Genomic DNA, 57,671 nt, shown 5'->3' with positions numbered 1-57,671 from the left:
GATGTTGCAGCCGTATTCCACCGTAACGTATACGGCGATCCGGCAGCTGTGCCCCGTCACTTTGACCCGTACGCCCTTGGACAGGCTCTTTTTCCCCAGAAAGTTGCTGATCTCTTCCCGGAAGCCCGTGCTCATGCTGACCACACCCGGAACATCCAGGGCAGCCAGGCTGGCCACGATGGCGATCACATCGTCTGCCAGTTCAATATAACCCAGTTCTTCTTCCTCCGCTTCCGCGGCGGCCGCAGAATTCGTTGCAGGCTGGTCCGGATATTTGCTGCTCTCTTTTTCCGCCATCTGTACCTCCCTGCCGTATCATTGAAATTAAAAACCAGAAGTGTCCAAAAATGCAATGGTTCCCCATTTTCAGACTATGTATTATTATACCATATCCCGCATAAAAATAAAACAAAAAAAGGACCTCTTATGCAGAAGTCCTTTCGTTTTTTCTTATGTGTTTCGACGGTGGTCTGCAATCCGCTGTAACGCCGCTTCCGCGCTGCCGCTCCACGCGTCCGGCCCGCCGGTTGTGATCGACGCAGCCGCATATATTACGCGCGCCGGAGTAGCCAACGCAGCCTCACCTGTTATGCACGCTGGATGTAATCGCCGCTGCGGGTGTCGATCAGCAGATGGTCGCCTTCGTTGATGAACAGGGGCACCTTAACTACATAGCCGGTGTCCATGGTGGCCGGTTTGCTTCCGCCGGTCGCGGTATCGCCGCGGATGCCGGGGTCGGTCTTCACAACGACCAGTTCCACGGTGTTCGGCAGTTCTACGCCCAGGATGCGGTTTTCGTAGGAAATAACCTTCACGTCCATGTTCTCTTTCAGGAAGTTCATGCCGTTTCCGATCTGTTCTTTGGTCAGTTCCGTCTGTTCATATGTATCGTTGTCCATGAATACAAAGCTGCCGTCACTTTCATACAGATACTGCATGACACGGCGGTCAATGTTGGCCTTCGGCATGCGTTCGCCGGCGTTAAAGGTGCGCTCTACGACGGCGCCCGTTGCCAGGTTGCGCATCTTCGCCCGTACAAAGGCAGCGCCCTTGCCCGGTTTTACATGCTGGAATTCCACAACCTGCCAGGGGTCATTGTCGATGGTGACAGTCAGACCGGTTTTAAATTCGTTGGTAGATACCATAGATACATCCTCCTGTGTTTCTGATAAATTCTATGTTTATTAAAAATCAATACCTGAGGTAATGCTGATAAATCAGCGTCTCTTTATCTTATCGTTTTAAACGATTTCCGTCAAGGTTTTCTTCAGGGAGGTCAGGCTGCGGGCTCCTTCCCGGGTCAGCACCACGGTGTCCTCGATCCGCACGCCGCCCCGGCCCTGGATGTAGATGCCGGGTTCGATGCTGAAGACCATACCTTCTTCCAGGACGGTGTCGCCCCGGCTGTTGATGTTGGGCAGCTCATGGATCTCCAGGCCGACGCCGTGTCCAAGTCCGTGAGTAAAGTATTTCCCGTAGCCCCGGGATTCGATATAGTCCCGGATCTCTGCGTCCAGTTCTTTCCCGGTGATGCCCGGCCGGGCGGCTTTGATGCCCCGGTACTGGGCTTCCTGGACCACGGTATAAATTTCCCGGTGCCAGGAGTTTGCCATGCCCATCACTACTGTGCGGGTGGTGTCCGAATGGTACCCGTTGTACAGCGCGCCGAAGTCGAAGGTGACAAAGTCCCCTACTTCAATGGCTTTATCGGTAGGCGCCCCGTGGGGCAGTGCGCTGCGATGGCCCGAAGCCACGATGGTGTCGAAGGATACTCCTTCCGAACCGAGGCTGCGCATGTAATACTCCAGACGGGCGGCCAGTTCCTTTTCCGTCATGCCGGCTTTGATCTCTTTCAGCAGCTGTTCGAAGGCGCCGTCTGCGATCTTGTGGGCCTGCCATAAGCTTTCCAGTTCCCGCTCGTCCTTCACCATACGCAGGCCCCGCAGGTCCACGCTGACCATCTCGGTGGTTTCCGGCAGCAGGCTCCGCAACGTCCTGTATTCTTCGTAGGAGTAAGCATCGCCGTCAAAGCCGATCTTCGCATGGCTGCCCGCCAGCTGCGCAATCCCTTCCCAGATGCTGTTGTTATGCTCCGCCTTGTATTCCATCACCCGGCAGTACTTGAGTTCGGCTTTGGCCTGCTCGGTATAGCGGCCGTCCGTGACCAGCACGGCGACCCGGTCGTCCGCGTAGAGCAGGCTGGAGTCGCCCGTAAACCCGGTAAGGTACCGGATCGCAGAGACGTCTTTCACCGCCATGCACTCCAGGCCATGTTGTTTCATGAACTTAAAAATCCTGCCGATTCGTTCCATAACGTTTTATACCTTCTTTTACTGCAATCTATGTCAAATAATTCTATCATATAACCGGTTATTATGACAATATAAATTTACTCAGCCTTTACACTGCGCGGATCCCGGGTCCTTCGTACATGCGCGGATGGTTCCCGTATGTACATTCAGGAGCCGGAGCTCAGTCTGGCATCCGGCGGCGCAGGATGGCGTTCACGGGAATCCCTTCCTCCGCTTTGCAGGTGAAGACCATCTGCGGATGGGGCGCGGCCGAGATGGGATTGCCTTCTTCGTCGCGCATGTCCTGCAGCACCAGGGTGCCCAGGCTTCCGTCCGGGCGGAACACCTCCAGCGTCTCCCCCGCTTTCATATGGTTGCGCTGTTCCACGGTGAGGCGGTGCGGCTGCCAGTCACGGACCAGGCCCACAAACTCATGGGTCTGCAGGTAGGCAGAAGAAGCGCAGGCCTGCGCGTCCGCATCGGGTTTTCCCAGCGCGAAACCGGTGGTATAGGGCCGGTGGGACACTTTTTCCAGTTCGTCGATCCATTCCTGACGGACCCTGTAGTGTTCCGGGGCCTGCCAGCAGGCGTCGATCGCCCGCCGGTACACGCTGGCCACGCTGGCCACATAGTGGGCGCTCTTCATCCGGCCTTCGATCTTGAAGCTGCAGATACCTGCTTTCATCAGGTCCGGCAGATACGCCATCAGGCAGAGGTCTCTGGAGTTCATGATGTAGGTGCCCCGTTCATCCCCGGCCACGTCATAGCTCTCGCCGGGCCGGTTCTTCTCCGTCAGGCTGAATTCCCAGCGGCAGACCTGGGCACAGGCGCCCCGGTTCCCGTCCCGGCCGGTCAGGTAGCTGCTGAGCCAGCACCGTCCCGAATAGGAAATGCACATGGCTCCGTGCACGAAGGCTTCCAGTTCAGCCTCCGTCCGGCTGCCGATCTCCTGCATTTCGGTCAGTGACAGCTCCCGGGCCAGGACCACCCGGTTCGCTCCCAGGGCTTCCCAAGCTTTTACGGCAGCCCAGTTGGTGGTATTGGCCTGGGTGCTCACATGCAGCGGCATATGGGGCACGGCCTGTTTCGCCACGGACCAGACTCCCAGGTCGGAGATCAGCAGGGCGTCCGCCCCGGCCGCTTCGAGGCTGCGCAGGTAGTCCGGCAGGGCACCGATGTCTTCGTTATGGGCAAAAATGTTGACGGTGACATAAACCTTTTTCTGCAGGCTGTGGGCAAACCGGATGGCTTCTTCCATCTCTTCCCGGGAAAAATTGCTGGCAAACGCGCGCAGGCCAAACAGTTTGCCGCCTAAATAGACCGCGTCGGCGCCGTACAGCAGGGCCATACGCAGTTTCTCCATATTCCCAGCCGGGGCCAGCAGTTCAGGCTTTACCAGTTTTCTCATAATGCTCCTTTGTATTCACGCGGGTCCGCTATGATTGGCATTACTTGTTGTCGTCCCGGTGGATCTCTTCGATGGCCTTCAGGTGTTCCTGATAGGTTTTGGTAAAACGGTGATGCCCGTCTTTTTCCGCTACAAAATACAGGTACTCCGTCGCTTCCGGGTTTAGGCAGGCCTTGATGGCGTCCATGCCCGGCGAGGCGATAGGCCCCGGAGGCAATCCGGGGTTCTGATAGGTGTTATACGAACTTTTGATTTTGGTGTCCGCGATGGTCACTTCTTCTTTCTGCGTTCCCAGCAGGTACTGGATGGTGGTATCCGACTGGATGGGCATATAGATATGCAGCCGTTTCAGGAAGACACCGGCAATGCGGGCCTGTTCTTCGGGGAACACGGCTTCCAGTTCCACCATGGCGGCCAGGTTGACAAGGTCACGAAGGTCCATGTTTTTTTCTTTGGCCAGCGCCGGGATATTTTCCCGGTTCATTTCTGCATTGAAGGTCCGGACCATCAGCTCCAGGATTTCCTTTTCTGACATATCCGGGTCCAATTGGTACGTTGTCGGGAAGATAAACCCTTCTGCTTTGAAGATGACGTCCGGGTTTTTGGTCTCCATGTAGGGATAGGGCGTGTAGTTCCGGGCCGCCTCCTCAAATTTCCGGGCATCCCCCAGGCCTTCCGCTTCCAGCTTCCGGCCCGTCTTCACCACGTTGAAGCCTTCCGGCACCGTGAACTTCACGCTGTAGGTCTGCCCTTTGGAGAGGATGCTGACGATCTCGCTGTTGGACATGCCGCCGATGATCTCATAGCGGCCGGCTTCCAGCTTGCCGGCCAGCCCCCGCAGCCGCGCTTCCATACGGAAGGCTTCCGGGGTCTTCACCAGATGTTTTTTATGCAGCAAGTCGGCAATATCCGCTGTCGTCATCCCCGGTTTGATGGTTACCAGATAGCGGTGTCCCTTTGCGTATTCAGTGTTGTTGCCGGTGAAATAGAGCAGCCAGTAGGCGCCCAGTCCCAGCATTAACGTAAATGCGAGTAATAATGGAATCAGTCTTTTAAACAAATCCATTACCTCCGTTGTTTCTTGATCAGTGTTTTTTTCCGGCTCCGGGTGATATCGCCCGAAGTTTATTATGCCTCCAGGGCTTCGTAGGCCTTCCGCGCCTTTTCAAATTCCTCATCGGTGGGGACCTGGATGTCCACTTCCCCGTCCGCATCCGTTACGATTTTCGCCAGGATGATATTGGGTTCCTCTTCCTCGTCTTCGTCCCCATGGTCATGGCCGCAGCCGCATTCGTCCCCGTGTTCGTGGGCATGTGCGTGTTCCTGGCCGTGTTCGTGGCCGCAGCCGCATTCGTCCCCATGTTCGTGGGCATGTGCGTGTTCCTGGCCATGTTCGTGGCCGCAGCCGCATTCATCTTCCCCTTCTTCAAAAATCGCGGGGTCCACTTCCAAAAGGGCCACATAGTCATCTTCGCCGACTTTGAATTTGCTTTCTACCACAAAGCAGTGATCCTGTCCCTCATCGTCGGTAAATTCATAGGTCTCGATGGTTTCTTCTTCCATTACTTCTGCTACGTCTTTTTCCGTCATGATCGTTCTCCTTGTCTTATCTTACAGGTTTTGGTTTTAGTACATCAGGGGTACTGTTTAAGATACGTTTTGTCTGAGTGGAATACGTTCGTGTCCGATTAAATCCGTTTCATGTTTTGTTTACTGTTAAAAGATGGATGACGACAGTTTCTTCCCGAGACGGATCTCCGCTGCGTCTTTATCGCCTGCCACTACGGAAATACTGTACTTGGTACGTCCCAGTTTCATTTCCGCGCCGGCGGTACCAAACGTTCCGTTCCGGATGAGGATGTTCCCTTCCATGAAGCGGATCTCGTCGCTCCGGAGGTTGCCGTCCGTGTAATAGTAGCGCCCTTTCTGCAGGGCGAAAGCGCCGTTACCCGTGGCGGAATCCGCCTGGTTGGTACCTGTCACATGCACGTTCATCTGCAGCATCCCCGCGACCCGGTTGTCTGTCATCCGGGCAGCATCCAGGTTGTTGCCGGAAAGGGTAAACTCATACGTGCCTGCCGCAGGATCCAGATACCCGTCCAGAGACAGCTGGTCCCCGGCGCCCATTGCCCCGGCGTTTTTCAGCACCAGCCTGCCATTCTCCCATACAAAGCTGCCCTGCAGGTTGTTCATCTGCAGCGGCGCCGCATATACGTAATTGCCGGTAAAGTTCCCTTCGATCTTCGGTTCCACAGCCGTACCGGTCACTTTCCCGGAAAAAGCCACGCTGGCGTCATCCAGATACAGTCCCTTGCTCAGACTCTGGGTTTTGAAATGATCGGACGAGAACGACAGGTCAAAGGCAGGCGGCAGCGGGGTCCCCCGGCCGCTTTTGATGGTTCCCTTCAGGGTCACCGGCATGCCGTTTACGTTGGCTTTCAACGTCTGCAGTTCCGCCAGGTCACGGTCGGCGGTAAAGCTTCCTTCCCCGTCGGTAAAGCCCATGCCGAAAAATTCGCCAGCCATGTTCTTCGGCCTGCCGTCCAGACGGATGTGCCAGCCGCCCGCATCTTTGGACGCCGCTATTTTTACGGTAGGAACCACGCCGCCGCTCACTTTGATGTGCTTCAGGTCCGGATACATGGCCAGTACATCTGCCACCGGCGTGTTTTTGGCTTCGCCGGTGACCCGGGCAGCGCCGTTTTCATAGTCCATGTTCAGCACCAGGTCGCAGCTTCCTTTGCTGGCCGTGGCGCTGGCCCGCAGCAGCGGGTACTGTTTAAAGGCCATCTGGGAGTTGATCTTGTCCAGGGCGACCTTTTTCCCGTTGGATACCAGGTTCAGGGAACCCTCCTTCACCTCGATGAGGCCGCGGAAGCTGGTAGGCTTGACGGACTCTTCCGTCTTTTTCCCTGCCTCCGGCAGGTTTGCCTGGCCTGCAAGCTTCAGCAGATTCAGAAGGTCAAGGCCCTGGCCTTCTTCATAGACCCCGTAAAACCTGGGTTTGTTAAATACGATATTGGTAACGGCGCCAATGCCGGCGCCCTGCCGCAGGGTATCAAAAAAATTAACGGAGGCTGTGGCCAGCGGCATCTCCATCTTTACGTCGCCGTTGGGAGCTTTCCACACAAGGTTCCGTATTTCCACATCCCCGGCAAACCCGGCATTGATCTTTTCATAGGTCACCGTCCCGGACACGATATTCTGCCGGGCCAGCATCTGTTCCGTCATGCGTGCAGCCGCGCCGCCGCCTAATTTAATAACAAGGGCAATGGCAACTAATATTGCCAGCGCCCCTCCCATGATTATCCTCTTTTTGGAAGAAATTCTTTCCACGTTTCTTCACCTGTTCTGCTGAGAAAACGACCGGCCGTTCATCAGAGGCCCGGTCTTCTCAGGTTTTTACTGTCCAGATAGTTCTGCAGGATCACCACGGCAGCCATCATATCGATCACCTTACGCCGTTTTTTCCGCTGCAGGTCCGCATCGATCAGCACCCGCTCCGCTGCCACCGTGGAAAGGCGTTCGTCCCACAATACAACAGAAATACCGGCGAAACGGCTGCGCAGTTCTTCCGCAAAGGCTTCCGACAGCTTCGCGCGTTCGCCGATGGTTCCGTTCATATTTTTTGGATAGCCCAGGACGATCTCCCCCACTTCCCATTGGGCGATCAGTTCGCCAAGCCGGGTAAAATCCCGCTCCGGGGATGTCCTGCGTATGGTTTCCACACCGTTGGCGATCAGTCCCGTCAGGTCGCTGACCGCTACGCCGATGGTCCGGCTTCCCAGATCCAGAGACATTGTTCTCATCGCTTCGCCGGCCTATTTCTGTATGGATGCCAGATAACTGTCCAGCAGTGCTTCCACCAGTTCGTATCTTTCGTACTGACGGAGTTTGTTGCGGGCATCCTTATAACTTGTGATATAGGTCGGATCGCCGGACAGCAGGTAGCCGACCAGCTGGTCTTTCGGATTGTATCCTTTTTCCTGCAGCGCCGCGCAGACTTCGCGGATGGTCTGGTCTACCGGTTCTTTTTCACGGTTTCTTTTAAACATCATGGTTTCCTGGGAAACGTTAGCCATCTTGATCACTCCTGTCTTTTTCTTTTATCAGCATGTCTTACAAAATCAGTCTTGTTATCCTGATTTGTTTTGTCTTTCTGATCCGTTTCATCTCAAAACAAAAACTGTATGGGTCTCTATATTGTATTGTACCACATTTTTTATATTTTGCACATATACGCGAAGGGGCAGCCGGCACAGTGTTCCGGCTTACAGGGAAAGTCCTCTTCCCTTTTCTTTTCCGCGATCTCCCTGCAGACTGCTGTGATCTCCTGCCGGTAATCCCTGTCAGGCAGCACCCGTTCGCTCAGGTCCCGCAGATAATGCAGGGATGCTTTTTTGACCCGGACAGACGGTTTCCCCCGCAACCGCAGCAGGTGTTCCAGCGCCATTTTGTAAAGTGCCAGTTGCCAGGCGTACCCGGACGGCATACCTGCTTCGCCGGGCATGGTTCCGGGCGGCTTTCCGGATTTATAATCAATGATCTCCAGCTGTCCGTCTTCCCGTTCCGCGATGGCATCGATGACCCCGGTGACCGTATAGGTAAAGCAGTCATCCTGAAGCAGGGGCAGCCGGAATTTATATTCCGCAAATGTCTGCCGCGAAGCGAAGGACTGGTACAGGCCGGATTGCAGGTATGCCTGCAGCATGGCTTCCGCCTCTGCGGCCAGGTCGGACCGGCCCCCGGCCACTTCCTGCAGTTCGCGGGCGTACAGTTCCTGCCATACCTGTCCGTCTTCCCGGTACTGGTGTCCCATCCGCCATTTGGCATACTTCTCCAGTACACGGTGCACCAGGGTTCCCAGCACGTCCGCCGGTAAGGAAGTCCCCGCTTCCCGGGACGGTTCTGCCTGCTGTGCGACGGGCAGCAGTTCTGCCGTTGATCCTTCCCTGGACGGTTCTGCCATCACATACGCCTGCGTTCCGGTTTGCGGCGTCCTCTGTTCTGCCGCCACAAGTTCCTCATGCAGCGGTGCCTCCGGCAGCAGTCCCTCCATTGACGGTATGTTTTCAATGACCCCGTAATAATAGCGGCGGGGGCAGAGTGCGTATTCTTTCAGGGAGGTAGCCGAAAACTCCGTCATCGTCTTTCCGCCGGCGGAGTCCAGCGGTGCAACCTGCGCCAGCAGTTCGGCCAGATCCGTTTTCGAAATGGGTGCGGCCTGCGCCAGCGGTCCGGCCAGATCCGTTACCGAAACGGGTGCGGCCTGCGCCAGCAGTCCGGCCAAATTCGTTTCCGAAACGGGCGCAGCCTGTGCAGAAGCCGGCACCGGTTCCCCTGCCGCCGGTGTGTCTTTTTCGCTGACATGGCGTACCAGCCCGGCGTACTCCTCCGGCAGTTTCTGGTCAAGCCAGTTCAGCCAGTGGATTGCCTTTGATTTATTCGCTGTTGCTTTAAGGCATCCGGTCAGGATGAGCCGGTCCCTGGCCCGGGTCATGGCCACATAAAGCAGGCGGGCTTTTTCTTCCCTGTTTTTCTCTTTATTTGTGTCTTTGATCGTACGTAACAGCGGAGCGGCCACCAGGTCTCCCCCGTCATTGCGCACACTGATTCCCAGCCCCAGGGACGGGTGCCACACAGCCTGGGATGTATCGTTCGGGGTGGTTGTATCCAGGAACGGCACGGCCACCACCGGGAATTCCAGTCCCTTGGCCTTGTGTACCGTCATCAGCTGTACCGCGCCTTCCGTCGCTGCAGTGGCGGCTGATTCCCGGTCTTTTTCTTCAGCCAGCTGCCGGAGCCGCAGGGTAAAGTCCGGTACGGAGCCTTTCTTCTGCACCGTAAAATCACGGGCCATCTGGAATAACTTGCGCAGGTTCGCCAGCTGTTCTTCCCCGTTATCCTGCAGGGCCAGCACCGTTTCCGGATGCAGCAGCCCGGCGATCTTCCGGCAGAAATCCGGCAGGTTCAGGACAGCGGCTGCTACCGGCAGACTGTCCAGCAGCGATACCGCCCGGGCCAGCGCCTTCGCTTCGGTTGTCTCAGGCTGATAGCCAGCCTGTTTTTCAGGCTGGTCACCTTCCCGCTCCCCGGGCTGATCGTCAGCCTCTGGCTTAGGCTGTTCTCCGTCCCGCTCCCCGGGCTGACAGACGCTCCGAAGGAACTCCCACAAGGAGACCTTATTGTCTTTTTTTGCGTTATATTCCCCTAATGCGATGTGCATGCGCGTCAGTGCCGCGTCATCGATCCCCATGTACACGGAACGGAGCACTGCTGACAGATTCAGATCGTCATGAGGATCCACGGCAAAGGCAAACAGGTTCATCAGGTCACGGATCTCCGTCCGTTCAAAGAAGCCCCGTCCGTCGGTCACCGTGTAAGGAACCGAACGTTGCTGCAGCGCTTCGGTGATCATCGAGATATGGGTCATTTTCTGCAGCAGGACAGCCATATCTTCCCAGGCCGTCCCTTCCCGGTGCAGTGCAGACAGGCGGTCTGCCAGCCACCGGACCTCCTGCTGCCGGGCTTCCTCCAGAGGAACCCCATCCTCATAGTGCTGCACAAAAAATTCCGGTATGCTGTTGCTTTCCCGATGGGGCTGCAGGGCTTCGTAATACACATCTTTTGCCGTATCGTTTCCCATGATGCCGGGGAACAGGTCGTTGCAAAGCTGCAGCACCGGCTCCACGGTGCGGAAATTGTCATCCAGCCGGATCAGTTCGCCGCCGGTCGCCACGATCTCGTTGCGCACTCTGGCAAAGACGCTTACGTCGGCGCCGCGGAACCGGTAGATGGACTGTTTGGCATCCCCTACCACGAACAGACGCCTGTCCTGCAGCTGATCCCTGTTTCCGCCGCACAGCAGATACACCAGCTGGCGCTGCCGTTCATTGGTGTCCTGGAACTCATCCACCAGGATGTACCGGAACTGCTTTCTGCATTTTTCCAGCACCTCCGGGTGCTGCTCCAGCAGGGCCAGGGCCTTCTCTTCCAGATCGTCAAAGGAAAGAAAGCCCGCCGCCTGCAGTTTTGCAGCAAGGAATTCACGCATCTGCAGCAGATAGGTTTCCCAGGCGGACGCCAGCAGTCGTGCCCTGATGCAGAGCGGATAGGAAACAATCCGTTCCAGGGCGTTTTTGACTGCACCGATGTCCTCCTTGTTTTTTCCGTTTCGCTTCAGCCCTTTGGCAATACCCAGGAGATATTCCTGATTTTCCGGTTTGGGGATGTCTGTCAAAGCGTTTTGTATATCTGCGATACAGTTCTCCAGGACCTGCCTGTTGCCCGATGAGCAGGCCGCCGGGAAGTCAGGGGTCAGCAGGGTTCGAAGCCAGGCCACGTCCTGCTGTAATGCGTTCAGTTCTTCCTCATAAGCAGCCGTCAGGTCCCCTTCGGAAAAGGATATCCCTTTCTCCAGAAGGGCAATGGTCTGCTGCTGCAGGCTGCTGCTTCCGTATTCGTCGCAGAGCTGTACCGCGGCCGGGTCCTTTTCCTTTAGCAGTCGGCGAAGCCGGTTCCGCACTTCCGTCACCAGAAATTCGGTGTGATCACGCTCCTCCATCACCGCAAAGGCCGGATCCAGATCACTTTCCACCGGGTTTGCCCGCAGCAGGCTGCTGCAAAAGCTGTGTATCGTACCGATCTGGGCATGCGTCAGATCCTTCATCTGCTGCTGCCAGTAGGCCCGGTGTTCCCCTTCTGCCAGCGTTTCCATCTCCTGCCGGATCCGGTCCCGCATTTCAGACGCCGCCTTACGGGTAAAGGTCACCGCCAGGATCTCCCGGGGCAGTACCCGGTCTGCGGGCCGTTGGATTCCCCGACCCAGGATATACAGGATACGCTGCACCAGCACCCGCGTCTTGCCGCTGCCGGCCCCTGCCGAAACGGCTACATTTTTATCGATACAGTGAACCGCCCGGTCCTGGGACGGTGTCAACGTAAATTCAGCCATTGGACTCCTCCTCGTCCAGGTTCCCTGCCAGAAGACGGAAACGACACACCTCCGCCCCGGGGCAGTTGTTTGCGCAACGCGGCGACGGCGTCGGCCGGAAATCGCCCTGCTCCATACGTTCCAGCAGACCGCCCAGCACTTGCCGCATCGCAGCCTGCAGGTCCGTACTGTCCGTAACAGCGGGTACGGTTTCATCGGTTCCTTCTGTTTTCGTAAATGTTTCCCAGGGAACGGGTTCACTCTTAACAGCCGGAAAGACAAAGCTCTTCTGGCGTTCCCCAGTCTTCAGGGAATAATACCCGCCGCCGGCTGTCCTGGCTTTTGTGATGCCGGTTTTGTCCTTCTGGTTTTGCGTTTCCAGGAGCCGTTCTGCCGCCAGCAGATACAGGGGCAGCTGCAGGTCCGTATCCATAAACGCTTTGTTCTCAGGGGGTTTGCCGCTTTTATAGTCCGTAATAAAATATGCGTCCCCGGCCCGGTCGATCCGGTCGATTTTCCCGTTCAGGTAAACGGTGCGGCCGCCAACCGGAAATGGCATTTCGTCTTTTTCGCCGTGACCGAATTCCCGTTCCGTGCAAACGGGCCGCCATTGGCCCTGTTCGCTGTAAGAGATCTCGGTACGCAGCCAGCGATGCAGCAAAAGCCGAAGCAGTTCCTTATCATGCTGCCAGAATTCCCCGGGGTAGATCTTCCCTTGTTCCGCAAATTGCTGACAGGTCCTGTCAAAGATTTCGTCCAGTTCCTGCTGCAGTTCATCATAGTGAGATTCCTGCAGTTTCTCTTCCAGATGCTTTCCGATAAACAGTTCCAGCACCTTATGCAGCAGGCTGCCGCGTCTTCCGGGATCTATATCTTCCCCCGCTTCCTCTGCTTCCTTCTGTTGCCAGACATAAGTGACCAGAAATTTAAAGGGACAGTTACGGTAAGCCTGCAGTTTGGACGCGCTGAACCGGTTCCCGATCTGACGGCTGACCTGCTGCAGCAGATCGGTATCTGCCAGGTTCCCGTTCCAGTCCGGTTTATCCTGCTTCCGTTTCCGGTCACTGCCGGCCGGACCGGCAAGCCCCGGCTCCATCTGCTCCAGCGTGTTCTGCTGCCCGGCCCGGGCCAGCGCCAGTTCCAGTTCCTCACGGGAGAGACTGTCTCCCACAGCGTTTTCCGCCTTCTTCACCTGAACCGGCAGGTCCGTAAACAGGGACCGGATCTCCCCGATGTAAGGGGATGCGTTATGTTCCCCGTCGGTATAAAAGGTCAGTACCAGGCGTTCTGTGGCCGAAGCGCAGGCGTTCATAAAGAAATGGATATCCTCCCGGTAGCCGTCTGCCGAGGAAGGAAGCTGAATCCCCAGCGCCGCCAGGTCTGCCCGCTCCCGGTCACTGTATATCCAGTTTTCGTCTTTATAGTACGGGAATTCCTGTTCCCGCAGGCCCATGACATACACCTGTTTAAACGAGGCGTTCTCCAGATCGACTGCAGACAGCACTGCGATCCCTTCCCTGTTTTCCGGCTGCAGCGAAAGAGATATCTTGCCCGCCGCTTCCGCCAGTTCTTCTGCGAACTGAGCGCAGCCCGTTTTCCGGCTGGCGTACCGGGATAGCCGGTAGTCCTGCGTCAGTTTCCGCAACAGGGAATCGATCTCCCTGCAGGCGCAGGCCAGATTTTTAACACCGTCCAGCCCTGTTTTTCCCTCCCGGTACAGCCGCCCCGCTCTGGCAGGCAGTTCCGTCAGGGAGAGAAGGTGTTCCGTAATCTCGCAGTATTCCTGCACGGTTGCTGCAGCCGGAACCGTTTCTGTTTCCTGCCACAGTGTCCGTAACGCGTCACATTGCGTCTGCTGCAGCACGTCCGCCAGGTAATTTCTGTAATCTGTATAATATTTTTTTTCGAATAATCCTGCCGCCGTTTCGGTCCGCAGCCCCAGAACGATCTTCTGCAGGGGCTGCGTGAGAAAGGCGTTCCAGCTCTCAGCCTTTTCCCTTCCGTGAAGCGGTACGGTTGCCAGCAGCGCCGTAACATAACGGAAGACAGGATTGGCCGCCAGGGCCGCGCTGCCTTCCATCTGTACCGGGATCCCGTATTCATCACATAATTCCCGTATGCCGCTGTAGTCTTCCAGACGGCGCACCACCACGGCGATGTCTGCCGGTCTTGCCGTCTCGTCCCGCAGTTGCTGTTTTATGGCGCGCAGCACGGCCCGCATCTCTTCCGTGCGGCCGGGCATCTGCCAGATTTCCAGTCCCGTACCCGCAGGCACAGTCTTCTTGTCCGGGTTGCGCAGGTTCCGCACAAGATGCTGCAGGGATTCCGGTCTTCCCGGCGCCACAGCAAACGAAACACGCTCCGGTACGGCATACTGCATCAGCGCGCCGTAGGTGTACTCTGCCGCCCCGTACAGTTCGGGCCGGCCGGGTTCATAGGGCAGCGCGATCCATACGTCGCAGAGCTGGCTGAGCAGCCGGATGATCACCAGCTGCAGCGCGTCAAACTGATAGAACCCTGTAACATATAATGCATCCCACGCTACGGTACTGCCCTCTTTCACAATCTCGGACAGCTTTTCCGCGGCCATACGGTACAGTCCCGCCACATCAGACACATCGTTATTGATCAGATACGTCAGGTATTCCCTGTAAATTTCCGCAACTTCCCTGTCTTTCTGCCGGTACAGGGCGGTGCGTCCGTCCCAATGGGCAAAGGCCGTTTCAATTTCTTCCGGTGTAGCGCCGCAGCTTCCGATCTGGTCCATCAGCGCTGTCACCGACTGGATGAAGCCCTTTTTATCAGCCAGCCGGCCAAAGTAAGGCAGCTTCCCTTCCAGCAGCAGCCGGTCCAAAATCTCCTGCAGGATCAGTTCCTGGGTCTTCCGGCTGATCTTACGGAACGAAAATCTGTCGGGCTCTCCTGCACTGCGCTGTTCCAGCACAGCGTTGGCCAGGGTGTCAAAGTTCAGAGCCCGGATTCCCTGCATCCGGGCTTCCTGTACCAGCGTTTCCGAAGAGGCCACTAATATTGCTTTTTCAAATTCCTGCTGCAGCGCTTTTTGATAAAAGAGATCCGAAGCGGTACTGCCTGCAGGCACACATAATAAATGCAGCATGGTCCACCTGTCCTAAATTCAGGATCTGTCTCCCTTTTCCTGTTTCTCCCGCTTTTCCTGTCTGGCCCGGTTATCCTGTTTTGATTGGGTATCCTGCCCGTCCCGGGTATCTTGTCTGGCTAGGTTATCTTGTTTGCCCTGGGTATCTTGTCTGGTCTGGGCGTCCTGCTTGGCTTCCCGTAACGTGGTCACTTCACCGGAATCCGGATCGGTCAGAATAATTTTTCCCAGATGCAGTTTTCCTTTTATGATACTGAAGGCGTCGGTGCTGACTCTCCCGAACGGCATGTCAATCACTGCGTTATAAATGAACAGTTCCTTAAACCGGTTGGTAAAACGGCCCTCCAGGCTGTTAAACGGTATCAGGCTGTAATGTCCCTTCCCGGATTTAAAATCCCCGTATGCCAGAATGTCACGGGGATTCCCGTTGCATCGCAGCATGATGTTCAGGTCCACCGGACAGGAGAAACTCATATCACGCAACGCCTGCCGGCTGTCCAGTTTCGTTCCTTTCCCGTAAATGTTATACTTGCGGCTGTCGATATCATAATCGCCTCGGGCTGACAGATTTCCTCCAAAAACCTTCGCATGTACATCCGTGAAGCGGAACAGCCCGTCGGAGTAATTCACATCGCCGATTACATCCGTAAAGCGCAGGGCCGGGATGTTCAGTTCTTTCATCTTTACGGTACCCAGCCCTTTCGGTCCGGTAACGGGACCTTCGATCCGGGACACGACCGTCATCAGGTCGTGTACGTTCATGCCAAAGCCCAGAGAAGACGGATCCACATCCCGTATAGAAACGTCGATATCCAGCTCAGGAGTAGCCTGTTTAAAATTAATGGTGCCGTAGGTGGTCATGCCCCCTCCCTGCATGGTTCCGCCGAATTTGCCGGTTGACAGGTCAATATGGGACATCCCGGTCGTATTTAATCCCAGTTTCATGTTAACATTATTCAAAACATAGTGACGTTTCCGGTAACGGGCTTCCAGCCGGCAATCCTCTAACACGATTACTGTCAGCAGTCTCCGGTCGCCCAGATCGAAATTGACACCGTCTTCATCGTATTCGTAGTCGTGGTCCTCAATCCATTCCGGTCCCGGATCCTGTTCCGTCTCCTGCCCTGTTTTCTGCTCCGTTTCCGACTTCGTCTTCTGCTCCGTTTCCGGCTTCGGAAGACTTAAATCTCCCGGCTTCTGATCCAGAAAATCCACCTGCATATTCTCGTTAAAGCGTAAGGAGATTACGGCGTTTTTCAGCGTCAGATGCGCAATGGAAGTTGCTTTAAAATTACGGGTGATAACGTCCCAGAGTCGCACGCTGAAACTGCCTTCGGGAATCTGAAGGACCGTATCCCCGTCAGGTTCTTTCCATACTAAATTCTCAAAATCTACATCCCCGTTCATATGGGCCATGAGTGATTCAACCGTTATGGTTCCGCGCAGCATGGTCTGTTTTTCCATTTCCCGGTTAAAGATGAAGGCTGCGCCACGTTTGGCAAACTGCATCAGACCCAGCACAACAAGGATACTGACGATGATGACTGCAGCAGCGGCCGAAATACTGATTTTGTACTGTTTTAAAAAGCGTTTCCCCGGAAATTTCATAATAATAAACGATCCCTTCTGCTCAGATCTTTGCCCCGTGCTGCCGTTTCCATTCTTTGATCTGCCGCAGCCGTTCTTTGTAACGGGCTTCAAACCCTTCTTCCGTAGGACGGTAATAGGTTTTCCCCAGCAGCGAATCCGGCAGGCACTGCATGTTCGTCAGTTTTTCTTCCGTATCGTGGGCGTACTGATAGCCTTTTCCGTAATTCAGTTCTTTCATCAGCTTTGTCGGTGCGTTGCGTATCACCAGGGGCACCGGTTCCGCAATCATGTTCAGGGCATCCACCCGGGCTGTGTTGTAGGCCACTTCCATGGCATTGGACTTGGGCGCCAGAGCCATGTATACGACGGCTTCCGTCAGGTGCACCGTGCATTCCGGCATGCCGATGAAATGACAGGCCTGATAGGCCGCCACCGCAATTTCCAACGCCTTCGGATCCGCCATGCCCACATCCTCGCTGGCAAACCGGGTCACCCGGCGGGCCACATACAGGGGATCTTCCCCCGCCTCCAGCATCCGGGCCAGCCAGTACACGGCGGCGTCCGGGTCGGAGTTGCGCATGCTCTTGTGCAGCGCGGAGATCAGATTGTAGTGTTCTTCCCCGTTTTTATCGTATAGCAGTGATTTTTTGGAGATGCACTGCTCCAGAATCTCTTTGGTTACAACCATCGTCCCGCCTTTTACATCCCCGTTCAGCACCACCATTTCCAGGGTGGAAAGAGCCGAACGGGCATCCCCGTTGGCAAAATTGGCGATGAGTCCCAGCAGGTCATCGGAAATTTCAATCGACTGCCCACCAAAGCCTTTGGGGCTCTGCAGGGCATGCCGCAGCATTTTCATCAGGTCTTCCGCAGACAGGGGCTGCAGCACAAATACACGGCAGCGGGACAGCAGAGCCCCGTTGACCTCAAAGGACGGGTTTTCCGTGGTGGCGCCGATGAGGATGATGCTGCCTTTTTCAACAAAGGGCAGAAAGGCATCCTGCTGGGCTTTGTTGAACCGGTGTATTTCGTCTACGAACACAATGGTCCGCTGCCCGATCTGGCGGTTCTTTTCCGCTTTTTCCATGACGGTGCGGATCTCTTTGATCCCGCTTGTCACAGCAGAAAAATTAATAAATACCGACTGCGTCATCCGGGCGATGATCTGGGCCAGTGTGGTCTTCCCCACGCCAGGAGGTCCCCAAAAGATCATGGAGGAGATCCGGTCCTGCTCGATCATACGGCGCAGTACCCGGCCCCTGCCCAGCAGATGTTCCTGTCCCACGTATTCTTCTATTGTTTCCGGCCGCAGACGGGCTGCCAGCGGCTGGCTCACCAAATCGTCAAAAATGCCTGCCTGTTCCATACCTGCTACCTCGTATGTCCGGTAATTTCTAAAACAACTGTTCGTGTTTATTGTATCACAAGTCAGTAAAAAAGAAAAGTGAACATATTGTAAAAAACAAAACAGGACAGTTACGAATCATACATTCGAAACCGCCCTGCTATGTAAGCTGTTTTCAGGATTTAACGGTCCCGCAAATCCGTATCAGAATGCAGGAACTACCGCGCCTTTGTATTTGTCTTCAATGAACTTCTTCACTTCCGGGGTCTTCAGCGCTTTCGCCAGTTTAACCAGTTCCGGGCGCTTCTCGTCACCGGTACGTACCGCGATCACGTTGGCGTACGGGGAATCTTTTTCAATGAACAGGGAATCCTTCACCGGGTTCAGCTTGGCTTCCATGGCAAAGTTGGAATTGATGACTGCCAGATCGGTGTCATCCATGGCCCGGGGCAGCGTAGCGCTTTCCACTTCGATGATCTTCAGGTTCTTGGGATTGGCTGCCAGATCGTTAGGCGTTGCGGTGATGCCTTTGCCGTCTTTCAGTTTCAGCAGGCCCGCTGCTTCCAGCAGCATCAGGCTGCGCCCGCCGTTGGTGGGGTCGTTGGGGATGGCGACCTTGGCGCCGTCAGGCAGGGATTTGAGATCTTTATACTTTTTGGAGTAGCAGCCCATGGGTTCGATATGGATCTTATCCAGTACGGTCAGTTTCAGATTGCGTTCCTGGCAGGTCTTTTCCAGGAAAGGAACATGCTGGAAGAAGTTGGCGTCCAGTTCTTTATCGGAAAGGGACAGGTTCGGTTTTACATAATCCGTAAACTCGATGACCTGTAAGTCCACGCCTTCTTTCGCCAGCTGCGGTTTAACAAAGTTCAGCAGTTCCGCATGGGGCACCGGGGTGGCGCCAACCTTCAGCACTACCTTTTTACCTGCATCCTTGGGCGCGTCCACAGCTGCCTTTTTGCCGCCGTCGCCGCCACAGCCCAGCATCAGCATGGATGCCATTGCCACTGTCAGAATACCATAAATAAATTTCTTCATACTTTCCACTCCTTCAACAAAAAATGCTATCGTCTGTGATGTAAATGATACGCATCCGACAAAACCATCTTAAAAGTCTTTTTCCCTTTTGTCAAGTCCGGGAAATACCGGATAATCCTTTGCACGCTAAGGAACCGTTCATAAATGAACCGGGCAGCACGCCGGCCTGCGCCTTCCTGCACCTTATTGTCTTCAGTTCCATCCCAATATAGTACGGACCTGCTCCAGCAGATAGCGGGCGATCTTTTCATGCCCGCTTGCCAGGGGATGCACCCCGTCCAGAAAGTCCGACCGGTCCAGCAGCTGTCCCTGCTCATTCAGATCGATAAAATAGATCTTTGTGTCGCCTTCCGCCCGCAGCTCTTCTACCGCGCCGCTCATGCCGGGGGTCGCGCGCCGGCTGGTAACGATGTTGGCCGGTGTTGTGCAGAAGATAACAGAATCGGGGCGGAATTTCCGCAACTTCAGAAGCAGGTTTTTGTACTGTTTTTTAAAATAAACATCCGACGGGCTGTTCACTATATCATTAAAATCATTTTCCCCGTAGGCCAGAATGACGAGATCAGGGGCATCCATCCGGTTGTCCCAACGGGGTTCCATCTGTGTGTAAAAGGCCTGCTCGATCTGGGCTTCCGCGTGTTTTGCAGTATACGGATATTTTTCTTCATTATTCCGTACCGCGCCTTCCCCGGAAGAAGCCACGCAGCTCCAGTCCGCGTCCAGCATCCGGGCCAGCCGGGGACCGAATGCCAGATACCCGCTTTCCCGTTCGAAGTAATCACCGTCCGGATAAATAAAGGCTCCCGCTGCCACAGAGTCCCCGATGATCTCAATACTTCTGCGCCGGGGGACCTCCACCAGCGGCGTATCGCCATGCTTCGTATCCGTTTTGCCTGCGGCCTTTACGTTTTTATCTGCAGCGGTTCCCGTTTCGTTTTTTGCCTTGCCCTTCTTGCCGGTTGCTTTTTCGTTTCTATCTGCAGCGGTTTCCGTTTCGTTTGCCGCTGGTTCCTTTTTGCGGGCAGACTGTGCTGTTCCTTCTGCCTCCGGTTCCTTTTCCCCCGCAAAGTTAAAACCGCACAAAATGGTAACGCCCCGCATGCCTTCCGTCTCCCGGATCATGGTCAGCGTATGTTTTCCATACGGCAGGCCCTGATATAAAATATTCAGGCCCATTTGCGGTTTAAAACGGGTCATCGGCCCGTCATCCAGTTTTTTCAGCCACCATACATCGCCCTGTGAATCGCTGAACATCTGCGCCTGCACGCCCGTCCCCTCAAATTCCACAGAAGCAATGACGGCGCCCCGGCCTGCATACAGGTTGCCGTTATCGTCGGGGATCCAGCGCCCCATGGTCTTGACCCGGGGACTGTTTGCCGGTACAAGGGCAGCCGCGGCAGAACCACAAAAAACCAGCCCTGCTGCAAGCAGGGCCAGCACCGTATGAATCCAAATTCTATTTTTTCTGTACTCCTGTATCAAAGCCACTGTACATCGATCCTCATCAGTCTAACTGGCTGGTGCAATGCGGGCAGCGGGTCGCATCGTCCGCGATCTCGCTCTTGCAGTACGGGCAGGTACGGGCCGGAGCCGGTTCTTCCGCCGGTTTGCGCATACGGTTGATCTGTTTGATCACCACAAATACAGCAAAGGCAACCAGCAGGAAATCAATGACCGTGTTAATGAAAGAGCCGTAAGCAATGACCGCGGCGCCGGCTTTCTTTGCTTCTGCCAGCGTTGCGTAATTTTTATCGGTCAGGTTGATGAACAGGTTGGAAAAATCCACATCGCCGACCAGTTTGCCTAACGGGGGCATAACGATATCATTCACGAAGGATGTAACGATTTTGCCAAAAGCGCCGCCGATTACAACGCCAACTGCCATGTCTACCACATTACCGCGTACCGCAAACTCTTTAAATTCACTGCAAAAACTCATTTCAATTCCTCCTTAGATTTCAGATAACCAGTTTGAAAATGCACTGTTTATTAGCGTAACTTCGTTAAAAATTTATAGAAATCATCTACAAATTTCTACATTTTATTAAACCACAACAGCGTACATTAGTCAATAAATACCTTGCGTTGCAGGGGCATATCCGTTTTCTGTTACTGTCGGCCCGGAGCCTGACGGAAAACGCAAAGCAGGAAATTTTTATACTGTTTTGAAGATAGTATTTACTTTTCTTGTCACGACTTGCTATAATAAGATAATAAAATTAATGAAAAAAGACAGAAAACAGTGAAATATTTCTTAAGAGGAGACATCATTATGGAAAGAGGAACATTTTCAACCCGTCTGGGCTTCATTCTTGTATCGGCAGGCTGCGCCATCGGTTTAGGTAATGTCTGGCGGTTTCCTTTTATCACCGGCAAATACGGAGGCGCTTCCTTCGTACTCATATACCTGTTTTTCCTGGCGATTCTGGGCCTGCCCATCATGGTGGCCGAGTTCGCCGTAGGCCGCGCCAGCCAGCGCAGCGCCTCCCTGTCTTTCGACATACTGGAACCGAAAGGCACGAAATGGCATCTGTATAAGTACGGCTGTATTTTAGGCAACGCCATGCTGATGATGTATTACACCACTATCACCGGCTGGATGTTCTATTATCTGTATAAAATGGTGACAGGCGCCTTCGTGGGCATGGCCGCCAAAGATATCGGCGGCGTACTGGGCGGGCTGGTTTCCAATCCCGCCACCATGACCGGTTACATGGCCCTCACCGTCATCCTGGGCTTCGGCGTCTGCTATCTGGGTGTTGAGGCCGGTGTGGAACGGATCACCAAGTTCATGATGACCTGCCTGCTGTTTCTCATGATTGCCCTGGCAATCCATTCCGTGATGCTGCCAGGCGGGGAAAGCGGCCTTTCCTATTTCCTGCAGCCTGACTTCAGCCGCCTTACCAAATACAGTGCCAACGAAGTCATCTTTGCCGCCATGGGCCAGGCGTTCTTCACGTTAAGCCTTGGAATCGGGGCTCTGGCCATTTTCGGCAGCTACATCGGCAAGGAAAAACGTCTCACCGGCGAAGCCATCTACGTCATCCTGCTGGATACTTTTGTGGCCATCATGAGCGGCCTCATTATCTTCCCGGCCTGCTCGGCCTTTAACGTAGACCCGGGCGCCGGCCCCAACCTGCTGTTCATCACCCTGCCCAACGTATTCAACCACATGGCAGGCGGCCAGTTCTGGGGCACCCTGTTCTTCCTGTTCATGACCTTCGCCGCCATGTCCACCGTTATTGCGGTATTTGAAAACCTGATTGCCTGCATCTGCGATCTGACAGGCTGGGAACGCAAGAGCGTCATTAAGATGGGCACCGTGGCCATCATCGTATTGTCGCTTCCCTGTATCTTCGGTTTCAACATCTGGAGCAGCTTCCAGCCGCTGGGCAAAGGCACCGGTGTGCTGGACCTGGAAGATTTCGTGGTCAGCAACAACCTGCTTCCCTTAGGCAGCCTGATCTACCTGGCCTTCTGCACCAGCCGTTACGGGTGGGGCTGGGATAACTTTATCAAAGAGGCAGACACGGGCAAAGGCGTCGCCTTCCCCAAGTGGCTGCGCTTCTACCTGACCTACATCCTCCCGCTGATCGTACTGTACATCTTCGTGAACGGGTACATCGCGATTTTCGGGCACTGATAAACGTTTCCTCCCAATAAGTAATTTGAAATCAAAAAGATACCGCAAAACCGGGGACGGTTACTATTCCATGGATTCATTCGTCTGTGGCTTCGAAACTCGAGGCTTCGCCTCTCAAACAGTCTCGCCACGACGACGAATTTCATCTCATGGAATTACGTAACCGTCCCCGATGTTTTGCTTGTGTCTTTTTGATTTCTCAGTACATAAAATCTGAGAAAAAGATGATAAATGAATCTTTGTTTATTTCAGATTGTTAAAAAAGTGCGGTGAGTCGCCCCACTGGCCCCAGCCTACGGTGTCGCCTACGGAAGCGACCCGCGCGCTCAGACAGTTGCGGCACTGTTCCTGCCCGTCTTCCAGGCAGGGTTTATTGTCGTACAGCTGATACTGGCTCCGGTATTGGGGCAGCGTCACCAGCGGCATCAGGATATTGGCCCCGGCCTGCAATGCCTTTTCCCTTCCCAAGGGATGCAGCGTCTGCATCGCTGTTGTAGCCGCAATGTTTACATCTTTTAAAAAGAGGCGTGTTACCGCTACCATGTTGATGCTAAGGCGAAGGCGTTCCGCTCTTGCTTCCGGTGTATCCAGCCCCGCTTCACACACCATTTTCCCCAGCGGCGTGTTGTGATGCACCACATAGGGTCCCATGCCGATCATGGCAATATTCTGCTCTTTGTAAAACAGAATGTCATTGGCCAGGTCGTCCAGCGTCTGTCCGGGCAGGCCGATCATCACTCCGGTTCCCACCTGATAACCGATCTCCGCCAGCGCGTCCAGACAGGTCTTACGCACTTCCCACCTGTGGTGCCCGTCCCGGGGATGCAGTGTAGCGTACAGCTTCGGATTGCTGCTTTCAATACGCAGCAGGTAGCGATGTGCCCCCGCGTTGAACCAGCGCTGATACGTCTCCTTTGTCTGTTCCCCCACGCAAAGGGTGATACCCAGAGCCCCATCGCCAATCTTTTTTATATCACGCAGCAGTTCCTCTACATAGTCAATGAAGGCCTCGTCCTGCCGTTCCCCGGATTGCAGCGTAATGGAACCGTACTGCTGCTCATAGCACCAGCGGACCATAGCCAGAATGTCCTCCCGGGGCGTGTCAAAGCGTTCCACCTCTTTATTGTCCCGGCGGATACCGCAATAGCAGCAGTTCTTGATACAGCGGTTGGAAAATTCCAGAAGCCCCCGGTAATAATCTACATTGCCGACCCATTCCTTTTTGGTTTCGTACGCTGCCCGGTACAGTTGCTCCAATTCATCCCGTGCAGTGCGGCCAAGAAGGAAAACGATATCTTCCCTATTCAGTTTTTCTTTTTGTAAATAATAAGAAATGTTCATTTTTTTATTGCTATGTTGGAAAAAAGAACGCGTGCAAGGATTGAGCCAAACACGTACGGTTTTGCGAAACCTTGCACGCCTGAATCTTTTCCAAATTTAATTTATTTCCCTGTAAACTTCGCTTTCCGCTTCTCCAGGAATGCGGTGATGCCTTCTTTGAAGTCATCGCTGTTAGCGCATTCATTCTGCAGCGCCACTTCCGCTTTGATGAACTCTTCAAAGCCCTGGTACATGCTGACGAACATCATCTTTTTCATGTTGGCATAAGCCAGCGTAGGCCCGGCAGCCAGCTTTTTCGCAAAAGCCATTGCCTTCGGCATCAGTTCTTCCGCAGTGGTAACTTCCTTCACCAGGCCCAGTTCAAAGCATTCCTGTGCAGATACAGGCCGGCCGGTCACAAACATATCCATGGCGCGATGGGTACCGATAGCCCGGGGCAGCATGTAACCGCCGCTGGTATCCGGGATCAGGGCAATGCCCACGAAAGCCTGCAGGAATTTTGCATTGTCCGCAGCAAACACAAAGTCGCAGCCCAGGGCCAGATTGCAGCCGCCTCCTGCCGCCGCGCCGGCTACGGCACAGATGACCAGCTTCGTCATTTTCTTTATGTACAATACGATTTCCGACAGCTTGCCTGCCAGCGGTCCCATGGAAGTGTCCGCAAAATCCGGTTCTTCACAATGGGCTTTCATGAAACGGATATCCCCGCCGCCGCAGAACGCCCGGCCTGCGCCGGTGAGCACCACAACCTTGACAGCGGCGTCTTCTTCTGCCTGTTTCAGCGCAGCTTCCAGCTCCAGCGCCAGATTCATATCCAGCGCGTTCAGGGTCGGCGCATAATCCAGTGTAATGGTCGCTACCGCATCTTCCACAACAAAACGCAACATTTTAAATTCCATGGCAAAGCCTCCTGTAATTTTATTGTGAGAGTGAATTGCATCAAATTTATTATAACATATTTTTACGCGCTTACGGTTTTTCTTTTAATACACGAAGCACCAGCTCATGCAATACCTTCACCGCGCCTTCCAGTGCGTACCGGTCGTATGTCATGGCAGGGTCGTGCAGGCAGGGGGTCAGGTCGCAGCCTACGCCCATGTCCACAGTTTTCAGATGCGGCCGTTCCTGTTTGAAGAAATTGAAATCTTCTCCTACCGTGATTGCTTTTACCGGCAGCAATGCCTTCTGCCCCAACTCGGAAACAATGATCTCCTGAGTCAGTGGCAGCAATGACGCGTCCACATCTGCCGCCGGGCAGGTGCCCACAATATGGCTTTCCGCTTCCGCCCCGTACACCATTGCTGTGTTGGCAATAATGTCACGAACCTTCCGGCGCAGCCCCAGCATTTCCTCATTAGATGTGCTGCGAAGGTCAAAGCCCAGATTTACTTTGTCGCAAATGGCATTCAGCGAACCGCTTCCTCCCTGGAATCGCGTCGTCTTCACGCTGCCGCCCAGCAGCGGATCGGAATGCAGCGCGTTCACCGCGTTGACAATGGCCGCACCGGCATCGATGGCGTTGATACCGAGGTGAGGCTGGGATCCGTGAGCCGCTTTGCCCCGTACTTCCGCCTCAATCAGTGTGCAGGCCGTCCAGCGGATCTGGGGGATGATTTCCCCGCTACGGGCCATATCCCGGGGCATTACATGCAGGCCGAACAGGTAATCCACATCGTCTGCCACGCCGGCATCGATCATCGCCAGCGCTCCTTTGCCGATCTCCTCGGCAGGCTGAAACAATATTTTGATTTTCCCGCAGGGGAGCCCCTCTTCTGCCAGCCATTCCGCCACGGTGAGGACCGTGGTCATGTGACCGTCATGGCCGCAGGCGTGCACCGCTTTCTCCGTTCCATCCTCCTGTTTGAAGAGCAGGCAGTCCATGTCGCTGCGCAGGGCAGCCACCGGACCCGGTTTCCCACTCTCCAGCACAGCAACGACTGCCGTCGTTCCGCCCACCTTTTCCTGTACTTCATACCCCGCTTTACGCAAAACCTCCGCAACAAAGGCGGAGGTTTTATTTTCGCAGAACGCAGGCTCGGGAATTGCGTGCAGGTAAGGCCAGAACACATCCATCCGTTTCCTGATATCCATTATTGATTTATCCTTTCAGCTCATTGCCGTGCATCCGTTGCCGGTAATGCACTCACTCGCAAGAACACAACACAGCGTCCGCTTATTCCTTCCATCCCAGATATACGGAGCCCGGGAATTTTGTCTTGATGAAATCGCCGTTTTCCTTGGACTGGTATGCTTCCTGGAACACCTTCAGCCGCGGGTCTTTCAGATCTTTCTCCTGTACCGCCACGATGTTCACATACAGTGAATCAGCAGTCTCTTTAACGATCGGATCCGTTGCCGGATTCAGGCCGGCATTCAACGCATAGGTGGTGTTGATGGCCGCACAGGTCAGGTCGTCCAGGCTGCGGGGAATCGCCGCCGCTTCCAGTTCCACAATCTCAAACTTATGCGGATTATCGGTAATGTCCTGTACTGTAGTGGTGATATCCTTCGGGTCTTTCACTTTGATCAGGTTATTGGCCGCCAGCAGCAACAGGCTCCGCCCGCCGTTGGTGGGGTCGTTGGGAATGCCGATCTTGGCCCCGTCGGGAATCTTGTCGCCGGGTTTCAGTTTTTTCGAGTAAATATTGATAGGGAACAAAGCGGTATTAAACGCCTTCGCCAGTTTGAATTTCGGTTCTTTCTTCATGGTTGCCTTCAGGAAAGGCTCATGCTGGTAGCTGTTGGCCCAGATTTCCCCTGCAGCCAGCGCGGAATTCGGTGTAACAAAATCGCTGAACTCTTTGATCTCGATCTTCAGGCCTTTCTTTTCCGCAATCTTCTTTACATTTTCCATGATGACCGCATGGGGCCCCGGATTCACGCCTACGATGACCGGCTTGTTCGCATCCGGTTTCGCATTGTCAGCCTTTTTATCCCCACCGCCGCAGCCGGCCACGGCTACTGCTAAAACACCTAAGGCACCGGCCACAATCATCTTTTTTAAAAGTTTCATACTCTTTCCCCTCTTTCAGAAATTTTCAAGTCGTTGCATTGCTTCAATAATTCCTGTCAGTTCAGTGCGCGATCCGGCCTGCCGGTGAAGGCGGTTACCGGTACGGCAGGTCCGCTGTCACAGGAATCCCTGTTTCCGTAAACCGGAAAAATTACTCTACCGTACCTTCAATGCGGGCATAGGCACCGAACACCCAGCCCACGGTACCGTCTTCCATGATGATGTATATCCAGGAATCCGTTCCGTTCTTATCTTCTACTTTATTCATAAATTTGCACACAGTGCCTTTGTTCAGTTTTTTAATGATATAACCATCCAGGTCGGGATGAGTCCGCACGCGCAGCTGGTCCCCGGTGATCACTACATCGGCGATCGTCGTGTCCGCAAAAATGTCTTTCGTCGTACGTTCTTCCGCGGCAAAGCAGGATGCAGCAACGCACAGCAGCATTGCCAGCATAACCAGTATCTTTTTCATAAAACGTCTCCTTCCTTCAGAACCGTCAGTTTATTCTTCGGCAGTTCCTTGTCATAAAGCTGCATGAAAGCAGGTCGTCTGCAGTTCTGACAAACGGCAGAACAACACGCCTTCCAAATGTTACTTTATAGTTTATTATAGCACAGATATGCCTGAAAAAAAAGATAATCCACTATATATAGTGGATTAATTTACGATATAATGGATCAATTTATGGAATCATAGATGCCGAGAATATCTTTTACCACTTCCCCCGCAATGATCAGCCCCACGACAGAAGGTACGAACGCCACACTGCCGGGAATGCTGCACTGCACTGTCACCGGCAGCTCTTTGGAGTACACGACCTTCAGCTTTTTCACGCCCCGCTTTTTCAGCTCCTTGCGCATCACTTTCGCCAGGGGACAGACACTGGTCTGGTAGATATCCGCTACCTGGAACGCAGCGGGATCCAGTTTATTCCCCGCCCCCATACTGCTGATAATGGGTGTCCCGCTTTCTTCCGCCTGCAGTACCAGGGATATTTTACCGGTTACCGTGTCGATGGCATCTACCACATAATCGTAGTTAGCAAAGTCAAACTGTGCCCGGGTTTCTGGCAGATAGAAACATTTGTGTACTGTCACTTCCGCCGCCGGGTTGATGGACAGGATCCGTTCCTTCATCACATCCGCTTTGTACTGCCCCAGCGTCCGGTGCGTGGCAATGATCTGCCGGTTCAGGTTGGACAGGCAGACGGTATCATTGTCCACCAGTTCCAGATGCCCGACGCCGCTGCGGGCCAGGGCTTCTGCCACGTAACCGCCTACCCCGCCGATTCCGAAGATACAGACACGGGCGGCAGCCAGCTTTTCCATATTATCTTTTCCTAATAACAGCTCCGTCCGGGCAAACTGGTTTTCCAATTGAAATGCCTCGCTAAAATAATATCGGTTACTGTAATTGTAAAAAAAACAGTCCGATTTTGCAATAGTTTTTAAGGATGTGTTTCCTTAAAACAAAAAACATTTACACAGCAAACTGAATTCTGTTAAAATATTGAAAGAGGTTTAAGGAGACGCTGATTAAACGGTTCCCTTAACCCGTGCACCGTATTCCGCGCACAAATCATGCTGCATTACATTTAATGAGGTACTGCTTAATTGATCCGGAGGCTCTTATGAAAAAACTGTCCAGCAAACCAGTCTGTATCGCAACGATCCTGTTCGCGTTCCTGATGATCACCGTCTTTCAGTCTGTCTGTCATGCAAAGGCAGCGAATACGGAAGTCCAGGCGGACTACCTGATGCACCGCATCTATGCCAGGCGGTTCATCGACAACTATAATCTTCATATTTTCCAGAAAGCCCATGAACACGCGGGCCTTACCTTTCACCGGGGCCTTACTGTGACCCGCGCCCACGGCTACACGACAGAAGATGATATCCGACGGAACAGCAATGCCGTGGGACTGGGTCCTGCCGGCATGATACGCTGGGAACGCCCCATCAGCGGCAAGCTGTACGGCGATCTGGAATTTTCCGGTTCTTTCCTGATTTATAACAAATCCTTTCCGGCCCAGGGCCGCCCCTGGGGCTTTATGTGGCGTATCGGGCCCCGGCTTACGTGGAAATACACAAAAGACAATTCTATCAGCCTCGGCTATATGTTCAGCCACAGCTCCAACGGCATGAGGACGAAAAATCCGGGGCATCACGCTTTCGGCTTTTCGTTAGGTTTTAATCACAGCTTTTAGGGAGACACGCAGTCCACTCACCCGGGGAACCCCAGATCCAAGCGGGCGCTGACGCCAACGCCCTGCACCCTGTGCACATTTTCCAGACTGGCAGGGCTGTCTGTGTCGATCGGTACCAGATACTGCACCCGCACTGCACCGGATGCCAGCTGTCCTTCCACCGTCAGGGCTGCCTTGCATTTATCCAGTTGTTCTTTCGGACCGCAGATCTGGGCGGCTCCAATATATCCTTTGCTGCCAACAGTCACAACGGGCACGATCTTCGTTTCGTGTCCGTTTTCGATTTTAAAAGGCGCCTTTTCGTTCACATACTCATTAATCTTATCGGAAAAGTGATCCAGCGCGAGAGTCATGCCTTTTTCTTTCAGCATGTCGCCCCACTCGCCGAGCTTAGCTATGCCCTGGTCCACCAGGTCATGCCAGCGCGCAAAATACTCCAGGCTTTCCTGAAGCGCATTCCGGTTTTCCATTTTTTCCTGCAGGGCCATGATAGTGGGGAAATTTTTTCCTGCAAAATCCTCCAGGGCTCCGGCAGATGCGGCAGGCATCGCCAGCGTATTCATCAGCAGGCAGAGAGAAAGGACGGTTCCCAGCAGCCATTTTTTAATTTTCATAGCGTACCTCCTGCTATATAATTCTATACTGTGTGACTCATCTTTTCACATTGAAACGCTTTATGCTTTCGTTATAAAGTATGGCAGGCAATCACGTTTTTTCTGCGTCAGATGTTTGACAAAACTGTGGCATATGGACGGTAACCGGCCAAAGTCTGCATACAGCATTAAATATAAAAAACGTAACCGCTCCAGTCTGTTGATTGGCAGCGGTTACATTTCGTTACAGTATGTCAGGGAAACATGGATTTATTCGTCTGCACGCCGGCCGGCGCTTTTTGTGACTGACTGCATCAGAGTCTTCCGGTCGTCATACAAATGTATTTAATCAGCGTTTTTTATATCAGAATTCAGTAAATAACAGCGAGCCGTCCATCCCGCTCATATCCACGGCATAATATCTGGTTTTGCCTGTGGGATCCGTGTAGGAGATTCCGTTATTGGGGATAGATCCAAAGAAAGAGAATTTAACCAGCAGCTGACGGTCCGGGTGGAACACCTCTTTCGTGTACAGTTCCTTTACCAGAAAGACCGGTTTGCCATTGCTGAAATCCTTGAAGTGCAGTGACAGTACCTTGAAATTCTTTATGGGATGATTAGCAGTAAACACTACGCCTGTCTGCGGATCCGACTGCCCGGCAATAAATATGTCGTGAGGCCCCAGCTGCCTGACATCCCTTTCCCATTGCCCTTCGATATCCGGCACAGCGTTGTTATAGGGATTGATGACTGCAAACGAAGTCCTTTCCACTCCGGCAGTAGCAGGAACAAATTCACACACGCCATCCTTACAGCGGATTCCGGCAGGCTCTGCAGCCATACTGTTATGCTGCGCGCTGCACACAGAAACGCCCAATGCGAGAATCATAGCCGTACACAACAATGCGATTTTTTTCATAGCTGCGCCTCCATTCCATCCGGATCAGTATGGTCTTACCCAATGCATTCCGTCTTACACAACGGTTTAGTTTTTATCATATTGCTCTTTTTATACTGAATATCCCCGGTTAAATTATACCATATAAGGGTATTTTTACAAACCTTTCTCCCGCAGTAATATCAGACCGCCTTTACGGTCGTAACCCGTATTCCAGAGCTTGGCAAAATCCAGCCACTCATAGGAACCGTATGTCACTGCTTTTACCAGAAAGCGTCCGTCCGTCATTTCGTCGTACCCGGTCAGCAGGAACCAGTGCCACTCATAATTTTCAAAGGCCGGGTTCCGGTGATGAAGCAGCAGATACGGAATCAGGAACCCACGGTCTATCTGACGTTTGATCTCCTCTTCCGTATTCTTCTCGCTGTGATCCCCGGACCAGGGCAGTACGTCCAACAGGGTAGGCCCATGTTCCTGCAGAAATTTCTTAAAACCGTTCACAAAAATGTCCAGCCGGTTGATCCCCATGAGACGGGGACGGAGATAGGGTTTCACCGTCTTAAAAAATTTCACATAATCCCTGCCCCGCAGCTGGTATGTGGAAAAAGGGCAAAGGGCCTTTTTGTTTTTGTATAATGTCATGTAAATCAGGCTGTCGCAGGCGGTAAGGGCGGCGCATCCTGCAAACCGCATGATGACGTCCGGCAACAGGCTCTGCCTGCCCCCGTATTCTTCACCTACCCAGAAATAATCAAGTTCTTTACGCATTGCTGTCTTCCCTGAACTGTAAGCAACTTCTCAGAGGATAGTATCTTTATTTTTGAATATCCGTATGGTAGAATAATACAGTTAAAAATATAAAAGAAATCTGGTGTCTGTTATGATTTTTGCTGCCATGCTGGTTTTAGGCTGGCTGCTGGGATGTGTGGGAGCCGGCGGCGCAGGCCTTACCATCACGTTGCTGACTGTCGGGTTTGCCGTGCCGATCCACAGCGCCATCGCGGTTTCCCTGTCCTGCATGACCTTTACAGTTTTATCCGGGGCTCTCAGTCATTACCGTGAAGGCGAGGTCCTTGTAAAACTGGGTGCGGTAACCGGTGCGGCCGGAATTGCAGGAGCAATAGCCGGAACCCATATTGCCTTTCTGATTCCAGCGAAGTGGCTGTCCCCTGCTACCGCGGTCATGCTTCTTCTGACAACGGTGCTGCTGTATTTGCAGCTCTTCCGTTCCCATCTGATTGCCGACTATGTGGCCAGGAATAAAAGAACGGCTTCCGGCGGGGTGTTCTATCTGCGAAGCTGCATCATCGGGCTGTTTACAGGGTTCCTTTCCGGGGCGTTCGGGATAGGTGCCACTGCTTTCATCCAGATCTGCCTGATGCTGTTCTTCGGCATCTCCCTGTATCATGCCATCGGCACCACCATGATGATCATCGTCCCCATTGCCGCAGCAGGCGGCCTGAGCTATCTGGCCGGCGGTATGATGGATACGGGAGTTTTCGTCCAAACCCTGTCAGGTCTGACCATCGGTTCGTTTATCGGTGCCAAGTTCACTCATCTGATTCCAAAACAATACCTTCGTTATCTGATGATCTCCATGCCTCTGATCGGCGGTCTCCTCCTGCTTACACACTGACTTTCCCGTCCGGCGTGCGGTTGTGCGTTCAGCCCGGCATGAAGCGGAAAGCTGTGTCATTTTCCGGGAGGCTCTTTGAACCGTACGGTCAGCATGGGATTTTCTTCTGCTGCATCCCGGAATACCTGCAGCATGGTCTGCCCGTAGTCGCCCAGGTATTCGTTGTTGCGGATGATCCGCGGCACCACGATGACCGTTTCTTCCATGATTTCCCCCAGGCAATCATATAACGCATCCAGATTTTTACCGTAATAATCGGGGAAGTTCAATTTTTCCTTTAAATAGGCATGGGCTCTTGATCTGCCCCTGAATCTTTTTTCATCCAATACGATTTCCATATGCTGAACCTCCTTAGCTTCCATCAGTACAACCTGACAAAATCGCGGTAATGGGATCCGGAGTAATAGATCAGCCCGTCATTGGAGAAGCAGATCCGTTTGGCGTTCCGGTTCCCTTTTACGTAGTCGATGTCACATTCTTTCCAGGTGCGGCCCTGCTTGTCCGGCAGTACTTTTTCATAATTATTGAAACGGTCCCCGCCGATGCTTTTGCCGGGTGCCACCTTGTCCAGCGTGCCTTTGGTCTTCCAGCCCAGCTTTCCGGCCTGTCCTTTTGTGATATAGTTGGGAGGCAGTGTCTTGTACACATGGATGTAGGCTGCCACATGCTCCTTATCGGTATACGCTTTGCCCTTCTCAACCTTTACCCGGGCCTCAGATGCTTTGCCGGCATCTCCCGGGTTATTTATTTTTTCGGAAGTTTGTTTCTGCTGTTTACTGTCTTTTTGCTGAATTTTATCCGAAGCGCCGGCAACATTGCCGTTCCTGTTCTCCTGGTTCTGTGTGACCGTAGTCCCTGGTGCTGCCGGCGGCATCTCTTTTTTCTTTCCGGTACAGCCCAGAACAACGCTCAGCAGCATGACAACCGCTAATGCAATCGCAAATACTTTTTTCATTGCAACAGAGTCCTCCTTTACGTTAGCTCAGCACGATTCCGGATGCGTTTCTGCATCGTTATACATCTTTCTTTACGCTTTTTTATAAAACTAAACTGAGAATCTTATATCTGAAGGTTTTCTATGGCACGTGTGATGACCGGCCGGACAGCTTTTTCATTTTCCGGTTTGTAAACAAAGCCCAGTTCAATCACCTGACCGTCCCTGACAAAGGTGTAACTTTCATTTTTACTGCCATTGACTTCATAGCTGCCTTTCACACAGCTCCGGCCTCCGACGGTTATAAACTCGCCCCGGTAGCCCGTTGCTTCACCTTTCGTGTCGGCAGCAAGTTTCTGCTTCAGTCCCTCCAGTACCGCGGTCTGTTCTGCCTGCTGCAGACTGTCAAGGGACGGCGGCAGAAAGGCAAACTGTGCACCGGGATACGAGACCAGACCCACCATGATGCTTTCGTTCCCGTAAACTTCCATGCTCATGCTGACTTCTGATGGATCCTTCAGACTGATACAGGAGGCCGGCACTTCCGTGGCAAGCGATGTGCCCGACACATTGATCTTCTTCCAGACCTGGGATATCTCCACGCTGTTCATCCATTCCGGGATCCGTTCCTTATATTCCGGATAGCGCGTCTCATCCATCATATACATCACCACGAACATGCGGTTCTGAGTAACAAATACGTATTCATCCCGCAGCAGCCTGCGCTTTCCGTCTGTCGTCAGCGTGGTGGATACAACATGGACTGCCTTCTGTCCTGCCAGTTCCACTTCCCCGCTGGTCAGAATCTTTTTATCATTGGCGCTGTCTTTTACACTGCTTTTCACAAGGCGCAAAAAGTCTTCCCGGAAGGCATCCACCTGAAAGGGCATCAGCGGTCCTCTGCTGTCGATGGCTGATGCGTCGATGGCCAGCCGCAGGCCTTTCTCCTTGTTTTCACCCCGCAGCACCGCTACCGGGTTGACACCCAGCGGGTACAGCTGCAGTTCCGCCGGGATCAATACACGGAATCCGTTACCGGCATCAGTAAAAGCAACTACATCTTCCCTGCCTGCCACAGGTTCCGTTACGGGATATTTCGTTTCTGCTTCCGCTGTGGCGGTATCTGCAGCCTCTGTACCGGCAGTTTTGCTGTTTGACTGCACATCTGCAGCCTGCGCATCGGCAGTTTTGCTGTCTGGCTGTACAACTGCAGCCTGCGTATCGATGGCTTTGCCCTCTGACTGCACGGCAGCCGCTGTCTGCTGCGCCTGTGCTGTATTACCCGTGATCGCAGCCACTCCCAGCACCATGCTGACGGATACAATGACTGCCATGATGATCTTTCGCACCGCTTCACCTGCTTTCCCTGCTGTTTATATAAAACAAAAATGTTGTGAATTTGTGTCTTTTCAAAACCTATTTTTTCCCAATATCCGTATTGCCTGCCTCTTCCAGTGTGAACAAAATGCTCTGGGCATGCTGTTTCCAATACGGCGCCAGCACGTTTGCCATGACTGACCGTATCGCATCCTGGTCCATCGGTTCCAACACGCCTGCAAAGATCAGGTTGAAACGGTCCAGTAACAACTGCATGGTCAGCGTGTTATATACGATACCCATGGTTTTTTCATCCACATACAGCGGCAGAAAACCGTTTTGCTGAAAGGCTTCCTGGGCCGCTTTTTCATCGGTACGTGTTTCAATCTGGTCAGCAATATGCTGGGGCAGCAGGCTTTCCATCATTTCCAGAAGGCGGTGCTTAACTATACCGACCCGCGTCCGCATCTCCTCTTTTTGTTCAGCAGTCATATCCTGAGGAAGAGGACCTGCTTCCTTTCCTGCCGCTGCTGCTGACATATCATTCTGCAGCACGGCTTCCATGGCGTCCAGTTCGTCAATCAGATACTGATAGAGCATCAGGGATCCGGACGGGACCATAAATCCCCTGATAGCGACAGGCTGCAGTACTGACATGTTTTCCGTAAATTGTTTCAGCTTTTTTGCCACCTCTTCAATCGCCTGTTTATCCCTGCCCTGCTTTAAAAACTCCTGCATGTATGCAGGGCGGCCGATCTGTTCCGCAATTTGCTTTACAAACTTCTCTGCCTGGTGCAAAAAGCACACCTCCAACTCTGCTGATTTTCAAGAACGCCGCTGCCATTGTGATGAATCACAGGACAGCGGCGCTTGTTATTTTATTTCAGTATTTCTGCGTATTTTGCGATTTCCTGCTTATACACATCGTTGCCTTCGATATCGATACCCACGATGGCAGGGAAATCCACCACTTCGTAGTGACGGATGGCTTCCGGTCCCAGGTCTTCAAAGGCTACCATTTCCTCGCTGCGGATGGACTGGGAGATGACCGCCGCGGCTCCTCCGATGGCCACGAAGTACACCGCATGGTGTTTTTTGCAGGCTTCGACTACCGCTTCATTGCGGAAGCCTTTTCCGATCATGCCCTTCATGCCCTGTTCGATCATCGTGGGCGTGTATTTGTCCATACGGCCGCTTGTGGTGGGGCCGGCGCTTCCCACAACCTCGCCCGGTTTGGTGGGAGAAGGACCGACGTAATAAATCACGTTTCCTTTTACGTCAAAGGGCAGCGCTTCGCCCCGGCCCAGCGCTTCGTACATGCGCTTGTGGGCCGCATCCCGGGCGGTATAGATGGGGCCTGTGATCCGTACAAAGTCACCGGCCTTCAGATTTTTTACAGTTTCTTCAGTCAACGGGGTCGTAATATATTTGATCTCACTCATGATGATACCTCCTGCTCAAAGGGTCGCTTCGGAACGGCGGGCCGCATGACAGTTAAAGATGACTGCGCAGGGCATGCCGCCGATATGAGTCGGGGCGTATTCCACATTGACGGCCAGAGCCGTGGTCCTGCCACCCAAACCGGCAGGGCCTACGCCGGTCCTGTTCACCAGTTCCAGCAGGTCGTCTTCCAGTTTGGCATACTGGGGATTGGCATTGTGTTCGCCGATCTTGCGGGCCAGGGCATATTTTGCCAGCTCCGTAGCTTTTTCCGCGTTACCGCCCACACCTACACCGACCGTGACCGGCGGGCAGGGATTGGGACCGGCAGTCCGTACCGCTTCCAGTACGAAATCAATGATGCCTTCCAGCCCGTCAGCCGGTTTCAGCATCCGCAGCTGGGACATGTTTTCACTGCCGCAGCCTTTAGGTAACACAACCAGATGCACCTTTTCTCCCGGCACGATACGGCAGTGGATAATGGCAGGAGTGTTGTCCTGTGTATTCTTACGCAGGAAAACAGGATCATCCACGGACGATTTCCGCAGATAGCCTTCCGTGTAGCCTTTCGCCACACCGGCATGGATGGCGTCCCACAGATCGCCGCCGGTAAAATGCACTTCCTGCCCGATATCGATATAGACAACGGCGAGCCCGGTATCCTGGCACAGGGGCACCTGCTTTTTGTTAGCCAGCTTTGCGTTTTCAATGATGGTGTCCAGCACCTGGCAGCCTAACGGGGAAATCTCTTCCTTCCGGGCGGCTTCCAGTTTTTTCAGTACTCCTTCCGGCAGGTTGTTGCAGGAATCAATGCAGCATTCCGCGACTGCCCGGGTCACTTCTTTTACGTCGATGTCTCTCATGTGGATGATCCCTCCTTATAATAATTATTTACACTTCCAGAAACTCTACCGCAGGCATCTGTCCTTTGTTCAGCGTCAGGATGACGAAACCGGCGCGTGTCCCTTCCCGGGGACGGGACGGGCTGCCGGGGTTCAGCAGCCAGATGCCGCTGACCTGTTTAAACACGGGAACATGCGTGTGCCCGAAAATTACAATATCCTGTTCCATACTCTGTCCCCACCAGGCCAGTTCGCTGACCTGCCGCGTTTCTCCCATATACAGGTGACCGTGGGTGACCCAGAGTTTGAACCCTTCCATTTCCATAAAGCAGTCCGGCTTCGCTTCTACCGGCCCGCGCATTACATCACAGTTGCCGCATACCGCGTACACAGTCTGATTGGTCAGATTGTGCAGCGCATTGGCGTCCATGGCGTAATCGCCGCAATGGATCCAGCATTCCACCGGCGGCGCGGCAGCCAGTACTTTCCGAATTGCCGCCATGCTGCCGTGGGTATCGCTTACGATTCCTATTTTCATGATCTCAGTTTGCCTCTGTAGCCGGTTTCGGTTCCGGCTGTGATTTTACATCCTGTTTCGGTTTTCCGTTTCGTTGTTCCGCTTTCCCGGTCGCCTGCTGGTCCTGCCGGGGTTTACGTCCCTGCCTTTCCGGCCGCTTTCCGCCTTTGTTCTCGTTCTTTTTCCAGGATGCGATCAGCTTGCTCACCGCTTTACCGCGATGGCTGATCTTGTTTTTCTCGTCCGCCGTAGCTTCCCCAAGCCCTTTGTGCAGTTCCGTAGACCAGAACAGCGGGTCGTAACCGAAACCGTTATCCCCCAGCGGTTCGTGGAGCAGCATCCCTTCACAGCTGCCATCTGTTTCCGCAATGATCCGGCCTCCGGGATTGGATACCGCCAATGCGCACCGGAACCGGCAGGTACGGGTGATCTGGAATTTCATCTGTTGCAGCAGCAGATCGTTATTCTCTTTATCCGTCGCTTCTTCGCCTGCAAAACGGGCGCTGCGAACACCAGGCGCCCCGTCCAGCGCCTTCACTTCCAGGCCGCTGTCGTCGGCAAGGCAGAACTCTTTTAAATTCTTTGCGTAATAAGCCGCTTTAATCTTGGCATTGGCCGCAAAGGTCCTGCCGTTTTCGTTGGGATGTGGCAGCGGCGGGTAGTCTGCCAGGCATTTCAGTGTAATGGGCAGCTCTTTAAACATTTCCTTAAACTCATCCAGCTTCCCCGGATTGGAAGTTGCAATTACAAGTGTTTCCACGGGTTCCTCCTGCATGCATAAAAATATGAATTCGCAGTTTAGGAAAATACTTCGCAAAACCGTACAGGATTGCTCAGTTCTTTTCCTGACAGCATTATTTATGAGCAAAAAACTTCACTCTGTTATAGCATCTTCTGCAGTTCTTCTTTCGTAAGCAGAATGTTTTCTTTGTTGTGGAACAGTTCCATACGGCCCCGCCGTTCCACGTACAGGGCAAATTCCACGTCCGGCATACCCAGCAGCGCTTCTTCGGCCGTCTTTTTGCCGTTGCGGGGGGTTGCCTCAAATGTCACGGTCAGGCAGCCCTTTTCCCCGGGCGGTACCAGCCGCGCTTCAAAGTAATCATCGGTACGGGGCGCGGCGGGATGGTTGACCCTGCCCCGCAGCAGCACGCCGTTATACTGTTCGTCCGGCAGATAGATGCGGACGAAAGCGTCCAGAAAGATTCCTTCATCACGGCTTTTGTTTTCATACGGTACGTCCACGCTGAATTCGATTTTCTCTTTCGTATTGGACAGCAGCTTTGCCGGTGTCCGCTTTTCCTTATAAAAAACCAGCAGCTTGTCCGATGCGGCATGTTTGGAGATCAGCTGCAGCGTAAACAGGATCACCAGTACGATCAGTACCAGAAGAATACCTACTACTATCATGTTCTGTCCCCCTTATGCCCTGCGGTAATTTTTAATAATACAGATCGGCGTTTTCTGGCTGGCATTGCCAAAGGGATTGTCGATCAGGATCCTGGATACCTTGTCCGGATCCACCCCGTCGGTCCAGCCGATGATGGCTGCACGCTTCAGATCGTTTACGTCAGCGATGACCGCACCGTAAACACCGCAGGCTTCCTTCATTTCCTTCACGACTTTGAAGGGTTCCTTCGGCCCGTAGACAATGTGCTTGTCGTAAGGCGGCATGGTCCCGGTCACGTCATCAATAAGCCGTGCCTGGTAGCCTGCCATCTGATAGAACACGCCTTTTTTCCCCAGCAGCTTGGTCACGGCGCCTACGATAAAGGCCCACAATACTTTTGCGTTGCTTTCCGTATCGATGAGGGCCTGCATGCAGTACCAGCCGCTGATGCTGCCGTAAGACGGAAAGAAATGACACAGCGTTTTGGCCAGAAAACCCGGTTTGAACTCTTCACACCGCATGGCCATGCCCTGGGTGATCGCCACCACGCTTTCTGCCGCGCAGATCACATCATCGGGCCCGTACTTCCCTTTCCCATACTCTTTAATTGCTTCCACAATATTATCCCGGGACGTGAGGATCCGCGTCGGCACCGGTATAATTTCATAGTCCATGAATACACACACCTCTGATATAATTAGCTTTTTTGTTTTGTTAAATTAGTTAATACTTACACACTTCATCATTTTATCTTTGACGAAGCGCCGTAACAACTAAATCTCTCCGGCTTTTTCTTTTTGGTAGGCCGCATCGATCCTGTCAAACCATTCTGCAGGAAGCCGTACGATCTTTCCGTTTTTATCCGTGAACACATTGGTCGTGGTTCCCTCCACAAAGACCTTTCCGTCCTTCACGTTGATCACTTTATAGGCAAAAACCATCTTGGCCCGGTTAAACTCCTGCATGGATGTCTGTACTTCGTATTCATCGTCAAAGCGGGCGGAACGTTTGTATTTTACATTAATTTCCCGTATGGGAAACAGGATACCGTCATCCATCATACGGTTCAGGTCCACACCGCAGGCTCGCAGGTACGCCACGCGCCCCATTTCCAGCCAGGGAAGGTAACGGGAGTGGTACACCACCGCCATAAGGTCCGTTTCTTCAAAGCGTACCCGGTCACGAATCGCAATCATAAAAGCCTCCTGATACTGCTCAAAAACACCATATTATTTTACCATACGCAGCCGCAGAAAACAACGTTTTTTATCCCTATCCCTATTAGAGGCGGGGACTTCAGGCGGGTTAAGTCAAATAAACGGCGTCATGTAAACCGGCAGGCAGATTATGTCAGAATCCTTTGCGTAATCTTTTGTGTAGACAAGATACTTCCACAGCACGCGGTCCGAAAACTTCTGACAGAATGCGTCCAGCGACGCATGGGTTTTGTAACCGGACGCCTTGATTTCAAGAGGGCATACTTTGTTTTTCCGCGCCAGCAGGAAATCGATCTCATAATTGTGGCGAGTCTCTTCGTTTAAAAAGGTATGATAAAACAGCTCGTTGCTGTTGGCCGTCAGAATCTGTGCCGTAACATTCTCGTACAAATAGCCCAGGTTGGCCGACAGTTTATCGTTAAGGAGCTTTTCGTAGATCACGTTTTCGGTAAAATCCCTGTCCTTGAACATCAGCGTGGTGAAGAGTCCCGTGTCACAGACGAACATTTTAAATTTCGCCGGATCCTTATTAGCAGACAGCCCCGCGTTGGGATCGTTTGCATGATACGAAAGTAATATCGTTTTGGAATCGTTCATCTCCGCAATCAGCTGCAGCAGGTCTTCCGCCCGTGCCTTCCCCAGCACACCGGATACCTGGTAGCGCGAAGCGTTCTTGTTCAGCTGCGCCGGAATGGCATCGAACAACATGGCAGCGCGGCCGGCAGGATCAATTTTATAGAAATCATCTTTATATAGATTCAGTATGTCGCGCTTAACCAGATCCACTTTGCGGAAATTATTGGTCTCTATATATTCATTAACAGCCTGGGGCATGCCGCCCACCAGCATATACAGCCGGAAATCCCGCAAAAGCCTGCGGTTCGTCTGCTGCCCCAGGGGGCGGCCCGCTTCATAACACTGGCGGATCAGGCCGTAAGAAGCGTTATCGCCCACAGCCCACAAGAATTCTTCGTAGTCCATGGGGTACATGGTTATTTTCCGCTCTTCGCTGGGGATACGGATATCTTTCACGTTTTTGCGTATGGAAATCAGGGAACCGGTCTCGATGTAATCGTAACGCCCGTCTTTAACCAGGTTTTTTATGGCCTGTCGCGCAAGCGGGCAAAGCTGTACTTCATCAAAAACAATCAGCGATTTTCTGACAATAAGGTCTGTACGGAACTGCAGCTGCAGCTGCAGGAACAGATAGTTAAGATCGGAAACATCTTCGAACAGGCCCCGCACTGCTTTGGAAGCCACGGCAAAATCGATCAGGATATAGCTATCATATTCTTTTTTGGCAAATTCTTCCACAATGGTAGACTTGCCGACGCGCCGCGCCCCTTCAATCATCAGCGCGGTCCGGCCGTTTGACTCTTTCTTCCACTCAAGTAGCTTACCGTATATTTTTCTTCGGAACACCGTTCCCCACCCCGTTCGCATTTTTTGGAATCACAAAAAACCGCAAAATCGCAAAATCTTTTAATGCATTTTACCACAGAATCGCAAAATGTTCAATTTTTTGTCGTACCGGTCAAGAAAAGGTAAGCCTCATCATTCCACACGCACCACCGTCAGCACGCCGTCCCGTATCCTGAACTTGATTTCCATCCCCGCAAAGCCGAAACCGTACACCCGATCCGGATCGTTTTGATAATGGGGCGCCGGGTTTTCCCGCAGCACGCCAAGCAGCCCTTCCCTTTTGTCTTCCGGGATCTTTTCCAGCAGCTTCTGCGGGAAATCTACCGTGACCTGATGATACTCTACCTGTCCGGCAAACCCGTCCACCGCCTCCGGATGGGAATCCGCATAAGCCAGATAGGGCTTGATATCCAGAATCGGCGTGCCGTCCATCAGATCTGCGCCGCTGACATAGATGACCGGTCCTTTCGGCGTATCAAGTTCGATTCTTTTGATTTTGACAGAAGAAAGGCCGATGGCATTGGGACGGAAGGGAGAACGGGTCGCGAACACCCCCACCCGTTTATTGCCTCCCAGCCGGGGCGGCCGTACCGTCGCCGACCAGTTGCTGCGCACTGCCTGTGAAAACTGCCAGATGATCCACAGATGGGAAAACCCTTCCAGCCCCCGGAACGCTTCCGGCTGGGCAAATTCCTTTTCAAACTCTATACGGGCTTCCAGTGCTTCCACGATCCCGCTCTGACGCGGCACACCAAACTTGCTGTTAAAGTCCGTACGGATATGTCCGATGATTTTTACAGGAAAAACTTCTGCTGCCATTTTACTGTCCTTTCAAAGTGATAAAAGCAGCCTGCCTTTTTCCAGACAAGCTGCTTGTTCATGCTATCCTCTTGTTACGCGAAAGAAACCGGACCCGGTACAGCACTCACCGCGCCTTTTACCTTGTCCACCAGCCCGTTCCAGCCTTTGCCGATGCTTTGTCCGGCGTTACCAAAGAAATCAGAGATACTGCTGCCCCAGGACCGGATCGTGCTGCCGGCACTGCTGCCCCAGTCTTTCATGGTGCTCTTGGCACTGCTGCCCCAGGACTTCACTGCGCTTCCTGCGCTGCTGCCCCAGTCCTTTACGGTTTCGCTGACACTGGTCCCGAAAGAAACCGCACCGTCTTTTGCTTTTGTTACGGCTTTGGCCGCTTCTTCCGTCAGTTTGATCTCACTTTCCTGTTCCATGCTGTCCAGCGCCTTCTGCACATCGTGGATGTTCAGTACGGTGGCCACTGTGCCGCCCAGGAAGCTTTCAAACTCCGTAATGATGCGGACTTTCAGTTTTTCATCCATCGTTGCGTTGATGGACTCGCCGATCCGGCTTCCAATCTTCTCTCCGAAATAGGCGCCCAGTAAGGCACCGTTGATGGTGATCGAGCCCAGGCTGATGCCGCCGGTAGCGCCTTCCAGCGCGCCCCCTGCCGCCGTACCCGCAGCCGTGCCGGCCAGAAAACCGATCTGCTTATAATCAAAACCTGCCAGCATACCGATCAGGGAGGTCATGGCGGTATCCGTCAGCTTGTCCACACCTTCTTTCCCGGTGATGATCCCCTTTTTCACTTTTAAAACCGTTTTGGCTTCTTCAACCGCATTGATGGCGATCATGGTGAGCTGCCGGGGCGCCGCCTGGTTCATGATGGAGATATCGCCGCTGTCTGCCGCCAGTACCAGCCCTACCGCCACTGCGGTCTTGATACCGGCGTCCTGATCCTGTTCCAGATCGTCCCGCATACGGCGGGCTTCCCTGTCGCTGAGGGCCTGGCCTTTCCAGTTTTTACCCGCAATGGTAAAGCCGTTGTTACGTCCGCTGCTGGTCACCTTGGGCGTATCCCCCGTCAGTTCCACCGCTTTTGTAATGTATTTCTTCAACTGGCCATCCATCCAGCTTTTTTTGCTTTCACCCTTTTTCACGGCCTCTGCCAGGGAACGGTTCTGCTCTTCCGTTTCCCGGATCGCATCCTGGATCTCCTGGGCGATTTCCGTCACCCGGCTCTTGGAGGCATTTTCCATTTTTTCCTGCAGCAGCTTTTCCGACCAGGCTTCCACAGACAGAGCTTCATCCTTTTCCGCAAAGTTTACCAGCGCATCGGAGATGGCTTTCTGAATCTTGTCCGCATCCCGGGCCGTCAGCACATCTTCCAGGGAATTCATGGTCTTGCGTTCCGGCAACGAAGCCAGATTCAGCGAACCCTGCTTGTTTTCCCCAGTATTCGTATTATCGGATGTGGTCTCTCCCTCAGCAAAGGCGATACCGCAGAACAGGCAGAACGAAAGAACCAACGCAAACAGCTTTTTCATCGGCGTCCTCCTTTCCTTGCAACGAACTGTATCAGAATAATAAAGTGATTCTCTTGTAAATTAAGTTGGCTTTACATGTAATTATTATACCATATTTTAAAACGTGTTTCACTTTTTCTGCTGTTCTTCGCCTGTATGCTAAAAAAAATATATGTCATTTACATGGCAAAACCTGATTATTTATAAAAAAAGACCTGCAGCCGGACACCTCGCATGTCCTTTACAGGTCCCATATAACAGACATCATTGCGGTAAAATCCCGCACATAACCGCGCCTTCGCTGTTACATCCTCACGGCTGCAGGCGAACATCCCCGCCGGATGCGTCTGCCGTCTTGTTCCCGCTGTTACAACCTCACGGCTGCAGGCGTACACGGCTTTACGTTTTCAGTCGTCCCGGTCTACTTTATATCTGCGTTCCAGTTCCTTGTAATGATCCAGGCCCACGAAGTGATTGAAACGGCCAAATTCCACCATATTCTCCAAGGTGGCTTCCGTAGTTCCGTTTGCCTTCAGGCCACTGAACAGATCGTAGAGCGCTTTGGAAACGGTATATACGGCGCTGCAGGCCCAGAACACCACGGAATAGCCCATCTGTTCCAGCTCTTTGGCCGGAATGATCGGGGTCTTTCCCCCTTCGATCATATTGGCATCCAGATACGCGCCGGACCCTTTCAATTCCTTGGCGAACCGTTCTATCTCTTCCCGGGTGCAGAGCCCGTCCGCGAACAGCATTTCCGCACCGGCATCCGCATACCGTTTGCAGCGTTCAATGGCATCCTCGATCCCATAGACGGCCCGGCTGTCAGTCCGGGCCATGATCATAGTCTCTTTATCTACCCGGGCTTCCACTGCCGCCCGGATCTTCTGCACATGCTCGTCCACGGAAATCACCTGCTTGCCATCCATATGCCCACAGCGCTTCGGCCACACCTGGTCTTCAAAAAAGATACAGGCCGCGCCGGCTTTTTCAAATTCAGATTCCGTACGGATCACGTTCAGGGCATTGCCGTAGCCGTTGTCACCGTCCGCAATGACAGGAATATCCGTGGCGTCACAGATCTCTTTTAAGGCCGTGGCCATTTCTGTCACGGATAAAAGACCTACATCCGGCTGGGCCAGATGGACAGCCGTCACGCTGTACCCTCCCATGGCCAGGCATTCGATCCCTGCCATCTGGGCAATTTTGGCCGTCAGCGCATCGCCGACCCCCGGAACACAGATGATGTTTCCATTTGACAACAGCTTGCGGAAATCTTTCCTCTTTTCTGTTGCAGTTTTCATACAAATCCCCTCCGAACTTTTTCTACTCCACAGCCGAACTTCCAACGAGCTTCGGATTCTAAAAAACGCTTCTCAAAACTGAGAAGCGCCAGTGTTCAATACGTAAGTTTTAATTTGCCAATCATAATAAATGGCGGAGCGGGTGGGATTCGAACCCACGTGCCGCGGACGGCTAACGGATTTCGAGTCCGCCTCGTTATGACCACTTCGATACCGCTCCGGGAGCAAGGGAACACTGTCTCAACAGTGTTTTCTTACCAAGTCTGAAATGTATTATATCACAGTTTCCTGAACTTTGCACGGAAAATCTGCAAGATTCAATGGAACCGCATCAACATTGCGTTTCCTTTACCCTGCAATCCGCAAAAAAATCCCGGACTGCCGCCGCGCACCGGTCTTCCAGTATCCCGCCGATGACCTGCGGCTGATGGTTCAGCAACGGATGGGACAATACGTTGAACAGGGATTCTACCGCGCCTGCCCGGTTATCCCGGCAGCCGAAGATCACGGTGTCCACACGGCTGTTATAAATAGCACCGGCGCACATGGGGCAGGGTTCCACCGTCACATACAGGGTGCAGCCGGTCAGACGCCAGTTCTGTAATCTCTTACAGGCTTCCCGTATGGCGATGACCTCCGCATGAGCGGTAGCGTCCAGCCACTGTTCCCGCATGTTATGGGCTCTGGCAATGACCTTGCCGTCTTTTACAATGACCGCCCCGATGGGTACTTCTCCCATTTGGGCTGCTTTCCCCGCTTCCTGCAGCGCCAGTTCCATAAACTGTTCGTGTGTCATTTCCATTTTACTGTTCTTCCTGTTCCAGTAAATCCTGTTCTTCCAGCAGTTCTTCCCATTTCTGAACCAGATCGTCAATAGTCTTCACATATTCTTCCCGCTCGGCCGCCATGGCTTTGCTCTTCTCCAGGTCCAGCTGGTTCTCCGGAATAGATATCTGTTTATCCAGCCAGCCTAACATGGCCTCCTGTTCCCGCAGCCGCAGTTCCACTTTGGCAATCAGTTCTTCCAGTTGCACCGGGCTGTGCCGGCAGGCTTTTTTTACTTCCTGTTTTTTTACTTTCCCATCCCAGGGTTTACCTGTATCACGGATGATTACAGCAGAATTCTCCCGGTTTTCCACGACGGAAGCGGTTGCTGCTTCTTTTATCTTACTGTTCTTTTCTTTTTCTTCCAGATAAAATCCGTAATTCCCTTTATAATCCCGGACCGTATGCTCCTCGATTTCCCAGATGCGGTCACACACTTCGTTGATCAGGTAACGGTCATGGCTGACCACCAGCACGGTGCCATCAAAGACCTCCAGTGCGGCTTCCACCGTTTCCTTGGCCAGTATATCCAAATGGTTGGTGGGTTCGTCCAAAATCAGCAGATTGGCGCCGTCCAGCACCAGCTTCAACAGCACCAACCGGGCTTTCTGCCCTCCGGAAAGGGTACCGATCTCCTTAAATACATCATCACCGTGGAACAGCATGCCCCCCAGCAGGGAACGTGTCTGTTCCTCTGTCATTCCATACTCTGTCAGGAAATTTTCCAGCAGTGTCTGTTCCGGATTTAACCGTTCATAGCTCTGGGAAAAGTAACCGATCTTTACCCGGTTTCCGATTTTTGCTTCCCCGCCCAGTGCCGGGATTTCTCCCAGGATCGTACGGAGCAGTGTGGTCTTGCCGCTGCCGTTCGGTCCGATCAGTCCCGTTTTTTCGCCCCGGCGCAGGATCAGATCGATGTCCTGTAACAGCACATTCTCCCCGTATCCCGCTGCAAGATGTTCCAGAATCAGCACCCGCTCCGCCGATTCCGGTGCCTTTGGCAGCCGCAGGGAAAAGCTTTCGTTTTCTACCGGCACTTCCAGACGTTCCAACCGGTCCAGACGGGACTGCCGACCCCGGGCCATCTTGCTTTTTATGCCGGCTTTAAACCGGCGGATATAGGCTTCCTGCTCCGCGATATATTCCTGCTGTGCGTCGTAGGCCGCTTTTTCTGTTTTAGTCAGGATTTCTTTCTGGGCAAGGTATTTTGTATAGTTGCCGGTAAAGGAACGGAGATGTCCCCCCTCCATTTCCAGTATTCGGGTGGCAACATGGTCCAGGAAGGCCCGGTCATGGCTGACTACCAGCACCCCGCCCTTAAAATCCCGCAGGTATCCTTCCAGCCATTCCATCATGCGGATATCCAGATGGTTCGTCGGTTCGTCCAGCAACAAAAAATCCGGTGAAGAAACCAGCGCCGCTGCCAGCAGCAGCCGCGTCTTCTGGCCCCCGGAAAGCGAAGCTGCCTGCATCTCCCACATGGATTCGGGAAATGCAAGGCCAAATAAAACCATCTTTAATTTTGCTTCATAATTGTAACCGTCGAGGAATTCATAGCGGTGTGTCACGCGTCCATAGCTGTCCAGAACAGCCCGGTCGCCTGACGCAGACGCCTTTTCCAGTTCCGCCAGCTTCTGCCGCAAAGACAGGATCTCCGGATTGGCCTTCATCATAAAATCCCACACGGATTCTGCTCCGATGCTGTCAAAGCCCTGTTCCACATAGCCTACCTGAAGCCCCGCATCGAAGCTGACCGTTCCCCCGTCTGCATAGTCCGGCTGCAGCAGGCATTTCACCAGTGTGGATTTCCCACTGCCGTTGACGCCCACCAGACCTACTTTTTCCCCTTTGGCAATCATAAAGCTGACATCTTTGAATACTTCCTGCACGCCAAAGGATTTTTCTAATTTATCTACTGTTAACTGCATAACTGTGTTCCGTCAGTTCAATTGTAATGTCTGTAATTCTATGCGAAAAGATTACACACAGATATCTTGTGCAATTTCCTTTGCGCTGTTACTGCAAAAGCAACAGCCTCTTACACGCCATAGCCGTAAGGATGTTCTTTATGCCAGTTCCAGGCGGTTTGAATGATCTCTTCCGTATTGCTGTGCTGCGGTTTCCAGCCCAGCACCTTCTTACATTTGGCACTGGAGGCGATCAGCACCGCAGGATCCCCGGCACGCCGGGCTTCTTCTTTCACGTTAAAGTCAATGCCCGTTACCGCTTTGGCTGTTTCAATGATTTCTCTTACGCTGAAACCGGCTTCACTTCCCAGATTAAAAACGTCGCTGGCGCCGCCGTTTACCAGATACTGCATGGCCAGGACGTGGGCATCCGCCAGGTCCAGCACATGGATATAGTCCCGCAGGCAGGTTCCGTCCGGAGTGGGATAATCCGTACCAAAGATGGAAACATGGTCCCGCACGCCCTGGGCTGTTTTTAAGATTAACGGAATCAGGTGGGATTCCGGATTATGATCTTCCCCGATAGAACCGTCCAATGCGGCGCCGGCTGCGTTAAAATACCGCAGCGCTACGTAGTCCATATCGTAGGCCATGGTAAAATCCTTCATCATGGTTTCGATCATCAGCTTGGTCCGACCGTACACGTTAGTGGGCACAGTAGGAAAATTCTCTTTAATCGGCGTCTTCTTCGGTTCGCCGTATACTGCCGCCGTAGAAGAAAAGACCAGATGATCCACCCCCGTCTCGTGCATGGCGATCAGCAGGTGCAGCGTTCCTTCCACATTGTTGTAATAGTATTTGGCCGGGTCCGTAATGGATTCCCCAACCAGTGAAGAAGCAGCGAAATGAATCACGCCATCGATCTCATGTTCCGCCAGTATATGTTTCAGAAAATAGACATCATGAATGTCTCCGGTGATCAGCTGCACATTGTCCGGCACCGATGCTTCGTGCCCGGTAGACAGATTGTCATACACGATAGGGGTAAACTCTTTGGACGCTGCCAGCGCCCGCACGGTATGGGATCCGATGTAACCCGCCCCGCCGGTAACTAAAATATTCATTCCTTGCTCCTCATTTCGTTCCGTTAATGATCCCAGTCAGATATTTCAAAAATCCGTCCCGCAGTTCCGGACGGCGCAGGGCATATTCCACGGTCGCTTCCAGAAAGCCCTGTTTGTCGCCCACATCATAGCGGCGGCCTTCAAAATTATAGGCGTAGACAGGCTGTATCTTCAGCAGAGAGCGCAGTCCGTCCGTCAGCTGGATCTCCCCGCCGGCACCCGGATCCGTATGTTCCAGCAGTTCAAAGATCTCCGGCGTAATGACGTAGCGTCCCAGTACCGCCATGTTGGAAGGAGCCTCGTCCACAGCCGGCTTTTCTACCATGTCTGCCACGGCAAAGGTACGGGGATCGCTGGTTCCCCTTGCGGCCACAATACCGTACGAAGAAACCTTTTCATGAGGTACTTCCTGCACGCCCAGTACGGAAGCCCCGGTTCTTTCATATACATCGATCAGCTGGCGAAGGGCCGGCTTTTTATCGTTATAGACTACATCATCACCCAACAGGACGGCAAAGGGTTCGTTGCCGATAAACTGTTTGGCGCATAAAATCGCGTGTCCCAGTCCTTTCGGTTCTTTTTGCCGGATATAATGGATCCGGATATCCGATATGCTCCGCACCATTTCCAGCCATTCGTCTTTGCCTTTTTCAGCCAGGTTCAGTTCCAGCTCGATGCTCCGGTCAAAGTGGTCTTCAATGGCCCGTTTGCTGCGCCCCGTAATGATCAGGATGTCCTCGATCCCGCTGGCCAGCGCTTCCTCTACAATATACTGGATCGTAGGTTTGTCTACGATAGGCAACATTTCTTTCGGCGTTGCCTTGGTGGCCGGCAGAAAACGGGTGCCCAGACCCGCTGCCGGAATTACGGCTCTTGTTATGGTTTTAAAACGTACGCTCATGCAGGTTCACCGCCTATTTCTTTTACTAATTCCCGTGTCTTTTCCTCTAACAGCTTTTTGTTTCCCCTTGTTTCCACGTTCAGCCGGATCACCGGTTCCGTATTGGAGGCGCGCAGGTTGAACCGCCAGTCCGGGAACTCCATGCTCAGGCCATCCAGTGTATCGGCTTTTCCGTCTTTATACTTCTTTTTCAGTTTCTCCAGTACGGCCTTGCTGTCCGCAACCTTCCGGTTGATCTCGCCGCTGCAGGGGAACGCGTCTTCCATGGCGCCGATCAGTTCCGAAAGGGGTTTGCCGCTGGCACATAGCATTTCCGACACGATCAGCGCTGTGATCATGCCGCTGTCGCAGTATGTAAAATCACGGAAATAATGATGGCTGGACATTTCCCCGCCATAGATCACTCCGTTTTCCCGCATACACTGCTTCATATAGGCGTGGCCGCTCTTGCTGCGGACCGGTATGCCTCCGTGGCTTTTCACGATCGCTTCCGTGTTCCAGGTCAGCCGCGCGTCATACATGATCTTGCAGCCCGGATACTTGTGCAGGAAATTCTCTGCCAGAAGCCCTACCAGATAATAGCCTTCCACAAACCTGCCCTTTTCATCACAGAAAAAGCAGCGGTCAAAGTCGCCGTCCCAGGCAATGCCGAAATCCGCATGATGCTTCAGTACGGCATCCACCGTGTACTTTCGGTTTTCTTCCAGCATGGGATTGGGAACCCCGTTGGGGAACGTACCATCCGGTTCATAATTGATCTTTATAAACCGGAACGGTACATATTTTTCCAATTCATCCAGCACCGCACCGGCCCCGCCGTTGCCCGGGTTCACGACAATGCTGACAGGTTTCAGTTTCGACCGGTCAATGTATGTTAAAATATGTTCCACATAGGGTTTCAGAACATTCTGCCGCGCCAGAATGCCTCTGGCCTTTCCGGCCATCAGGTGATGCGGGAACTCATCCCCCCGTACCATCTGTTCAATTTCCTGCAGGCCGCTGTCAACGCCCACCGGCCTCGCATCCCGCCGCACCAGCTTCAGACCGTTATACTCTGCCGGATTATGACTGGCGGTAACCATGATGCCGCCATCCGCATGCAGATAGGCCGTGGCAAAATAGATCATTTCCGTACCGCACTGACCGATATCGATCACATTGGCGCCTCCGTCCTGCAGACCGTCACACAACGCCCGCAGCAGCTTCGGCCCGGTCAGGCGGATATCACGTCCCACAACGACAGACTCTGCCCCGAATAAAGCGCAAAACACCTTGCCGACCCGGTAGGCCAGCTCTTCATTGACCTCGTCCGGGTAGATACCTCGTATGTCATATGCTTTAAAGGCCTTTGTATTGATCACTGTAATCCCTCGTTCCATTGCTCTTCTGTTAGCAGTACAAACCAGATCCTTAAACGCTCATCAGCATGCCTGCTTCCTTTTACCACATACCTTTTACCTTTCTTACCGTTAAAATAATATATTCTACTAAAATCAAAAAATTCCTGCAAAAAATCAGGGGCGCAGTTAATTCGTATGCAGTTAAAAGCTGTAACAAAACGGCAATCCACCCATTTTTGTTACAGCTCTAAATCAGATTCTATATTCCCGTTCCCGCAGCACATTCTCGGCCGCTTCCCCCAGGAACCACCGGATCGTAGTAAAAAAGGCAAGATAATTATCTTCCGAATTGGGCACAAGCAGCTCCCGGGCCAGCTGATCCATGGCTTCTTCTATCGAAAAGCCCTGTCCTGTGAGCTCCGCCACCTGTTCCTGCAGCACATCGATCACAGCTTTGCGCAGCCGTTTCAGGCGCGGCGCATTCAGGTTCAGTTCCACGATGGTGTTCTCCGCCTTTTTACGCAGCATTTCCGGGCAGGTCTTTTCATCGACAGACATGGCGCCGGAAAATGAATCATAGGAAAACAACCGTTCCTTCGCCGGGATCTGCAAAGGATTGAGGATCGCAGTATTGATGGATTTTCCACCTTTCGGCACGTCACAGCTCCGGTCTTCTTTTATCCTGGAGAACCGGTAATCCGCTTCCGCCACTTTGGGCTGGCTGCCGCCGTGGCAGGCCCCCAGCATATTCTTCCATTCCAGATGATAATTCCGTTCTTCCATCTCCGTCCCTGTTTTGGGATGGAAATGTTCTACCCGGAAATCGTCCACCCGGTCCTCTTCCTCTGTCAGCTTAATGTTGATTTCACAATAGGCACATAACCCGTGCTGATCATGAAGGATCTGCCGTTTGACCTGCCGGTAGCCGTCCCGGCTCCGGTGATGGAATTTTTCCCAGGTATCGTGTGGATAACGCTGCCTGTAGCGAGCCAACAACTCCGGTTCATCCGGACTTTTATGTACCCGTTTCATACGTTACCTCATTTCTTCCTGCGGAAATTTCTTACCCGGATATCCATGTCCGCCCGCAGCAGCGCCGGTTCCCTTCCCTGTGACCACGCATCCAGCGTTTTGCGCAGCGCCAGTGCTTCGTCGCTGTCCCATTTGTCCTCGCTGACCAGCTGCAGATACCGCTGCAGCGTCTGTACGATGGGCAGGGATGCCGGACGGCTTTCCACATGCTGGATGTCACGCAGCAGCTGGCTGCTTTCCGCGCCGAGAGAGAACGACGGTTCCTCGATATCCACCATATCATTTTCCCAGTGCAGGATGCGGATACACTCCGCAGGCACACTGGTCAGCACCTGGGGACTGTGGGTGGTCACGATAAACTGTACCTTCGGGAACGCTTTCACCAGATCGTTGACAACCGTCTGCTGCCAGGAGGGATGAAGATGCATGTCCACTTCGTCGATCAAAATCACGCCCGATGTTTTCAGGGTGACGTCTTCCCCCATATCCGGGTTGAGACGGGCCATACGGTAGGCAATATCCGCCGCCATGCTGATCACGCTGCGGGCCCCGTCGCTCATGGCCTCCAGGGGCAGTTCGCCCAGTTTGGGATGGCAGATCAGCAGGTTCTGGGCCGCAAAACTATATTTCAGGTCCGTCCAGCCCATACTCTGGATACAGGTGATAATCGCCTTATTCACCGCTTTTAATATCTCACGATACGGATTCTTTATTGTCAGCTTCTTTTCTGCGATGATATGGTCGTACTCCAGCGCGCTTTCCGTGGCGTACCGGTACCATTGTGCAAAGGTATTATAGGAACCGCTGGGCTCCAGGCACTCCACATACCCGCTGCTCCTGGACAGGTCCACTTTCTTCCTCTTAAGCAGTGAACTGTCATTCCACATGCGGCTGGTGCCGTAATACCCCAGCACGGGCAGGACGATTCCCTGATCCCCCGGCTGATTCAGCTCTTCGGCAATCCGTTTCCCATAATCCGATATAAATTTTGCGGAAACAGAAGAGGTTTTACCTTTGACGGATTTCAATTCCCTCTTCCAGGAATAGGCCGTTCCGTCGTCTGCCTTCACTTCGGTTTCCAGCACAACGGGAAGCAGATATTTCATCCGCCGGATCTGCAATTCCTCGTTCCCCGCCGGTTCATCCATCACCATACGGACATCATTGGGCTGGAAATTCCGGGCCTTGATCCCCGGGAACGCGGCCAGATACGGCGCCATGTTGATGGCCAGCCCGTCCAGGATCGCCGTCTTGCCTTTGCCGTTTTCCGCTACGATCACCGTGACCCCGGGACTGAAGTGCATGGTGAAATCCCGGTAGCAGCGAAAATTCTGCATTCTGATCTTTGATACATACATAGGTGCTGCTGCCCCCCTTTATCAAACAGTCATCCCACCTGCGCGGCAGACGGATTCTGAGCCGCATCCTTTCCGAATTCGGCTCCCTGCTAAAAAACCGGACAGGCTGCCCTGTCCGGTATATTTCCTCAATTATTTCTTTTCTTCTTTGTTTGCTGCAGCTTGCTGCGCGTTCGGGTCAATGACGCGGAAATCTGCCATGGTCAGTTTGCCGTTTGCATTTTTGAATACCACATCAATTTCCATATCAGCTGCCTTTTCGAACTTGGCTGCATAACGGAGGATATGGCCGTCCGGGAAAATCTGATACACCCGCAGATCCTTCTGCACTAACTTGCCCAGATCCTTATTCATGTTTTCAAACAGGGTCTTATAGCGGTCTGCCGTCATATCCTTAGCCAGGTCCGGATCCATGACGCTTACTGCTTTCTTATAGTCGCCGCCGGCAAAGAACTGATCAACAGCCTTTGCTTCCGTATCCAGATCGGAACCGTAGCTGGCAAAGCAGACTGCCGAAAAGCTCATCATGGCCGCCATTAAAAACATAACAAATTTCTTTTTCATCGTATTCCCTCCTGTAATCTTAAAAGCTGATTCCATATTAAATAAGGCTTCTTACTATACACTGCTTCAAAGTACCTTATCTGTAACGTAATTATACACCGCTTCCCCATTGCATTTGTGACAAAGTTGCGACATTTTGGAAAAAACAAATTCACAACTACATACGTGATGCAACGGTTATGACTGACAGCGTGTTCCGCCAGGCAGTCAGTTGGCAAGCGCCTGATCCGGAATCTCTATTTCGCCTGTAAATACTTCCACCGCCGGTCCCTGCAGGTAAATGTGATCGTTTTCGCTGCTGTAAGTGACCTTCAGCAACCCGCCCCGGGCCTGTACGTTCAGCGGCCGGTTCATGGCGCCGGCCATTTTCAGCTTCATGCAGGCATAGGTTACGGCGCAGGCGCCGGTGCCGCAGGCCAGGGTTTCACCGCTGCCCCGCTCCCAGACCCTGAACTTCACCGTGTTTTCATCCAGAACCTGCACAAATTCCGTATTTACCCCTTCCGGGAACAGCTTATGATGTTCGAATTGGGGACCCAGATCCTCCAGATCCACTGCGTCTACATCCGGCACAAAGACGACAAAATGCGGATTCCCCATGGAGACCGCCGTCCCGTTGAAGAAGAACTTCTCCTTATAGGTTTTGTTATCGGTGCCAACGATCGTCGTTTCCCGTAACACCAGAGACTGGTCCACAAAAATGTAATGGTCGGTGATCATGGGGATCATACGGGGCCGTGTTTCCGGTTTGCCCATGTCTACCCGGGCTTCCGTAACCTTACCATCCGCAATGGTCAGTTCGATTACTTTGATGCCGGCCAGCGTCTCCACTGACACCGGATTTTTATCGGTCAGGCCATGATCGTACACATATTTTGCCACGCAGCGCACACCGTTGCCGCACATCTTCCCTTCCGAGCCGTCCGCATTGAACATGCGCATTTTGAAATCCGCCACTTCCGAAGGACAGATCAGAATCAGCCCGTCGCTGCCGATTCCGTAGTGGTACCGGCTTACATATCTTGCCACCGCTTCAGGATTGGACATTTCCTGCTGCGTGCAGTCTACATAAACATAATCATTTCCGCAGCCATGCATCTTGGAAAACTTAAATTTCATCATTCTTTCTCCTTGTATCTGTCTACCATTCTCCGGCAAATACAGTTTCACCCTGTAAAACTGCAGACTACCATAATATTATACCCTTTTTGGAGAAAATGAACAAGTGTAAAACAACATAAACCAAATGCAGGTCAAAATTATGCATCCAGCAAAAGCGGAATGACACAGTCTGCTTCCATAAGCAAAACCCAGGCATGATGCCTGGGTTTTGAGGATTGCTGTCAGCGTATTTCCGGAACAGCTGTCCGGTTTTTGTTTATTATTTTGCTGCTGCTTTTGTGGGAACCTTGGGAACGATCTTGCTGCCGTACACGTCACGGGTCGCTTTATCCTGGTTATTGACACGTACACGTTCGATCTTGTTACGGTCGTTATCCTGGCCAGTGATACGTTCCACATAGATGCGTCCCAGTTCGGGTTCGAATTCCTTGGCAATCTTGGAGTCCAGCGTGATTCCTTTGCGAACCAGGCGATCCAGCATAGCCGCAAATTCATAACGGGTCATCGCACGGTCACCCTTGAACAGACCGTCCGGATAGCCTTCCAGTGCGCCGCGTTTCTGCAGGTCTTCTACATACTCGTACGCCCAATGGTTTTCCGGTACATCCGGGAACATGGCCGTTTCAATTCCTGCAGCTGCGTCCATGCGGTCCATCCGGGCTGCCATCTGGGTTACCAGGCTGCGAAGTTCAATGATTTCCTTCGCCATGGCAGTACGGCTCTGGCTGATCTGTCTCCGGCCGTCCAGACCAAAGGTGATACCTGCGCCTACCATGTTGTCGCTGTTGCCAAAAGTCCCGCCGATACTGAACATAACTCTTTCATCCGGGCGGTAGAACGCGCCCACTGCAGCAGCTGTCTCTCCACGGTAGTTGCCTACGCCCGCGGAGAACTGCAGCTTATCGTCCGGATTGAAGTCCATGGGATGCAGCATCGCCATCGCTGCCGCGCCGGCCAGGCCTTTCTTCGTACGGTTGTCCAAGTTTGTAATATCACCAGCGTTCTTTGCTATCTGATTATCCAACGCAGTAATATTTTCAGCAGCGGTATACTCCTGTCTGATGTAGTTTCCGTCCTGATGAACCCGAGTTTCATTGTAAACTGTATCGCCGGTTACAACGCCTGTATCACCCTCTGCAACATTGCCTTCAATCACGGAGATTACATTGTCTTCAGAAATCTGAATCGTCTTGTTATCTCCTTCGTAGGTGGTATCTTTCAGAACATAATTATTTGTTTCATCACCCTTGTTCACAACCAACGTGTTCGTATCGCCATCATAGGTTACATTTGTGACAATGTGGTCACCCTTATAGGTGATGTTTTCTGTTACGTTGATGTTCTTGGTCTCAATCGTGCTGGCATCAATATTTTCGGTAGTGATGTTGTTGGTAGTGATACCACCTTCATTGATAATGGTATCTCCTGACTTAAATTCATTAGTCGTGATACCGCCCTCGTTGATGATCGTGTCACCGGCTTTAAATTCATTGGTAGTAATATTGTTGGTGGTGATGCCTTCATTGTTGATGATAGTATCGCCCGCTTTAAATTCATTGGTGACTTCTACGTTCTCAAATTTTACATCGGAAGCGGTAGCAATGATAACATCGTTGCCGGAACCGGTTACTTCAATGTTGTCGCCAGCTTTGAAGTTCAAAACATTCGCTGTAGAATCATCTTTATCATAACGGACTGTCTTGAGCTCCTTGCCCTCAACCTGGGCAACCCAGCCTTGCGCAATTGCATTATCTAAATTACTTATTGCTTCCGTCAGATTAGTATTATTGGTAACATAATTATTGGAAGTGTAATTTGTGTCACCGGTAATATTGTATACCGTGTCGCCGGTTACAACGCCTGTATCACCCTCTGCAACATTGCCCTCAATCACGGAGATTACATTGTTTTCAGAAATCTGAATCGTCTTGTTATCGCCTTCGTAGGTGGTGTCTTGCAGTACATAATTATTTGTTTCATCACCCTTGTTCACAACCAACGTGTTCGTATCGCCATCATAAGTTACATTAGTAACAATGTGATCGCCCTTATAAGTAATATTCTCCGTTACATTGATGTTTTTGGTCTCAATCGTGCTGGCATCAATATTTTCGGTAGTGATGTTGTTGGTAGTGATGCCACCTTCGTTGATGATGGTATCTCCTGACTTAAATTCATTAGTCGTGATACCGCCCTCGTTGATGATAGTATCTCCTGACTTAAACTCATTAGTCGTAATGCCACCTTCATTGATGATGGTGTCTCCTGCTTTGAACTCGTTGGTAACCTCTACGTTTTCAAATTTTACGTCTGCAGCGGTAGAAACGGTAAACTTATTCTCTTTATCATTATAGGCAACTTCGATATTATCACCGTTTACAACTTCTGCACCGTTCACCTTATAGGTAATGTTGCCGTCAGCATCCTCTGTGGAATCAACTCTTGTATAGTCACCTTCTTCTACCTTCACCGCATCCTTCGCGATGTTCTGGATCACCGTCTCGCCTTCGTTCGTGATGTTCGTCAGGCTCGTATCCGCCAGGTCCTTCGCCGCTACCGTGAACTTGTTGGACGCTTCATCATAGGTCACATCTACATGGTCACTGCCCGCTACTTCTGCACCGGCTACCTTATACGTAATGTTGCCGTCAGCATCCTCTGTGGAATCAACTCTTGTATAGTCACCTTCTTCTACCTTCACCGCATCCTTCGCGATGTTCTGGATCACCGTCTCGCC

54 protein-coding genes and 1 tRNA gene (1 of these 55 cut by a window edge) are annotated in these 57,671 nt (G+C 52.8%); 3 read left to right on the top strand and 52 right to left on the bottom strand.

Annotated elements, in window-relative coordinates; all coding sequences use genetic code 11:
• The 17 genes from ACZOWY_RS07530 to mscL all read right to left on the bottom strand — a co-directional run.
• Positions 1–297 carry the 5' portion of an Asp23/Gls24 family envelope stress response protein gene (locus tag ACZOWY_RS07530; protein WP_484394791.1) on the bottom strand. It extends 174 nt beyond the left edge of the window, so the window shows 297 of its 471 coding nt (coding positions 1–297); its start codon is at positions 295–297; the stop codon falls past the left edge of the window.
• A 153-nt stretch (positions 298–450) separates the two neighbouring features.
• Positions 451–573: a hypothetical protein gene (locus ACZOWY_RS07525; RefSeq protein ID WP_484394788.1), complete on the bottom strand. Its 123-nt coding sequence runs from the start codon at positions 571–573 to the stop codon at positions 451–453.
• A 14-nt stretch (positions 574–587) separates the two neighbouring features.
• Positions 588–1,145, bottom strand: a complete 558-nt coding sequence (efp, locus tag ACZOWY_RS07520) for an elongation factor P (RefSeq protein ID WP_484394785.1) — start codon at positions 1,143–1,145, stop codon at positions 588–590.
• Positions 1,146–1,241: 96 nt separating this feature from the next.
• Positions 1,242–2,312, bottom strand: a complete 1,071-nt coding sequence (locus ACZOWY_RS07515) for a M24 family metallopeptidase (protein ID WP_484394781.1) — start codon at positions 2,310–2,312, stop codon at positions 1,242–1,244.
• Between the two features lie 160 nt (positions 2,313–2,472).
• The gene (locus ACZOWY_RS07510) at positions 2,473–3,699 is read right to left on the bottom strand and encodes a peptidase U32 family protein (RefSeq protein WP_484394777.1); all 1,227 of its coding nucleotides are present in this window, start codon (positions 3,697–3,699) and stop codon (positions 2,473–2,475) included.
• A 40-nt stretch (positions 3,700–3,739) separates the two neighbouring features.
• On the bottom strand, positions 3,740–4,759 hold the full coding sequence (gene mltG / locus ACZOWY_RS07505) for an endolytic transglycosylase MltG (protein WP_484394774.1): 1,020 nt from the start codon (positions 4,757–4,759) through the stop codon (positions 3,740–3,742).
• A gap of 68 nt (positions 4,760–4,827) precedes the next feature.
• Positions 4,828–5,289 (bottom strand): hypothetical protein, encoded by a 462-nt coding sequence (locus ACZOWY_RS07500; RefSeq protein ID WP_484394771.1) that lies wholly within the window; start codon positions 5,287–5,289, stop codon positions 4,828–4,830.
• Positions 5,290–5,415: 126 nt separating this feature from the next.
• On the bottom strand, positions 5,416–7,035 hold the full coding sequence (locus ACZOWY_RS07495) for an AsmA family protein (protein WP_484394769.1): 1,620 nt from the start codon (positions 7,033–7,035) through the stop codon (positions 5,416–5,418).
• A gap of 41 nt (positions 7,036–7,076) precedes the next feature.
• Positions 7,077–7,508 (bottom strand): Holliday junction resolvase RuvX, encoded by a 432-nt coding sequence (gene ruvX, locus ACZOWY_RS07490; RefSeq protein ID WP_484394765.1) that lies wholly within the window; start codon positions 7,506–7,508, stop codon positions 7,077–7,079.
• 12 nt (positions 7,509–7,520) lie between these two features.
• Positions 7,521–7,781, bottom strand: a complete 261-nt coding sequence (locus ACZOWY_RS07485; protein ID WP_484394762.1) for an IreB family regulatory phosphoprotein — start codon at positions 7,779–7,781, stop codon at positions 7,521–7,523.
• 140 nt (positions 7,782–7,921) lie between these two features.
• Complete coding sequence (locus tag ACZOWY_RS07480; RefSeq protein ID WP_484394759.1) at positions 7,922–11,653, bottom strand: UvrD-helicase domain-containing protein; 3,732 nt, start codon at positions 11,651–11,653, stop codon at positions 7,922–7,924.
• Entirely contained in the window at positions 11,646–14,750 is a 3,105-nt protein-coding gene (locus ACZOWY_RS07475) for a PD-(D/E)XK nuclease family protein (RefSeq protein WP_484394756.1), read from the bottom strand. Before ACZOWY_RS07475 ends, ACZOWY_RS07480 begins: the two co-directional genes overlap by 8 nt.
• An 18-nt stretch (positions 14,751–14,768) precedes the next feature.
• The gene (locus ACZOWY_RS07470) at positions 14,769–16,358 is read right to left on the bottom strand and encodes an AsmA family protein (protein ID WP_484394754.1); all 1,590 of its coding nucleotides are present in this window, start codon (positions 16,356–16,358) and stop codon (positions 14,769–14,771) included.
• Positions 16,359–16,380: 22 nt separating this feature from the next.
• Entirely contained in the window at positions 16,381–17,706 is a 1,326-nt protein-coding gene (locus ACZOWY_RS07465; RefSeq protein WP_484394751.1) for a replication-associated recombination protein A, read from the bottom strand.
• A gap of 183 nt (positions 17,707–17,889) precedes the next feature.
• Positions 17,890–18,723 carry a MetQ/NlpA family ABC transporter substrate-binding protein gene (locus ACZOWY_RS07460; RefSeq protein ID WP_484394746.1) on the bottom strand — a complete coding sequence of 278 codons (834 nt, stop codon included), beginning with the start codon at positions 18,721–18,723 and terminating at the stop codon, positions 17,890–17,892.
• Positions 18,724–18,915: 192 nt separating this feature from the next.
• Positions 18,916–20,211 (bottom strand): GDSL-type esterase/lipase family protein, encoded by a 1,296-nt coding sequence (locus tag ACZOWY_RS07455; protein ID WP_484394742.1) that lies wholly within the window; start codon positions 20,209–20,211, stop codon positions 18,916–18,918.
• A gap of 16 nt (positions 20,212–20,227) precedes the next feature.
• Positions 20,228–20,662 carry a large conductance mechanosensitive channel protein MscL gene (mscL, locus tag ACZOWY_RS07450; protein WP_484394739.1) on the bottom strand — a complete coding sequence of 145 codons (435 nt, stop codon included), beginning with the start codon at positions 20,660–20,662 and terminating at the stop codon, positions 20,228–20,230.
• 333 nt (positions 20,663–20,995) lie between these two features.
• Between mscL and ACZOWY_RS07445 the strand changes: the two genes are divergently transcribed.
• Entirely contained in the window at positions 20,996–22,366 is a 1,371-nt protein-coding gene (locus ACZOWY_RS07445) for a sodium-dependent transporter (protein WP_484394736.1), read from the top strand.
• 243 nt (positions 22,367–22,609) lie between these two features.
• Here the strand turns inward: ACZOWY_RS07445 and hydE are convergent, their stop codons facing one another.
• The 6 genes from hydE to ACZOWY_RS07415 all read right to left on the bottom strand — a co-directional run bounded on the left by hydE (position 22,610) and on the right by ACZOWY_RS07415 (position 28,100).
• Positions 22,610–23,707, bottom strand: coding sequence for a [FeFe] hydrogenase H-cluster radical SAM maturase HydE (gene hydE / locus ACZOWY_RS07440; RefSeq protein ID WP_484394733.1), 1,098 nt, complete (start codon positions 23,705–23,707; stop codon positions 22,610–22,612).
• 101 nt (positions 23,708–23,808) lie between these two features.
• Positions 23,809–24,606: an enoyl-CoA hydratase/isomerase family protein gene (locus tag ACZOWY_RS07435; RefSeq protein ID WP_484394730.1), complete on the bottom strand. Its 798-nt coding sequence runs from the start codon at positions 24,604–24,606 to the stop codon at positions 23,809–23,811.
• Positions 24,607–24,676: 70 nt separating this feature from the next.
• Positions 24,677–25,798, bottom strand: a complete 1,122-nt coding sequence (locus ACZOWY_RS07430) for an amidohydrolase (RefSeq protein ID WP_484394724.1) — start codon at positions 25,796–25,798, stop codon at positions 24,677–24,679.
• 82 nt (positions 25,799–25,880) lie between these two features.
• Positions 25,881–26,720, bottom strand: coding sequence for a MetQ/NlpA family ABC transporter substrate-binding protein (locus ACZOWY_RS07425; protein ID WP_484394717.1), 840 nt, complete (start codon positions 26,718–26,720; stop codon positions 25,881–25,883).
• A 151-nt stretch (positions 26,721–26,871) separates the two neighbouring features.
• On the bottom strand, positions 26,872–27,195 hold the full coding sequence (locus ACZOWY_RS07420; protein WP_484394714.1) for an SH3 domain-containing protein: 324 nt from the start codon (positions 27,193–27,195) through the stop codon (positions 26,872–26,874).
• 206 nt (positions 27,196–27,401) lie between these two features.
• Positions 27,402–28,100 (bottom strand): tRNA threonylcarbamoyladenosine dehydratase, encoded by a 699-nt coding sequence (locus ACZOWY_RS07415; RefSeq protein ID WP_484394712.1) that lies wholly within the window; start codon positions 28,098–28,100, stop codon positions 27,402–27,404.
• Positions 28,101–28,354: 254 nt separating this feature from the next.
• Between ACZOWY_RS07415 and ACZOWY_RS07410 the strand changes: the two genes are divergently transcribed.
• Entirely contained in the window at positions 28,355–28,930 is a 576-nt protein-coding gene (locus tag ACZOWY_RS07410; RefSeq protein ID WP_484394709.1) for an acyloxyacyl hydrolase, read from the top strand.
• 17 nt (positions 28,931–28,947) lie between these two features.
• Here ACZOWY_RS07410 and ACZOWY_RS07405 read toward each other — a convergent pair whose 3' ends face one another.
• The 3 genes from ACZOWY_RS07405 to ACZOWY_RS07395 form a co-directional block, all read right to left on the bottom strand.
• Complete coding sequence (locus tag ACZOWY_RS07405; protein ID WP_484394706.1) at positions 28,948–29,544, bottom strand: hypothetical protein; 597 nt, start codon at positions 29,542–29,544, stop codon at positions 28,948–28,950.
• A gap of 343 nt (positions 29,545–29,887) precedes the next feature.
• Positions 29,888–30,442, bottom strand: coding sequence for a hypothetical protein (locus tag ACZOWY_RS07400; protein ID WP_484394702.1), 555 nt, complete (start codon positions 30,440–30,442; stop codon positions 29,888–29,890).
• 135 nt (positions 30,443–30,577) lie between these two features.
• Positions 30,578–31,189: a hypothetical protein gene (locus tag ACZOWY_RS07395; protein ID WP_484394698.1), complete on the bottom strand. Its 612-nt coding sequence runs from the start codon at positions 31,187–31,189 to the stop codon at positions 30,578–30,580.
• A 112-nt stretch (positions 31,190–31,301) separates the two neighbouring features.
• Here ACZOWY_RS07395 and ACZOWY_RS07390 point away from each other — a divergent pair, with 112 nt between their 5' ends.
• Entirely contained in the window at positions 31,302–32,057 is a 756-nt protein-coding gene (locus ACZOWY_RS07390; RefSeq protein ID WP_484394868.1) for a sulfite exporter TauE/SafE family protein, read from the top strand.
• A gap of 56 nt (positions 32,058–32,113) precedes the next feature.
• Here the strand turns inward: ACZOWY_RS07390 and ACZOWY_RS07385 are convergent, their stop codons facing one another.
• From ACZOWY_RS07385 to ACZOWY_RS07260, 26 genes are all read right to left on the bottom strand, one after another.
• Positions 32,114–32,395 (bottom strand): barstar family protein, encoded by a 282-nt coding sequence (locus ACZOWY_RS07385; RefSeq protein WP_484394693.1) that lies wholly within the window; start codon positions 32,393–32,395, stop codon positions 32,114–32,116.
• A 23-nt stretch (positions 32,396–32,418) separates the two neighbouring features.
• The gene (locus ACZOWY_RS07380) at positions 32,419–33,012 is read right to left on the bottom strand and encodes a ribonuclease domain-containing protein (protein WP_484394690.1); all 594 of its coding nucleotides are present in this window, start codon (positions 33,010–33,012) and stop codon (positions 32,419–32,421) included.
• 104 nt (positions 33,013–33,116) lie between these two features.
• The gene (locus tag ACZOWY_RS07375; protein WP_484394686.1) at positions 33,117–34,340 is read right to left on the bottom strand and encodes a hypothetical protein; all 1,224 of its coding nucleotides are present in this window, start codon (positions 34,338–34,340) and stop codon (positions 33,117–33,119) included.
• 67 nt (positions 34,341–34,407) lie between these two features.
• Complete coding sequence (locus tag ACZOWY_RS07370) at positions 34,408–35,106, bottom strand: hypothetical protein (RefSeq protein ID WP_484394684.1); 699 nt, start codon at positions 35,104–35,106, stop codon at positions 34,408–34,410.
• 80 nt (positions 35,107–35,186) lie between these two features.
• Entirely contained in the window at positions 35,187–35,750 is a 564-nt protein-coding gene (locus tag ACZOWY_RS07365) for a Fe-S-containing hydro-lyase (RefSeq protein ID WP_484394681.1), read from the bottom strand.
• Between the two features lie 15 nt (positions 35,751–35,765).
• On the bottom strand, positions 35,766–36,611 hold the full coding sequence (locus ACZOWY_RS07360) for a fumarate hydratase (RefSeq protein WP_484394677.1): 846 nt from the start codon (positions 36,609–36,611) through the stop codon (positions 35,766–35,768).
• Positions 36,612–36,639: 28 nt separating this feature from the next.
• Complete coding sequence (locus tag ACZOWY_RS07355) at positions 36,640–37,128, bottom strand: metallophosphoesterase family protein (protein WP_484394674.1); 489 nt, start codon at positions 37,126–37,128, stop codon at positions 36,640–36,642.
• A 4-nt stretch (positions 37,129–37,132) separates the two neighbouring features.
• Positions 37,133–37,867 carry an RdgB/HAM1 family non-canonical purine NTP pyrophosphatase gene (rdgB, locus tag ACZOWY_RS07350; RefSeq protein WP_484394672.1) on the bottom strand — a complete coding sequence of 245 codons (735 nt, stop codon included), beginning with the start codon at positions 37,865–37,867 and terminating at the stop codon, positions 37,133–37,135.
• Between the two features lie 122 nt (positions 37,868–37,989).
• The gene (locus tag ACZOWY_RS07345) at positions 37,990–38,517 is read right to left on the bottom strand and encodes a hypothetical protein (protein ID WP_484394668.1); all 528 of its coding nucleotides are present in this window, start codon (positions 38,515–38,517) and stop codon (positions 37,990–37,992) included.
• 12 nt (positions 38,518–38,529) lie between these two features.
• Complete coding sequence (locus ACZOWY_RS07340; protein ID WP_484394666.1) at positions 38,530–39,171, bottom strand: F420-0:Gamma-glutamyl ligase; 642 nt, start codon at positions 39,169–39,171, stop codon at positions 38,530–38,532.
• Between the two features lie 99 nt (positions 39,172–39,270).
• Positions 39,271–39,693, bottom strand: a complete 423-nt coding sequence (locus ACZOWY_RS07335) for an acyl-CoA thioesterase (protein WP_484394664.1) — start codon at positions 39,691–39,693, stop codon at positions 39,271–39,273.
• Between the two features lie 114 nt (positions 39,694–39,807).
• Positions 39,808–41,157, bottom strand: a complete 1,350-nt coding sequence (locus tag ACZOWY_RS07330; RefSeq protein WP_484394662.1) for an ATP-binding protein — start codon at positions 41,155–41,157, stop codon at positions 39,808–39,810.
• A 111-nt stretch (positions 41,158–41,268) separates the two neighbouring features.
• A complete protein-coding gene (gene tsaA / locus ACZOWY_RS07325) occupies positions 41,269–41,955 on the bottom strand; it encodes a tRNA (N6-threonylcarbamoyladenosine(37)-N6)-methyltransferase TrmO (RefSeq protein ID WP_484394659.1) in 687 nt (228 codons plus the stop codon).
• Positions 41,956–42,029: 74 nt separating this feature from the next.
• Positions 42,030–43,478 (bottom strand): hypothetical protein, encoded by a 1,449-nt coding sequence (locus ACZOWY_RS07320; protein WP_484394657.1) that lies wholly within the window; start codon positions 43,476–43,478, stop codon positions 42,030–42,032.
• Positions 43,479–43,864: 386 nt separating this feature from the next.
• The gene (locus tag ACZOWY_RS07315) at positions 43,865–44,761 is read right to left on the bottom strand and encodes an isocitrate lyase/PEP mutase family protein (RefSeq protein WP_484394654.1); all 897 of its coding nucleotides are present in this window, start codon (positions 44,759–44,761) and stop codon (positions 43,865–43,867) included.
• Between the two features lie 131 nt (positions 44,762–44,892).
• Positions 44,893–44,981, bottom strand: a tRNA-Ser gene (locus ACZOWY_RS07310).
• A 111-nt stretch (positions 44,982–45,092) separates the two neighbouring features.
• Entirely contained in the window at positions 45,093–45,557 is a 465-nt protein-coding gene (gene tadA / locus ACZOWY_RS07305) for a tRNA adenosine(34) deaminase TadA (RefSeq protein ID WP_484394864.1), read from the bottom strand.
• A gap of 7 nt (positions 45,558–45,564) precedes the next feature.
• Positions 45,565–47,514 carry an ABC-F family ATP-binding cassette domain-containing protein gene (locus ACZOWY_RS07300; protein WP_484394651.1) on the bottom strand — a complete coding sequence of 650 codons (1,950 nt, stop codon included), beginning with the start codon at positions 47,512–47,514 and terminating at the stop codon, positions 45,565–45,567.
• Between the two features lie 110 nt (positions 47,515–47,624).
• Entirely contained in the window at positions 47,625–48,617 is a 993-nt protein-coding gene (galE, locus tag ACZOWY_RS07295; RefSeq protein WP_484394647.1) for a UDP-glucose 4-epimerase GalE, read from the bottom strand.
• Positions 48,618–48,627: 10 nt separating this feature from the next.
• Positions 48,628–49,518: a UTP--glucose-1-phosphate uridylyltransferase GalU gene (galU, locus tag ACZOWY_RS07290; protein WP_484394644.1), complete on the bottom strand. Its 891-nt coding sequence runs from the start codon at positions 49,516–49,518 to the stop codon at positions 48,628–48,630.
• Complete coding sequence (locus ACZOWY_RS07285) at positions 49,515–50,897, bottom strand: phosphohexomutase domain-containing protein (RefSeq protein ID WP_484394642.1); 1,383 nt, start codon at positions 50,895–50,897, stop codon at positions 49,515–49,517. Before ACZOWY_RS07285 ends, galU begins: the two co-directional genes overlap by 4 nt.
• A 213-nt stretch (positions 50,898–51,110) precedes the next feature.
• Positions 51,111–51,890, bottom strand: coding sequence for a retron Ec78 anti-phage system effector HNH endonuclease PtuB (gene ptuB, locus ACZOWY_RS07280; RefSeq protein ID WP_484394638.1), 780 nt, complete (start codon positions 51,888–51,890; stop codon positions 51,111–51,113).
• An 8-nt stretch (positions 51,891–51,898) separates the two neighbouring features.
• Complete coding sequence (locus tag ACZOWY_RS07275) at positions 51,899–53,248, bottom strand: AAA family ATPase (protein WP_484394634.1); 1,350 nt, start codon at positions 53,246–53,248, stop codon at positions 51,899–51,901.
• Positions 53,249–53,380: 132 nt separating this feature from the next.
• The gene (locus ACZOWY_RS07270) at positions 53,381–53,812 is read right to left on the bottom strand and encodes a hypothetical protein (RefSeq protein WP_484394632.1); all 432 of its coding nucleotides are present in this window, start codon (positions 53,810–53,812) and stop codon (positions 53,381–53,383) included.
• 207 nt (positions 53,813–54,019) lie between these two features.
• Positions 54,020–54,931 (bottom strand): diaminopimelate epimerase, encoded by a 912-nt coding sequence (dapF, locus tag ACZOWY_RS07265; RefSeq protein ID WP_484394860.1) that lies wholly within the window; start codon positions 54,929–54,931, stop codon positions 54,020–54,022.
• A gap of 262 nt (positions 54,932–55,193) precedes the next feature.
• The coding region (locus ACZOWY_RS07260) for a YadA-like family protein (RefSeq protein ID WP_484394628.1) at positions 55,194–57,671 on the bottom strand (2,478 nt) is incomplete at its 5' end.

This window comes from Succiniclasticum sp. (genome assembly GCF_056977735.1).
This window is presented reverse-complemented; position numbering and strand designations above follow the sequence as displayed.

What these genes read in the sequence shown, in the direction of transcription:
- dapF (WP_484394860.1), bottom strand. Translation starts at nt 54,931, where the DNA reads ATGAAATTTAAGTTTTCCAAGATGCATGGCTGCGGAAATGATTATGTT.
- ACZOWY_RS07275 (WP_484394634.1), bottom strand. Translation starts at nt 53,248, where the DNA reads ATGTATGTATCAAAGATCAGAATGCAGAATTTTCGCTGCTACCGGGAT.
- hydE (WP_484394733.1), bottom strand. Translation starts at nt 23,707, where the DNA reads ATGAACATTTCTTATTATTTACAAAAAGAAAAACTGAATAGGGAAGAT.
- ACZOWY_RS07315 (WP_484394654.1), bottom strand. Translation starts at nt 44,761, where the DNA reads ATGAAAACTGCAACAGAAAAGAGGAAAGATTTCCGCAAGCTGTTGTCA.
- ptuB (WP_484394638.1), bottom strand. Translation starts at nt 51,890, where the DNA reads ATGAAACGGGTACATAAAAGTCCGGATGAACCGGAGTTGTTGGCTCGC.
- mscL (WP_484394739.1), bottom strand. Translation starts at nt 20,662, where the DNA reads ATGAGTTTTTGCAGTGAATTTAAAGAGTTTGCGGTACGCGGTAATGTG.
- ACZOWY_RS07470 (WP_484394754.1), bottom strand. Translation starts at nt 16,358, where the DNA reads ATGAAATTTCCGGGGAAACGCTTTTTAAAACAGTACAAAATCAGTATT.
- ACZOWY_RS07435 (WP_484394730.1), bottom strand. Translation starts at nt 24,606, where the DNA reads ATGGAATTTAAAATGTTGCGTTTTGTTGTGGAAGATGCGGTAGCGACC.
- ACZOWY_RS07425 (WP_484394717.1), bottom strand. Translation starts at nt 26,720, where the DNA reads ATGAAACTTTTAAAAAAGATGATTGTGGCCGGTGCCTTAGGTGTTTTA.
- ACZOWY_RS07460 (WP_484394746.1), bottom strand. Translation starts at nt 18,723, where the DNA reads ATGAAGAAATTTATTTATGGTATTCTGACAGTGGCAATGGCATCCATG.
- ACZOWY_RS07390 (WP_484394868.1), top strand. Translation starts at nt 31,302, where the DNA reads ATGATTTTTGCTGCCATGCTGGTTTTAGGCTGGCTGCTGGGATGTGTG.
- ACZOWY_RS07500 (WP_484394771.1), bottom strand. Translation starts at nt 5,289, where the DNA reads ATGACGGAAAAAGACGTAGCAGAAGTAATGGAAGAAGAAACCATCGAG.
- ACZOWY_RS07515 (WP_484394781.1), bottom strand. Translation starts at nt 2,312, where the DNA reads ATGGAACGAATCGGCAGGATTTTTAAGTTCATGAAACAACATGGCCTG.
- tsaA (WP_484394659.1), bottom strand. Translation starts at nt 41,955, where the DNA reads ATGGCAGCAGAAGTTTTTCCTGTAAAAATCATCGGACATATCCGTACG.
- ACZOWY_RS07385 (WP_484394693.1), bottom strand. Translation starts at nt 32,395, where the DNA reads ATGGAAATCGTATTGGATGAAAAAAGATTCAGGGGCAGATCAAGAGCC.
- ACZOWY_RS07360 (WP_484394677.1), bottom strand. Translation starts at nt 36,611, where the DNA reads ATGAGAGACATCGACGTAAAAGAAGTGACCCGGGCAGTCGCGGAATGC.
- galU (WP_484394644.1), bottom strand. Translation starts at nt 49,518, where the DNA reads ATGAGCGTACGTTTTAAAACCATAACAAGAGCCGTAATTCCGGCAGCG.
- ACZOWY_RS07300 (WP_484394651.1), bottom strand. Translation starts at nt 47,514, where the DNA reads ATGCAGTTAACAGTAGATAAATTAGAAAAATCCTTTGGCGTGCAGGAA.
- ACZOWY_RS07395 (WP_484394698.1), bottom strand. Translation starts at nt 31,189, where the DNA reads ATGCGTAAAGAACTTGATTATTTCTGGGTAGGTGAAGAATACGGGGGC.
- ACZOWY_RS07420 (WP_484394714.1), bottom strand. Translation starts at nt 27,195, where the DNA reads ATGAAAAAGATACTGGTTATGCTGGCAATGCTGCTGTGCGTTGCTGCA.
- ACZOWY_RS07475 (WP_484394756.1), bottom strand. Translation starts at nt 14,750, where the DNA reads ATGCTGCATTTATTATGTGTGCCTGCAGGCAGTACCGCTTCGGATCTC.
- ACZOWY_RS07480 (WP_484394759.1), bottom strand. Translation starts at nt 11,653, where the DNA reads ATGGCTGAATTTACGTTGACACCGTCCCAGGACCGGGCGGTTCACTGT.
- ACZOWY_RS07330 (WP_484394662.1), bottom strand. Translation starts at nt 41,157, where the DNA reads ATGCGAACGGGGTGGGGAACGGTGTTCCGAAGAAAAATATACGGTAAG.
- ACZOWY_RS07285 (WP_484394642.1), bottom strand. Translation starts at nt 50,897, where the DNA reads ATGGAACGAGGGATTACAGTGATCAATACAAAGGCCTTTAAAGCATAT.
- ACZOWY_RS07465 (WP_484394751.1), bottom strand. Translation starts at nt 17,706, where the DNA reads ATGGAACAGGCAGGCATTTTTGACGATTTGGTGAGCCAGCCGCTGGCA.
- ruvX (WP_484394765.1), bottom strand. Translation starts at nt 7,508, where the DNA reads ATGAGAACAATGTCTCTGGATCTGGGAAGCCGGACCATCGGCGTAGCG.
- ACZOWY_RS07485 (WP_484394762.1), bottom strand. Translation starts at nt 7,781, where the DNA reads ATGGCTAACGTTTCCCAGGAAACCATGATGTTTAAAAGAAACCGTGAA.
- ACZOWY_RS07320 (WP_484394657.1), bottom strand. Translation starts at nt 43,478, where the DNA reads ATGAAAAAGCTGTTTGCGTTGGTTCTTTCGTTCTGCCTGTTCTGCGGT.
- tadA (WP_484394864.1), bottom strand. Translation starts at nt 45,557, where the DNA reads ATGACACACGAACAGTTTATGGAACTGGCGCTGCAGGAAGCGGGGAAA.
- ACZOWY_RS07410 (WP_484394709.1), top strand. Translation starts at nt 28,355, where the DNA reads ATGAAAAAACTGTCCAGCAAACCAGTCTGTATCGCAACGATCCTGTTC.
- ACZOWY_RS07380 (WP_484394690.1), bottom strand. Translation starts at nt 33,012, where the DNA reads ATGAAAAAAGTATTTGCGATTGCATTAGCGGTTGTCATGCTGCTGAGC.
- ACZOWY_RS07340 (WP_484394666.1), bottom strand. Translation starts at nt 39,171, where the DNA reads ATGGACTATGAAATTATACCGGTGCCGACGCGGATCCTCACGTCCCGG.
- ACZOWY_RS07510 (WP_484394777.1), bottom strand. Translation starts at nt 3,699, where the DNA reads ATGAGAAAACTGGTAAAGCCTGAACTGCTGGCCCCGGCTGGGAATATG.
- ACZOWY_RS07445 (WP_484394736.1), top strand. Translation starts at nt 20,996, where the DNA reads ATGGAAAGAGGAACATTTTCAACCCGTCTGGGCTTCATTCTTGTATCG.
- ACZOWY_RS07335 (WP_484394664.1), bottom strand. Translation starts at nt 39,693, where the DNA reads ATGATTGCGATTCGTGACCGGGTACGCTTTGAAGAAACGGACCTTATG.
- ACZOWY_RS07270 (WP_484394632.1), bottom strand. Translation starts at nt 53,812, where the DNA reads ATGAAAAAGAAATTTGTTATGTTTTTAATGGCGGCCATGATGAGCTTT.
- ACZOWY_RS07405 (WP_484394706.1), bottom strand. Translation starts at nt 29,544, where the DNA reads ATGAAAATTAAAAAATGGCTGCTGGGAACCGTCCTTTCTCTCTGCCTG.
- ACZOWY_RS07355 (WP_484394674.1), bottom strand. Translation starts at nt 37,128, where the DNA reads ATGAAAATAGGAATCGTAAGCGATACCCACGGCAGCATGGCGGCAATT.
- ACZOWY_RS07430 (WP_484394724.1), bottom strand. Translation starts at nt 25,798, where the DNA reads ATGGATATCAGGAAACGGATGGATGTGTTCTGGCCTTACCTGCACGCA.
- ACZOWY_RS07365 (WP_484394681.1), bottom strand. Translation starts at nt 35,750, where the DNA reads ATGAGTGAGATCAAATATATTACGACCCCGTTGACTGAAGAAACTGTA.
- efp (WP_484394785.1), bottom strand. Translation starts at nt 1,145, where the DNA reads ATGGTATCTACCAACGAATTTAAAACCGGTCTGACTGTCACCATCGAC.
- ACZOWY_RS07345 (WP_484394668.1), bottom strand. Translation starts at nt 38,517, where the DNA reads ATGATAGTAGTAGGTATTCTTCTGGTACTGATCGTACTGGTGATCCTG.
- ACZOWY_RS07400 (WP_484394702.1), bottom strand. Translation starts at nt 30,442, where the DNA reads ATGAAAAAAATCGCATTGTTGTGTACGGCTATGATTCTCGCATTGGGC.
- galE (WP_484394647.1), bottom strand. Translation starts at nt 48,617, where the DNA reads ATGAATATTTTAGTTACCGGCGGGGCGGGTTACATCGGATCCCATACC.